We start from the raw sequence: 57,671 nt of genomic DNA, 5'->3' as shown, positions 1-57,671 counted from the left end.
TCCGGTCAGCCGTTAAAGCAACCTTATCCATGGTGATCGCTTTTGTCCCGCTTGAACGCAAAGCCAATAAATCGAGCGATTGGACATTCACCCCTTTGTCACTGTTTTCAAGGCTGAAAACGACCGCGCGCCCGTTATCAAGTTCGGCTGCACAGGCTGCAAAAAAGCCTTGTTGGTCGATATTGGTAATCCACGGCATTTTACCGGTAAGCTGATAGATGCCATTCTCAAGCGAGGCAAAATTTTCCATTTTTTCGAGGCCCGAAAGATGCTTCATCAAATTGGAAAGACCGGCAGAACCGGCCATTTTACCTGATGTCAAAAGCGGCAATTGACGGCTTTTGAGCGCTTCATTCGGGCTTTCTAAAACGCATTCGATATAAGCGCGGTGCGCCCATAAGACGAAGGCAGCCGTGAACGAGGAATAGGCAATGTCGGAAATCGTCAAAATAGCGTCAGCAATGGTTTTGCCATCGCCACCGAATTTTTCCGGCACACCTATGCCGGTCAATTTTTCTTTTGCGAGGCTCTCCAATATAATTTTCGAGGATTGGACCGTGGTGTCCCATTCCTCTGCATGGGCTTCAGCCCACGGATAGAGCTTATCCGAGCTCTTCAAACGAGGGGATAACATTTTAAAATAGCCTATTGGTGAGGGGAGAAGAAAAAGACAAACACTGTTTTTTCGCGCCGCTTGTTGAAGAAAGGCGCGATTGAAAAACGTTGAATTGTGAAGGAAGAGACATTTTAATTCCCCGCAAACTTGCTATGGACATCGTTAATATTTCTTGTTTTTTAGAAATGTTCAACCTTTTATTTTTTCATCAAGAAAACCCGCATGCATTTTTAAAAATTTTTAAATGAAAAAGCTGGTTTAAAATCGGGCCCGAGGCAACAAATCACATGCCTGTTACGCAAGCGGGGGCAATCTTTGGCTCCGAAAAAAGCGGAATGATAAAATTGTTGAACAATTTATCATTGGAAACAAGAGTTTTTAAAAAAATAGTTCTTTAAATTGCCGATAAAAAAGGCAAGAAGTAATAGAATTTTTCGCGGGAAGTGGGAAACCGACAAATTTTTTGAACCGACAAATGACCATTCATTTTCCAAACAGAAAATCACTTCAACTCCGCTTTGGACAAAGCAAAAAACAGGCAATGCTTGTCATAAAAACAAAAGCTGCGAAATGGGGACTGCGAGATGGCATCACCATTCTGGCAGTCCTTTTTTCAAAAGCAATTTTCAACAGAAGCCAAAAGCGATTTATGAGGTTCTGATGCATTGATTGAAAATCGGCTATGTCGAGATTTATGCAGCTTTAAATCCCGACACAGTTTTTTAGTCTTTGACGAGCATGTCCGCATTAATGTCGCTTATTTTCTTGGCTCCGGTCAGCGTCATTGCAACACGCATTTCCTTGGCTATGAGATCAAGCATATTGGCAACGCCCTTTTCGCCATCGGTTCCCAAGGCATAAGCAAAGGCACGGCCAAGCATAACTGTATCGGCTCCAAGTGCAATCATGCGCACAACATCAAGGCCTGAGCGCACACCGCTATCAACGAGAACTTTGAGATCGGGTTTTAAAACTTCGGCAATTTTCGGCAATGCCTTGACGGTTGAAGGCACGCCGTCAAGCTGGCGCCCGCCATGGTTGGAAACAATAACGCCGTCTGCTCCGAAACGCACAGCATCGCGGGCATCTTCAACGTCGAGAATGCCTTTGATAAGCATTGGACCTTTCCAGAATTCACGAATCCATTCAAGGTCTTTCCAGCTTATCGACGGGTCGAAATTGGCACCAAGCCAACCAATATAATCTTCCAGATTGGTCGGTTTTCCGCGATAGGTGGAAATATTGCCGAGGTCGTGAGGCCGTCCCATGATGCCGACATCATAAGCCCAGGCAGGATGAAGAACAGCTTGTGTATATTGGCGCAATTTGGCAAACGGACCGGACATGCCGGAATGGCGGTCACGGTAACGGGCCCCCGGAACCGGCATATCAACAGTGAATACCAATGTCTTGATGCCTTGGGCGGCCGCTCTTTCGAGTACATTTTTCATGAACCCGCGATCTTTGAGAACATAAAGCTGGAACCAGATCGGATTTGGAACTTGTGACTGGACCTCTTCAATCGGACACACTGAAACAGTCGAAAGTGTAAAGGGAATACCGCGTGATTGGGCAGCCTTTGCAGCCTGAACTTCACCACGGCGCGCATACATGCCGGTAAGCCCCACCGGTGAAAGTGCCACCGGCATTTTCATTTTTTCGCCGAAAAGCTCGGTTTCGAGACTAAGCTCCGACATATTTTTCAAAATGCGTTGGCGAAGCGCAATATCGGACAGATCGGTTGTATTGCGTTGCAGGGTTCGCTCGGCATAAGCCCCGCCATCAATATAATGAAAAAGAAATGGAGGGAGTTTGCGCCGCGCACCTTCGCGATAATCCGAGATAGAAGATATAATCATTTCATTACCCGTCTTGGTTGTTTTATGGCTCGAACGCCGGAGCCAATTCGGCAAAGAGATGAATAAAAATTTTATCCTTTGAAAATGTTGATATTGGTATTGAATGTTTTTCGAGAGGCGTAATAAAATTGACCTTTTACGCCTCCGAAATTCCGCTTTAACTTCCGGTTTTATTTCTATGTTTCAGGAAGACTGTCAGTATTTCCGATATTAACAAGAAACAGTAACGGGAAGTAAAATCAATATTACGGGATCATCCACGAAAGAACATATCCCTGAAGCGTTGTCATGATACCGGCAACGGCACAAAGCCCCAGCGAATATTTGACAGTGTAGCGGAAGAGGTCGGATTCTTTCCCGACAAGTCCCACCGCCGCACAGGCAATTGCAATCGACTGCGGCGAGATCATCTTGCCGGTGACACCACCCGTACTGTTGACTGCAACAAGCAGAACATCGGAAACGCCAATCTGATGGGCTGTGGTTGCTTGCAAGGCACCGAACAGCGCATTGGAAGACGTATCCGAACCGGTCACAAAAACGCCGAGCCATCCGAGAAATGGCGAGAAGAACGTAAAACTTTTACCCGTATGTGACAAAGCCAGCGCCAAAGTGGAGGAAAGTCCCGAATAATTGGCAATGAAAGCAAAAGCAAGAACAATGCCGATCGAATAAATCGGAAGGGCAAGTTCTTTCAACGTCATGCCGAAAACGCCAATGGCGCGAGCAGGGCGCATTTTCAAAACAAAAGTACTGACGATTGCGGCAAGGATAATTGCAGTTCCCGTGGCTGAAAACCAGTCGAATTTATAAACAGCGCTGATTTTGGCATCGGTTGCAACGATGGGCGCCGTTTTGACAATGATATTATTGAGGAATGATACGTCGAAACTCAACACCCAGCTTTCCAAGGCGCCACCTTTGGCAAATAGTTTTTTGAAAGGCGCAATGCTCCAAATCATAACAAAAATGGTCAATATGATAAAAGGTGACCATGCTTTGATAATTTCTCCCATTGAATAATGGGGAACATCTTCTTTGGGGGCAGCTTCGCTTTCGTCAAAGCGGAAAACGCGTTTTGGCTGCCAGAAACGCAAGAACAGCGGCAAAACAACGAGTGTTGCAATAGCGGCTGTAATATCAGGCAATTCCGGCCCGAAATAGTTGGAAGTCAGGAATTGGACAATCGCAAATGTGCCGCCACCAACAAGCACAGCCGGCCAGGTTTCGCGAACGCCACGCCAGCCATCCATGATAATGACAAGCAGAAAAGGAACAAACACCGAAAGAAATGGCAATTGGCGCCCTGCCATCTGGCTTAATAAAAACGGGTCGAGATTTGAAACCTGTCCGGCAACAATAATCGGAATTCCCATGGCGCCGAAGGCAACCGGAGCGGTATTGGCAATAAGACAAAGACCGGCCGCATAAAGCGGGCGAAAGCCCAAGCCTGCAAGGAGCGCCGCAGTAATTGCAACCGGTGCACCGAAACCGGCAGCACCTTCAAGAAAAGCGCCGAAAGCAAAACCCACCAGAATGAGCTGCAGGCGCTGGTCTTCGGTAATTCCTAAAATGGAATGGCGAACAATGTTGAAGTCACCGGTGACAACCGAAATCTTATAAAGAAACACCGCGCCAACGATAATCCATGCGATTGGCCAAAGACCGTAGAAAAAACCATATATCGCAGATGAAACCGCCGGTCCGATCGGCATGCCATAGACAAAAACGGCAATCAGGAATGACAGGATAACAGTGATTGTACCAGCCACATGCCCTTTCATGCGAAGAAGAGTTAAAGCCAGAAAAAAGAAAATAATCGGTATTGCGGCAATTAATGCCGAAAGCCAAATATTTCCAACCGGAATATAATTCTGCATCCACGTCATTGTTTTCTCCTCCCAATACGTGTGCGATAAATGTTGGCTGGTAAGTAGTAAGGCTGAAGAAAACTAAAACGTCAATTTATTTGAGCTTAAAATTTGCATATATGAACCAAAAATAGGTTTTTATTGGAAAATATTCGGATTTTTATTATAAAAATTATAAAAATGACGTTTTTTTAAAGCAAAGCCGTTATTTAAGACGTTTTGCCATAGTGTTCCATGATTTTTTCGTGGCTATACGCCCGAGCTTTCAAAATTCGGGTGAATAAATATAGGTGTTTCGTTTTCGCCCGTTTGGGTAAACGCAATTCACTGATTGACGTGTCGATTATTTAACAAAGTGCCGATTAACAAAGAAATAGCGTGCTCTTAACGAGAAGTTGTCTCTTGAAAATTGGTAGAGGTCGGTTTTGACGAGGGCTATTTTTTTCACCTTTATAGCAGAAAAGGGGGAAAAGAAGATCTGACTTCTTTCACCTCTTTGACAGTCGAAAAAGGCCGGGCATTTTTTAAAAAGGGGAACGCCTCTTGTTGGAGCCGGTATGTCGGTCATATCGGCTTTTCCATCATTTATATTTATTTACCAGTCACCGATCAGCTATTTATCATCGGTCGCTGTTTACCTTTAGGGGACATCTCGTAAATATTGATATTCTATTTTCGAGCCAGCCGCCTATCAAGCCGGAATGTCGAATTCATCGAAATCTTTTTCGGTTTTTCCCTGTGCAATAAGTTCGTTATAATATTTGCCGCGAATTTTTTCGATTTCCGAACTGGCAAGCCCACGGCGCCAATATCCGACGGCTTTGATATTCTGCTTTTTCACATTGCAGTTCGCCATAAAGTGTTTCCTGATTGCACGGGCTTCTTCGCGTTCACAGGCAATCCAGATGGAGCAACCTTCTGCGGAGCTAATCTTTTCAGCCGAGTGAACAAGAAAACCGGTTTGCCCCGGATATTCTTCTTCCTTTCGCACATAGATATGTTTTTTGACCCCCTTTCTATCGGGGAGTTCACCGGCTGCTTCTGCCGTGGCGGATTCGATATAGATTTCGGCTTCGGTATTTTCCGGCCAATGGGAAAGAATGGAAAAAATGGCCGGAATGGCGGTTTCATCAGCAAAGAGCTTCAGCTTTTTATTTTTATATTCTTCCGTTGAAAATTGCGGGCGTGGACCAATCAAATAAGCATGAGATCCGGCTTTCAAACTTTGAAGCCAATTGATAGCGGGGCTTTCCCCTTTATGTTTGACAAAATCGACTTCGATTTCATGTGTCGCGGGATTAAAAGAACGGATTGTATAAATCCGGTAAACCTTGCGGCCTTGTCCGGTTTCGCCTATCTCGAAACGCACGGCAACATTTGCCTGTTGCCATTCAATCGGGTTCGTCGGGCTGATTGTTCCGGTCAGGCGGATGAGGTGGGGAAAAGGTTCATAAATCCGGCTGACCGTGAGTTCAAGGCGTTCCATCCCGTCCATGTGGTTTTCCGGCGTTAGTTCAGCCGTATTCCCGTTTTCTGTCTTTTCCATCTCTTAAACTCCCGCACCGATTGTTTTTTTTAGGTTTAAAACTATAGACGAATAAAAATGAATATAATAGTCAAGTTTTTAGTAAACCGGTATTGAAGAAAATATCGCTGTCTGTCAATTACGTTTTCATGTGGTTTTCCGGCTTGCCGGAAGTTTGCCAGAATGAACAGTGCTTATCCATTGATGACCGTCCAATCCAGGAAATAGTGAGTTCCTTCAAATTGCGCCTGTCAGTTGACAGGATGACGTGTAATATTTCTATACAAAGCGTGCTCTCCAATTTTCACATAAAGGGCATACTATCGCATTCTTTCCCTCTATGACTGTGCTTTCCCATTTTTTCCTGCAAAGAGCGCGCTGTCGCATTTGGCAATTCTTGTGACAAAGCTTGAAGACCAGCTTTTCCAACCCGAAAAAGCTTGAAATTTCAAGCTTGATTGGCGGCTGGTAACCCTGCTTTTTGTTCATCTTTGGATCAATTCGGAATGGCTTCGGTTTGCGGAGACACGCCATGTGCTTTATTCTGGTTATTCCATAATTTTTGATAGAGGCCATCGGCTTTCACCAATGTATCATGGGTTCCTTCTTCAACGATTTTCCCATTTTTCAGAACAATGATATGGTCGGCCCGACGAATGCTGTTCAGCCGGTGGGCAATGACAACGACTGTGCGGGTTCTGGTTAAAGCATTCATGGCGCGTTGAATTTCTGCTTCTGCCGACGGGTCAAGGCTTGCGGTTGCTTCATCAAGAAGCAATATCGGGGCGTTTTTCAAGAAAGCGCGGGCAATGGATATGCGCTGCTGTTCGCCCCCTGAAAGCGAGCTTCCATGCTCGTCAAGCACTGTGTCATAACCTTCCGGCAATGCCATGATAAATTGATGGGCTTCGGCCTGTTTTGCTGCTTCGATGATTTCCTCACGGCTCGCATCTTCCTTGCCGATTTTGATATTGTCATAGACCGTTCCGGAAAAGAGAAGAACATCCTGAAACACCATGCCGATCAACCGGTGAAGATTTTCGGTCCCTATGTCTTTAAGGTCGATATTGCCGATCGTGATTTTACCTTCCGTTCTTTCCCAAAGACGCGCGATAAGGTGGACAAAACTTGTCTTTCCGGCACCGCTCGGGCCAACTATTGCCGTTAATTCCTGCGGCCTGATCGTGCATGAAATATCATCTAGGACTTTGTGTCCGGCCACTTCTTTTTTGTCAGCTTCTTTTTTGTCATAGCTGAAACCCACATGGTCGAAACGGATTTCATAATTTTCCGGCATTTTTGGATGTTGCGGCTCTGACAAGGTCGGTTCATGAAGCAGCGCTTCAATGCGCATGAGTGAACGGTTTGCCAGACGCAACATCAACATTGCCTGACCGACTTCATATAATTGGCGGTAGACGGGCAAAGCGATAATCAGGAAAATCAACAATTGAGGGACTGTAAGCTTGTCATTTGCCAACCAATAAATGCCGAAAATAACCAGACTGATATAGCTCATTTCCAGCACAAAACCGAAGCATGACAGGAACGGCGAGGTTCTTGTTTCGGCGTGGAACCAGGCATTGCGCTGGTCGTTGAGGATTTTTACAAGTCTCTTCCAGCTATTGCCGAAACGTCCAAAGCTGCGGATAACAGTGATACTTTGCACATATTCAAGCAATGCCGACTGCACGGCACTATTGGCTTTTCCAAGTTTCACGCCTGCGCTTTTTCCCATAGCGAGCGTCCATAACAAGGCAAGCAAAGTCAAAGGAAAGCCGCAAAGCATGACAATTGCCAGACGAAAGTCGACAAAGAAAAGAAAAATAGTCAGAAAAACCGGCATTGAAAAACCGGCAACAAATGGCTGGATGAAATGCGACCACATATGTTCGACAAAAGTAATATCGGACGTCAGTCTTCCTGCAAGGTCGCCGCTTCTTTGCTTGTTGAACCAACCCATGGGAAGTTTGCGCAAATGTTCTGCCACATTAAGGCGCGCCTCGCCCATCATAGTGAAAGCACCATTATATATTTTCGGCGCACCGATCGCACTTGTACCGATGCGCAATAAAAAGCTCAAAACCATGCCGCCCCCGAAAAAAATAGCGGCTTTGATTGTCAACTCTTTGGCAAAGGCCTGTGTCAACATCATAAAAAGGAAGACGAAGGGGAGTGCTGCAAAAAAACCTTCGACAATCGTCCATAAAATGCCGTGAACGAGTTGTTTGTCGCGCGTTTTCGACAGCCGGAAACCGGACGTTAAAATATCGATTATCATGACTGCCCGCCTTTTTCTGCCAAATTATCCTGTTTTGTTGAGAGGGTTCTATTGTCTTCCACCCTAGTGTCGGTTTTTTCTTCGGCTTCTCCTGCCTCTTCTCCGAGCGACCACGCGCCGGCCGAAAGCTGGTCTTGCCATAAAATCCGGTAGGTCGGGCAATTTTTCAAAAGCTCTTCATGGCGGCCTTCGCCCGCTAGCCTGCCATGATCCATCACAATAATCTTGTCGGCAGAAACAAGATTTTGCAAATGATGGCCGACAATGAGAACTGTGCGATTTTTATAAAGTGTTTCGAGTGCCTCATGGATGAGGTTTTCATTTTCCGGATCAAGACTTGAAGTCGGTTCATCAAGGAGCAGGATTGGCGAATTTTTCAAAAAAGCGCGGGCAATCGAAAGCCTTTGGCGTTCGCCGCCGGAAAGTTGCGAGCCGCGTTCCTGAAGGAGCGTATCATAGCCTTGCGGCAGAGCTTCGATAAAACCGTCTGCTTTGGCAAGGCGGCAGGCCTCTTTAAGTTCCTCATCACTCGCATCGGGTTTGGCAATGCGCAAATTATCGGCAACAGTGCCATAAAGGAGAACAACATCCTGAAAAACAATGCTGGTCTTGTCGAGAAGGTCGTCAAGTCGCCAGTCGCGCACATCAAGCCCACCTATTGTTAAATGCCCATGGTCGAATTCATAAAGTCGCGCAACAAGTTTCAGAAGTGTACTTTTGCCCGAACCGCTTGGCCCCACCAATGCCGTAACTTGATCGGCTTTTGCGCTAAAACTGACATGGTCGATCGCGAGCCTTTTGCCGTAACTATAAGAAACATCGTCAAAAACAATTTCATAGGGGCCTTCAGGTGTTTTGCTATTGTAATTTTCGATAAGCGGTTTTGCAGTCAAAACCTCGTTGATATGATCCATCGCTTCGATATGGTTCATTTTCTCATGAAGTGCCCCTGAAAGGGTCAGAAGAGGTTCAAGAACCAGTGGCGAAAGAAGCAAAAATAACACAAAAGTAGCCGGTTCAAGTGAACCGTTTACATAGAATATGGCTCCGATCGGGGCGACCAGAACAAGATTGCCGCGCAGTAAAATAGCAAATGTCATGAACGAGCGTGTTACTCTGGCCGCAAAACTGTGCGCCCAGTCAACCGCATTATGGATTGTCTTTGAAAGATTGCCAAAAGACCGCGTATCGAGACCGAAACTTTTGATAACGTGTACACCACGGATAAATTCGCTGATTTCGCCTGAAATTTTTTGTTGTAAACCAATCCATTCACGCATGTCATCGCCCATGCCGCGGGTCATCCACCATTGCGCAAAAAAGGCAATCGGCAAGGGGATTAAAACAATAATGGCAAGCCGCCAATCGGCAAAAAACAAAAGGATAAGAGCCGAAAGCGATACAATGGGAGCAGAACTGAGATTAGGCAAAATATGGGCATAAAGGCTTTCAAGACTGTCAATATCATCATAAAGCGTGCGCCTGAGTTTCCCTGAAGACTGGTTTGCAAAAAACGACAGTGGAACCTCTCCCAGTTTTTGCGCTGCTCTTTTTCTGAGTGTAAAGAGAATGGTGAACGCCCCTTTATGGGCAAGCATGTCACTTAAAGATACGAATATCCATCTAAGCAGAACAAGGCCGATCGCAACACCTGCAAGATACCAGAGTCTCGTCGGGTTGACCGTCGGTTTCAAAAGCTCGCCGGCAATAAGCGAAATCACATAGAAGGGCGCAATGCTCAAAGCCGCAGCAATAATGGCCGTGATGATGGCGGAGCCTGTAAAAAAACGCGAATAGCGTAAAAGCCCCAGAAAAGTGGCAGGCTTTTCACTGTCATAAAATGTTGAATTCATGGATGGTTGTTGGCTCATCACGATTACCGCAAAAATTGTTAAAAACCGACTATGACTTATTTTTGATAATTTTGGTATAGTTTTATTTGTTTACCCATGAAAAACTTTTTTATCGGTTTTGTTGTCACCGATTTTTTAGAATAAATTTCGGTGTTCTCAGGAGAAAACCGTTTTCCAAACAGGATAATTTTTGGAAAAAAACGCGATCAATTTTATGCGCTTTCCATCAGGCTTTTCAAACCTGTATCACGATCATCGCAGCTATCGGACAAAAATTATTCTTGTCATCCATGTTCCTGAGGTCAGAAAAACATTTTGCACGAGAAAGCTTCAAGGAATTGCCGGAAAGGTGAGAGGCATTAAATCGGCGTTTTCGGTCGTTAAAAAGGTTCTATGTCAAGCCTGCAACGTTAGTTGACGGTTTTGATACCCGTGGCACTCAATTTCATTGTTTGATGAGGCATAATTTTTAAAAAAATTATGCCTCACAACATAAGCTGAAATATAATGGGCTAAGTTTGCTATTATTTGCCTTAACTCTACAAATAGATTTCAGAACTTGAAATCGGCTTTTGCCCAGAAGGTGCGTCCCGGCTCTCGTACTTGATAATGGGCGGGAAAGCCGAAACCGGCATCTCCATCACGGTTCAGATGTTCGAAATAATCCTTGTTAAAGACGTTATCGACCCCGCCGGTCAAAGCGACATTTTTTGAAATCTTGTAGCTGCCATTTAAAGAAAAAACACCAAAGCCCGCACTTTTATCAAAGTCTTTCCCCACCACATTACCCTTGTTTTCGGCAATGCGCGGTTGATCGGCAACAAGCCTTAAAAGGCCGCCAATGCTCCATTTTTCTTTTTGATAAGTGAGGCCGAGCCTTCCCTCCAAGGGTGGAATTTGCGGCAAAGCTTCATTGTCAGTGGTGTTTTTCCCCCACGAATAGGCAAGGCTTGAATCAAACTTCCAGACATTGAAGAACATATGGGAAAGCCCCAACTCGCCCCCCATTATGGTGGCATCGACATTCGATGCTTTTGACTGCCCGCTTGAATAGTCGAAGAGAATATAGTCATCAATCTGGCCGACATAAGCAGAAGCCCAGATGTCGCTATTTTCCCCGCTATATTGCGCACCGAAATCAAGCTGAGTGGTTTTTTCGGGCTTTATGCCGTCAAATGCATTGAGTGAGTTAGCGTCGGATTGTTTGGGGGAAAACAGTTCCCAATAATCGGGAAAACGCTCGGCATGTCCAAGCCCGATATAGGTTGTAAGCGGTATTTGATCGAGGTCGCGCTCATAGCGAAGAAAACCGCTTGGCAATGTTCTGTCGCGCTTGTCGCCATCTGTCGGACTTGTGCTTCTCTCATCCTTCGCAGAAGCCCGATCAAGTCTGCCGCCAAAAACAAGACGTTGATTTTCGGCAAAGTTCCATGTCGCTTCGCTGAACAGTCCGTAATTGAAAAATACCGCATCCTTATCCCAACCGTTAATGCTCATCATATTGCGGCTTTTTCTTTTGCGGTGGGTGTTGGTTTGAACATCAACTCCGCTCACGAGCGATAAATCGCCAAAATCCCAATTGGTGGTAAAGTGGCCGCCCATGGTGCGCCGGTCAAGGCGCGATTCCATCGGCATAGACGACATATCCATTGCGCCACCTGTACCTCCCATTCCGCCCATGCCATTCATTCCTCCCATGCCGTTCATGCCACCCATACCGGCCATCGGATTTCCGCCTCCGCTTCCCATCATATGGTTCATATCCATGGCTCCCATAGCCGACATATGCCCCATATGACCGGTGCCCGGTTTGCCTGTGCTGGTGATACCGATTGGACGTGGGGAAGCGTTGGTCGCAAGATGGCGCAAACGGAAATTATCCATAATGTGATCGGCATAATTATAGTAAAATTGCGCGTCGACCTTGGTAAGCTTGTCATTAATATTTTCTTTGATGAATTTGGCACCAAGCGATTCCCGCTTGAATTGGCTGCCATCCATAGCGCGGCCGGCATAGCGGGCTTCACCATCACCGCCGCCGCCCGAAAGCTCGAACAATGTATTTTCGTCTGGAGTGAACCCCAAAAACATATCGCCATTCCATTTGTCCCATTTTGAGGGAACACTATTGCCATCACCATCATGATAATCATGGGAAAGGGCTTTGTTACCGATAATCCGGACATAGCCGGGACGCGCTCCGACAGTGCCGTCAAGGCGGGATTCAAAACGGCTATTGGAACCGATGACAATACTGGAATCGCCTTTGACGGTCGGCTTGTCAAAATGTTGCGGGTCGCGTTCAAACAAAATTGTTGCCGCCGAACCGGTGGGGCCATAGCGCACGGTTTGAGGCCCCTTCACAACAGTGAGCCGGTCATAGCTTTCAGGCGAGATATAGGATGTCGGATTATCCATCCGCCCCGGACAAGCGCCCATAATCGTGCTGCCATCATTGACAATATTAAGACGCGAGCCGAATTGGCCTCGAAAAACGGGGTCGCCATTGGTGCCACCATTGCGAATGGTTGCAAAACCGGGAATGGTTTTGAGATAATCGGCACCGTCCGAAGCGGGAATAGGTTGGCGTGGGGCTTTCGGATTGGTAACAACAGTGACCGGTGAAGACATGGCAGCCGATGTAACGATAACCGGTTTTAGAACCATGTTTTCATTTTCTGCGGCCTTTGACGCAGCTTCTTTTTGTGCGGGACTAGTTGGCGGGGTTTGAAGTGGCGTCATCGTGCTCTTCTCATTATTTGAAACCGTTTCGGCTTTTGCGCCCGTCGGCATTATGATGAGCAGGGTGGAAAGGGTAGCAATGGCACCAATTGCGGCAGACGATGATTTTAATGCGTTCGAGCGCGCGGAAAATTGCCTGTCGGTTTGAAAGAGAGAATCCATTTTTTTAAAATCCATGAGGAAAAGTGGATTGAAACTTTGTCAGGCATGGAAAACAAACAGGAATTGCCATGAAAGGCATTCTCTGAGCCTCGTTTTTTGTGAGGCTTTAAACCATGCATTTTGACGGTTAAAAAAACAGGCTGACAAGTTTTACAATCACAATTGAAAACCAAAAAATGGCAGCAGTGACTTGCGCCACGTCGGCAAAAAACGCGGCCATTTTTTTAAAAATTCGATGTGATGATCTATTGAACCTGTCAGCTTATGAGTGACAATGGCGGTGAGCGCGGCGAGGCGTTGGATTTTACAAAAAAGGTGCCGAAGGTTACCGCGTCATAGGGCAGTAAAATCTCGACGAGGAAGAGGTGATGTTCGCCGATTTCAACGCTATCGGGCGGGGTGAGCATTGATGCGCCGATGCGGCAGGCATGACATGCACCCAGTTCATGACATGAATTGTCATTATGGTGTTTTTTGCTTAATTTTTGCGGTTTTGAAGTTGCGTTTTTCGAGCAAATGTCGCTATCGGAAACCATATGCGAATGGTTCTGCTGAACGCTTTCATGATGGTGAGACGAGTGGGCTTCAAAACTGTTTGGTAGAACCGGAAAATTGCGATTATGGGCGAAGGCGAGGTTGAGCAGTGCGAAAATGCACAACACCCTGATAACCACGGAAAATGGTTTGCTCGTCCCGATCATTTCGCAAAAACTTTCCCTTTTAAGGAAACAATTATCCAGTTTTATTTTTTTTGCAAGATAGACCAAAACAACCAACAGGAATTTTTAAAAAAATCGGCAAAGAAGCGGGGAATAGAAGACCATCGGGAAGTTCGGGAAAGAGACGGTGAGAAGGGACATAGCAAGATGACAGGGAACGAGAAGCGAGTGTCATAAGAAGGGGAGGAGATGTAAGAAAAAGGGAGGTTAAGCAATTCCGAGAAAGAGAGAGGCTTATCCCACGGGTTACAAGTTTATGATGTGCTTTTTTTCCCATATATCCGTATGTTTTATTTTTGCGAGCTTTTAAAAAAGAACGCGTTTCAGGCAAAGCCCGCTTTTCCATTCCCACTTTTCTAATAGGCCTTGTGAAAAGAGGCCGGTTTATGAGGGGGCTTCAAGCGTTTATAGGTGAAGAAGACATTTCAAAGAGCCTTCGCTTATCTCATTGCTCTTTCATGATTTTATTGTTCAAGGAGAAATCATGCGCCCTTTTATAATTTGCCATATGATGACATCGATTGACGGAAAAATAGTGGAAGATCATTGGACTGCGCCTTATGACGGAACAGAAAATGATGAGACGACAATTTCCTATTATGACCTTAACGACAGTTTTAAGTGCGATGCGGAAATGCTGGGGCGGGTTACCGTTCAAAGGCATTTTGCAAAGCAGAAATTTAATAACCCAAATCCTGTTAACGCGATTGACCCGCAACCTTTTATCGGTAAGCGCGAAACAAAACGGCTATGCATTGTTTTCGATCGCCATGGGCGTATCAAATATGAGGGCGACAGAATTTGCGGCGAAAATATCATTGTCGTTTTGGGCAAAAAAATATCGCAAGCCTATCTGGAACATCTTCGTGCCTTGGGGATTTCCTATGTCTTCGCCGGTGAGGATGGAAATGACCTTGTGGAAGCCATGGAAAGTCTTGGGCATTTTTTCAATATGAAGCGAATTGTTTTGCAGGGTGGTGGCACGATTAACGGAGCATTTCTGGAAAACGGGCTTATCGATGAATTGAGTGTGATGATCTATCCCGGAATTGACGGGCGAAAAGCCGCACCTTCCTTATTTGATTGGTCACCTCGCACGGATAATAGTGCAACGGGAGAACCGGTTTTGGTGAGAGGAAATCCGGCCGCCGGACAGTCACTCGAATTGCTGGAGGTAAAAAACGCCGGTCAGGGTGTTATTGCACTGCGCTATAAAATACACCATCAGAAAAATCGGGAACAATAAGCGTTAAAAGCAATAGATCGGGCTTTCGGCGACGTATTTAACAGTTGCCGATGAAAAATCGCAATCATTTAGCCGTCTGAGCATGAAGGAACACAGCCGATAATTCCGCCGAACGCAATTGGTCTTCTGGTTAAAAATGTTTCCCGTTGGCTGAAACGCTTCTTCTGACTGAACCGCCAGCTCTCTATAGTCGACTTTTCCGGAGATTAAAGAAATTTCAATATAATCAGGAACGGGGCCATTATATTGAGATCTCCGTTTTATATGAGGCGTTGTTTCATCCCGCTTGAAAGTCGGTTGAAGCGGCGAGTTGTTCCTGCCCTTTGAAGTCTTCAAGCCGTTTTTTTAAAACCTCGATGGTGGTTTTTAAAGCACCTGAACCGAGCACCATACGTAACGGTGCGGGCGTTATATCGACACTTTCGATAATGCGGGCGGCCATGCGCTCCGGATCACCTGCGGCCAAGCCGTTTTTTCGATCAAGCATTTTCTGGAAAGCATGGGCGGGCGTGTTGTCATAAGCTTTTATAGGCTTGGCAATTTTTGCGCTTTTATAGCGGAATTCGGTTCTTGCTCCACCGGGTTCGACAATCGTCACGCCAATATTGAATGGTGCCATTTCTTGTGAAAGCGAGTCACAAAATCCTTCGATGCCCCATTTCGTCGCGTGATAAAGCGAATTTCCGGCAAAAGCGACTTCACCTCCATAGGAAGAAATCTGGATGATACGCCCATGTTGCTTTTTCCTCATAATGGGCAGGAAGGCGCGAATAAAGTCAATCGAACCGGTAAGATTGGTTGCGATAATATCGTCAATTTCTTCATCCGACAATTCTTCGGCAGCACCGAACAATCCATATCCGGCATTGCTGACAATCACATCAATTGTTGAAAACAATTCTTCCGCTTTTTGCCCAAGTTGTTTCACAGCCTTCCGGTCTCTCATTTCGACAATTGCGACATGAAAATTATCGGGATAGCGGTCAATCAAATCTTCAACAGGTCGAGTTTTGCGTACAGTTCCCAATACGTTATCGCCGCGGCTTAAAACCTGTTTGATCATTTCATAGCCGAAACCGCTTGAAACACCCGTTATCACCCAGTTGCGCTTGACCATTTTTTGAAACCCTTTGACAAGATGCATTTTCAAATGCGTACAGTCTTTTATCGACTATGCGCGGCTGCTTTTTATTATCGAGATTAATCCGAAGAGCACTTTTTCCGAAAGCGGGCGCAAGAAACTAGACTTTATGCAAAATTTTCATAAAACAAGCTGTCTTGGCAATGTTTGGTTCTCAAAGTTTACCGGTCAAAAAACTTCCCGTCCCAACAATTTGAAAAGGCAAGGCTTCAGGAGAGGCAGCAGAAATATCGGGAATTCATAAAACAAATTTACGGGAAGGGGAGAATGACGCAAACAGCAAATCTGGGGAAAAGGAAAAAGGGGCTGGACAGAATGAAAACCGCAATGGAACGAACCGGAATGGCAGATAGTCCCCTTTTTTTTAAGCCTTATCGGAAATTGAGATGTAAAATGCGCGGGGGAACATGGCGTGCTATCATAAAGCCTTATAGCGCAAACAATCGATAACCAATTGAAAAGCGGCAGTGTGTTGACGTCGTGTCGGATAATAGAGATAATATCCCGGAAATGGCGGACAATAATTTTCAAGAATGCGTTTAAGCCGTCCGCTTTCCACCCGTTCGACCACTGCATCTTCGGTTGTGTAGGCAATGCCGAAGCCGGCTTCGGCAGCATCCAAAGCCTGATCAATTGTGTTGAAGCTCAATTGTCCTTCGACCCTTATTTTGCATTCATGGCCATTTTCTTCAAATTCCCAAACGTAAAAGCCGCCGGATGTCGGCAATCGAAGATTGATGCACTGATGTTCAAGAAGATCGCGCGGCGTTTCCGGAGTGGGATGTTTTCCAAGATATTGTGGTGAGGCGACAGCCGCCATACGGAGATCCGGCCCGATTTTTAACGCGATCATATCTTTTTCGACCTGTTCACCAAGCCGCACACCGGCGTCGAAACGCTCGGCCACAATGTCGGTCAAGGCATAATCAATCGAGATTTCAAGATGAATATCGGGATATTTTGCAAGAAGCGGGTAAAGCTTTGGCCATAAAATGGCTTTTGCTGCATAATCGGGTGCGGTTATGCGGATTGTGCCGGATGGATGATCGATTGTCTCGCAAAGGTGTTTCAGTTCGCTTTCCATCGCCACAAGATGGGGGGTATAAAGTTCGAGAAGCCGTTCGCCATTATCGGTCGGTGCAACTGAACGAGTGGTGCGGCGCAATAATTGTAAATGGAGGCGATCTTCCAGATTTTTTATCGAATGGCTCAAAGCCGATTGGGATATGTTGAGCTTGTGAGCTGCTTTGGTAAAGCTTTTTTCCTCGGCAACAACCATAAAGGCCATAAGATCGGCGATATTTTCTCGAAGCATGACTGTGCCTTCAATTTTTTAAACGGACATAGTCTATCATGGAGCACAGAAAAAACGCAAAACCGTTTGGAATTATACTATTTGAACAAAAGCCGAAATAATCCGCTTGAACGGGCGGGTATGTTTAATTAATTCGCCATGCAAGGATTTACTTCATAGAACGACATATATGAAAGAAGTTGGTATTATCATATCGGTTGTTGCAACGGACCGGTTTATCACCAGTCCGTATTTTTTTATGTTTATTACAAGAAACACGATTATTTTTGAAGTGCGCTATAGGCCTCGATAATCATTTTTTCGGATTGTTTTAAATAATCGCCGAGAAGCTTGGCAGCTTTTTTGGCTTTTTCTTTTTTTAAGCAGTTAACGATAGCGCGGTTCATGGCTACAAAAGGCTGGTGAAGCGAACGCAAGTCGGAAATCAGACCGAAGATTAATCTGAGTTCGACTGTCAGCTCGGCAAAAAGCCGGTCAAGTCGCGGGCTGTTGCCGAGGCTTACCAGCAATTGGTGAAATTCCATATCGGCAGTACCGACATCCTGCCATTTTTTTTCTTCGCAGAGCTTTTCCGCTTTTCCTACGACTTTGTCCATCATGAAAATAGCTGAATGGGGAAAATGCACATTGCGAACGGAGCCAACTTCGATAATTTTACGTAAGCGGTAAACGTCGATAATCGTGTTGAAATCGGGAATAGTTACGAAGACACCACGGTTCGCACGGTATTCGATAAGTCCGTTTTTTGTGAGCAGGCGAAATGCTTCACGCAATGTATTACGCGAGACCGACAATTTTTTTGCCAGTATCGCTTCGCTCAAATGCTCGCCAGGATGGTAATGGCCGTTGATAATGGCGGCTTCGATGGCTTTTACAGTCTGATCTGCAAGTGATAGTTCATCGTTCGTTTTTTTCATTCGACCGTTTGCCCCCTTGGTTGGCGGTTCCGTCGATATAAATTACGGAGCCTTTTTCACAAAAATAATTGGAAACAAAATGCAAAGCCGAAAACCTCCCCGGTTCAATATCCTCCAAATATATTTACAAGTTTATTTGAGAAAGAAGATGATTGCAATGCCTGACAATCAAAGTTAGATTGTTCAACAATTTAAAAGCAGCCAATAATTTATATTCGAAAAGGGGAGGTTCATATGAAGTCGATTGATTTGAACAGCGATCTGGGTGAAAGTTTTGGTCCCTGGAAAATGGGCGAAGATAGCGAAATGTTGTCTATTGTTACCAGTGCCAATGTTGCTTGTGGTTTTCATGCAGGCGACCCTGCCGGTATTTTAAGAACACTGGAAGCAGCCAAGAAGAATAATGTGCGCGTTGGTGCCCATATCGGTTATCGTGACCTTGTGGGCTTCGGGCGCCGCAATATGGACCCGACCGATAGCGAATTGACAGGTGACGCCATTTATCAGATCGGTGCGCTTATGGGGCTTGCCAAAGCGGCAGGAACCAAAGTTGTCTATGTGAAGCCGCATGGCGCGCTCTATAACACAATTGCCCATGATATGCGTCAGGCGAAAGCCGTTATCAATGCGATCAAAGTGGTCGAGCCGTCACTCATTCTTATGGCCTTGGCAGGCTCGACTCTTATTCCTTTTGCCCGTGAAGCCGGACTTGTTGTGGTGGCAGAAGCTTTTGCCGACCGTGCCTATAAGAGCGATGGGACACTTCTATCCCGCCGCGAAAAAGGTGCTGTGCTGAGTGACCCGGCTGTCGTTGCCGAACGTATGGTAAAATTTGTCGAGACAGGCAAAATTACCGCGATTGATGGCAAAGAGATTAGCCTTGATGCACAGTCGATTTGCCTTCACGGCGATAGTCCGAGTGCTGTATTAATGGCTAGAGCTGTCAAAGCCGGTCTTGAAAAAGCCGGTGTTTCCTTAAAGCCATTTGTTGATTGAGGGAGTGTCTTTTTCCCATGCGCTTTCTCGGTGTCAATAATTCGGCCTTTCTGATCGAGCTTGCCGATCTTGAAGAAACATTGGCTTTGTTTGACCGCTTGCAACAAGAAATCCGGCGCGAAGAGAAAGATCTGCAAGATCAAGAAAAGCTTCAGGGGCAAGAAAGTCTTCAAGCTATTGTCGAAATTATTCCGGCAGCGCGGACTTTGCTCATTAAGTTTGATCCGTCTCTTGCCGATGAAAACACGTTGGAGACAAAAATTGCGGGATTGAAACTTGAAAAAGGGCAACAAAAAAGCGGCAAACTTGTCGAGATACCGGTTGTCTATGACGGGGAAGATCTTGACGATGTTGCCGCTCTTTTAAAAATTGACCGTGAAGAGGTTATCCGTCGTCATGTGGAAAGTCATTATCAGGTTGCTTTTTGTGGCTTTGCTCCCGGTTTTGCCTATTTGACGGGCGGTGATCCCATTTTTAATGTTCCAAGGCGTGCGTCACCACGAAAATCTATTCCCGCCGGTTCTGTAGCACTTGCAGGAAAATTCGGTGGTGTCTATCCGCAACCGAGCCCCGGTGGCTGGCAATTGATCGGGCGGACAAATGTTAAAATGTTTGATCTCGACCGCGACCCGCCTTCACTTTTAAAACCCGGTGACAGGGTGCATTTTGTTGATGTGACGAAAGATTATTCGGCTCGTCCTGAAGGGGCGACAAACTTTTCCTTTTCCCGAAAGGAAAAAGTCGGAACTCTTTCCGAAAAACAAATGAAAAATGACAGGATTGAGATTGCCGAACAGGAAAAATCACAAAACTTTTTTTCGCCTGACGAGGGAAAATTATTGCCGGATAGGTCGGGTAGCAAAGCTTTAAAGAGCATTGCTTCAACGAACGCCGCAGAGCAGAATGAAAAAGCCAGTTTAGCAAAAACGGGCGGTCATGACGACAACGGAAGATCAGCCACCGAAGCAACGCCGAAACCTCAAGAAAATGCGGTTTTCAAATTGGTAACAACATTGATGCCGGTTACATTTCAGGATCGTGGGCGCTTGTTCCAATCTTCTCAAGGGCTTTCCTGTTCAGGGGCACTTGACCAGAAAGCAATGGCCAATGCCAACCGGCTTGTCGGCAATTCTCTTGAACAACCGGTGCTGGAATTCACCTATGGGAATGCGCGTTTAAAAGCATTGCAACCATCGGTTATTGCTTTTACCGGTGCGAACCTGCCAATTACTGTCAAAACAGCAACAGGCACAGTTTTTGTTTTTGAAAAAAACACACCGCTCTCTATTGATGAAGGTGATGAAATCATTCTTGGGCGGCCATTCACAGGCTTTCGTAGCTATATGGCTTTGCGTGGTGGCTTTAAAGTTGAACCGGTTTTAAAAAGTGCTTCTTTTGACAGTCTTTCCAATTTGGGGCCAAAACCGCTATCAGCAGGTGACAACATCTTTATAGCCAATAACAGCGCTTTGCGGCCGGTTTTATTGTCGCTTGATGACCCTTATTCCTTGCCGGAAGCAGGCGATAAAGTGGTGCTTGATGTGGTTATGGGGCCGCGTACCGATTGGTTTACAGAGCAATCAATTGCGATGTTTCTTGAAAAACACTGGCAAGTGACGCCAGCTTCAAACAGAATTGGCATAAGATTACAAAGTGACGCCCGTCTCGAGCGCTCGCGAAGCGATGAATTGCCGAGTGAAGGCACAGTAACGGGGGCAATAGAAGTTCCTGCAAATGGCGAGCCGGTTTTGTTTTTGCGTGACCGACCTGTTACCGGCGGATATCCGGTTATTGCCAATCTTGTTGAAGACCAGATCGACCTTGCGGCACAAATTCCGATAGGGGCCTTTATCAAGTTTCGCGCTGTCAGAAATTTTTATGACAGCGAGCAGAAAAGCTTGAAGAGCGGTGCCAATAAAACTTCAAAAAAATCATGAAATTAAATGGAAATGGCAAGAACCAAAAAACATAAAGTCGAAACACGGGCTTTCGGAAGACACAAGAGCACGGGCTTGATTTAAGAAATTACAAATTCGGAGTGATGGGGACGTTCATGAAAAAAATATTGATTGCCAATCGTGGAGAAATTGCATTGCGCATTATTCGTGCAGCACACGATTATGGTGTTTCTTCGGTTGCAATTTATGCCGATATTGATAGTTCAGCGCTTTTTGTCAAAGAAGCCGACGAGGCTTATAGCCTCAACGGTAACCGGCCGGAAGAAACCTATCTTGATGGCGACAAAATTATTGCTATTGCCAAACGTTCGGGGGCCGATGCCATTCATCCGGGCTATGGCTTTTTGTCGGAAAGTGCCGAATTTGCCAAAGCAGTGATTGATGCAGGTCTCATCTGGATTGGGTCGGATCCGGAAGTGATTGACCTCTTGGGCGACAAGCTCAAAGCCCGTGCAGTTGCAAAAGAGGTGGGCGCGCCGCTTGTTGCCGGTAGCAACGGTATGATCACAAGCGGTAAGGATGTTATCGCTTTTGCCGAAAAATATGGCTTTCCCGTTGCAATCAAGGCAGCGCATGGTGGCGGCGGGCGCGGCATGAAGGTTGTATGGAAACGGGAAGAGGCAGAAGAGCTTTTCCAGTCGGCTGTCCGTGAGGCTGTTCAGGCTTTTGGCCGTGGCGAATGTTATGTCGAACAGTTCCTTGATCGCCCCCGCCATGTCGAAGCGCAGGTGATTGCCGACAAACTGGGGCATGTTGTGGTGCTTGGAACCCGCGATTGTTCATTACAAAGGCGCAACCAGAAACTTGTCGAAGAAGCACCGGCACCGTTTATTTCCGAGAGAGTTGAAAAACGTTTGAAGGAAGCAGCTACAAATATTTGCCGTCATGTCAATTATAGCGGTGTCGGAACTGTCGAATTCCTGTTGGGGCGCAATGACGTTGTTTCCTTTCTCGAAGTCAATACGAGGTTGCAGGTCGAGCATCCTGTGACAGAAGAAACAAGCAGGATTGATGTCGTTGTTGAACAATTCCGTATTGCCGAAGGTTTACCTTTGACAATTGATAAAACGCCTACCCCCATTGGTCACGCCATTGAATTTCGTATCAATGCCGAGGATGTCGGACGCGGGTTTTTGCCGTGCCCTGGAACAATTACAAAGTTTTCGCCGCCGTCTGGTCCCGGTGTGCGGCTTGATAGTGGCGTTCGTGAAGGCGGCATTGTTGCCCCGCAATTTGACTCGATGATTGCGAAACTCGTTATTACCGGAAGAACACGCGAAGAAGCGTTAAAGCGTGCCGCACGGGCTTTGAACGAATTTGAAATCGAAGGGGTTGCAACGGTCTTGCCATTTGACCGGCTTGTTGTTCAACATCCGGATTTTATTGGAGAAAACGGCTTTAAAGTTTATACACGCTGGATCGAGACCGATTTTGCCGAAAAATTGGCTATGGAAACCAAAGCCGATAAAATTGACCCGCAAATTGAGCGTTTCGATATTGAAATTGATGGAAAGCGGGTGGAACTCGGTTTGCCATTCCGGTTTTTGAAATTGCTTGAAGGGGCAGGAAGTGCAGTGAATGGTGCACAAAATCCGCAATTCGATAGTGGGAAACAAGTGAAGGCCGATAAGGGCGCTGGTGATATTGCTGCACCTATTCCCGGAACGATCAAAGCATGGCTCGTCGAGAACGGCAAAAAAGTCGAAGAAGGTTCGACTTTAGCCGTAATGGAGGCCATGAAAATGGAGACTGAAATTAAAGCCGAAACAAGCGGAACACTGGAAATTGTAAAACCCGCTGGCAGTATCGCCAATGTCGGGGAAGTGATTGCCCGTATCCGCTAGAAATCGGGCGCTTTAAAAATCGGCATCCGGAACTTAAAACGGTTTTTAAACCGGAAAAGCCAAGAACGGATAAACTACCGGTTTGGCAGTTAAGGTAAGTGTGCTGAAAGAAAAAACAGCCTGTAGAAAGAGGCTGTTTTTTTAAAGAATGTTAATTGTTAAAAATTCAAGCAGTGTTCCCGATATTTCGAGTGCCCACGTTGTGAGCTGTTCGTTAGAAGTCGGGTGTCGTCTCAAAAGATCGGTGGCTTTCCTCTCAAGAGATCAAAAAAAGTCCACGCCCGTTATGCTTTCATAGCTGTCAGTGCAATTTGTAATATGGGGCGGATTTTGATCTGGCAATGACTAAAGTTGTGCGCGCTCTGATTGCAAACTCGAGAAAAGCTAACCGTTCTTGCCGATTATTTAAAATTCGAAAAACAGGGTACATTCGCCGTTGCACCCATGGAAGATATTGATTATCTCGTGACTGCGAGACAGCCGGACACAATGCGGGAAAATGTTTAAGCTTACTCGTCATTGAAATTGTTGTATAATTTGTAAATCCTTCGGGTTGGCATGCCTGAAGGAAAAAATGAAAGGGTTAGCATTGTCGTTCCAAAATGATTGTTCGAAACCTTTGCCGGAACATTATGTCACCCGTCATTATAAAACCGGTCCGCTCAATGCATTGACAGATGTTGCCGGTGTCAAAGTAGGCCATGTCACGATCAAGGAAGGGGATGCAACCCGCACCGGCGTCACAGCAATTCTGCCGCATTCCAACAATATTTTTCAAAATAAGATACCGGCGGGTTTCAGCGCATTTAACGGTTATGGAAAATTTGCGGGCTCTGTTCAGGTGGAAGAACTTGGCGAGCTTGAAACACCGATCTTGCTTACCAATACACTTGCAACCGGTCGCGCGATTGAAGCACTGATCTATTACACTTTGCATGAAAAGGGCAATGAAAACGCAACATCCATCAATGCTGTTGTCGGTGAAACCAATGATTCACGGCTGAATAATATACGGGCGTTGCGCCCGAGTTTTGATGAAATGCTCGAAGCTTTGAAAAATGCTCGAACCGGCCGGTTTGAAGAAGGGGCAGTGGGAGCCGGCACCGGCACAGTGGCCTTCGGTCTTAAAGGCGGTATCGGCACGGCCTCGCGCCTTATCGAAATTGGTGACAAAACCTATACAATCGGCATTCTCGTGCAGTCGAATTTTGGCGGTCATCTTGGAATTCTCGAAAAGAGCAACATAAATTACCCAGTACCGAGTGCTGATAAAGACGGGTCGATTATTATGATTGTTGCAACCGATGCGCCCCTCGATTCAAGGCAATTGAAACGGCTAGCCAACCGGACATTCGGGGGGCTAGCTAAAAGTGGAGCAGCTTTGAGCAATGGCTCGGGCGATTTTGCCCTTGCTTTTTCCACCGCAAAAGAACTTCGCCATAGAGAAGAAGAATCGCACATGGTTGATGTTCCCCATATTGACGACCGTGCCCTCTCGCCCATGTTCGAGGCGGTCATAGAAGCAACCGAAGAAAGCATTTTACGGTCTTTATGGATGGCGCATGATATGTCGGGCGTTAATGCTGCAACCATGAAACCTTCGCATTTTACGTCGCTTGCCACACTTATCAACAATGCCGCAACAGACTGATTTTTAAAGGAAAATAACGGGCACACAAGCAATTTATATGCCAGTTTTAAAAGTTTTTGAAAAAAACACTTGAACGACAAGTAGGATTTAGGGAATAAAACCGGCTTTGACGGTTTTAAAAAAAGGTAAAGCAGGAATGCGCCCGCAAAAGATATATTCGGCGGCATTTTTAATTGTGAGCAATCTTTTCTTGTGTCCGAAGGGGCAAGACAGCAAGAGTCTGGTGAGTGTGTCATAGCAAGACAGTTTAACGGCGTTGTCCGTGACAACGGGGTGCTCTGTCCATGGTTTTGCCTAAAACAACCATAGTGGGTAGAAAGAATTTGAGAAAAAACCTTTCGTTGAAATTTGAGTACGTTAAAAAAGCGGGTGGAGTCAGCTTTTTCAAACGCGTTCCGGAAAGCGGTTGAAATGTCGGAAGAAAAGAGGTTGGTCAATTTGGATGCGCCGCTATTAAACGTAAAAGGCCTTGATGTCGATTTCAAAACCGAAGACGGCAATTTCCGTGCGGTGAAGTCGCTTGATTTTTCGGTCAATGCCGGTGAAACATTGGCAATCGTGGGCGAAAGCGGCTCGGGAAAATCGGTAACGTCGCTCTCTATTATGCGTCTTATCGAATTCGGCGGTGGCAAGATTTCTTCCGGCGAGGTGCTCTTTAACGACAAGAGCGCTGTGCGCGATCTTACAAAGCTTACGCAATCGCAAATGAATAGCGTTCGCGGCAAAAATATTGCGATGATTTTTCAGGAACCGATGACATCGCTCAATCCCGTTTTCACCATAGGTGACCAGATTGGCGAGGCAATCCGCCTCCATCAGGGGGGTACGCACAAGGAAGTGCGTCAGGAAGCGCTTGCCATGCTTGAAAAAGTGCGTATTCCCGATGCCAAGGGGCTCCTTGATCGCCACCCGCACCAGCTTTCCGGCGGTATGCGCCAAAGGGTGATGATTGCGATGGCACTTGCCTGTCGCCCGCAACTTCTTATTGCCGACGAACCGACAACCGCACTTGATGTAACAATTCAAGCGCAGATTTTGCGCCTTATCCGCATGTTGCAGGACGAGCTTGGCATGGGCGTGGTCTTTATCACCCATGATATGGGGGTCGTTGCCGAGGTTGCCGACCGCGTGCTTGTGATGTGCCGTGGCGACAAGATCGAAGAAGGCACGTCGAACGAAATTTTCAAGCACCCGCAAGCACCTTATACGCAAGCTTTGCTTGCCGCAGTTCCGCAACTTGGTGCACTTGCCAATGAAAAATTGCCGCGTCCTTTCGATATACGCTCAGCCGGTAAAGATAAGGTTGAAGCACTGCCGCAGGATACGGTGAAACCCGATGATGTTGTGCTTGATGTCAAGAAACTCGTAACCCGTTACGATGTCAAAAAGAACTTTTTCGGCAAGGTGACAGGGCGGGTTCATGCTGCCGAGCAGGTGAGCTTTTCCATTAAAGCCGGTGAAACGCTGGCACTTGTTGGTGAAAGTGGTTGCGGCAAATCCACAGTCGGGCGCACGATCATGCAATTGACCGAACCACGGAGCGGCGAAATTCTGCTTCACGGGCGCGACATTTTAAAAATGGATAATGCCGAGCGCCACAAGATACGCCAGAACATCCAATATGTGTTTCAGGATCCGTTTGCCTCGCTTGATCCGCGCTTGACTGTCGGCTTTTCGATTGCCGAACCCTTGTTGACTCATAAACTCGTTCCCTCAAACAAGGTTGACGAGCGTGTGCAGGAATTGTTGCAGGCGGTAGGCCTTCCCCCAAATGTAGCGCGCCGTTACCCGCATGAATTTTCGGGCGGCCAGCGCCAGCGCTTGTGTATTGCCCGCGCATTGGCTTGCGGGCCGGAACTCCTCATTGCCGACGAGGCAGTGGCAGCGCTTGATGTTTCTATTCAGGCGCAAATTGTCAATCTATTGATGGACTTGCAAAGAAAATTGGGTCTATCCTATCTTTTCATCAGCCATGATATGGCTGTGGTGGAGCGCATCAGTCATCGTGTGGCAGTGATGTATCTTGGCCAGATTGTCGAAATCGGTCCAAGGCAGGCAGTGTTCAATCGTCCGCTTCACCCTTATACGCAGCGTCTGCTTGCCGCCGTACCGATAGCCGATCCGGCGCGCCGTTTTATCGAGCGGCCGCTCATTGAAGGGGAAGTGCCAAGCCCTGTACGGGTACCGGGTAATGAACCTTTGGTCGAGCCGCTCGTTGAAGTAGAGCCGGAACATTTTGTTGCCTGTCATCCGGTGGGCATTTTTGAACGCGTTGAACAATCGGGTCTATTGTTTGAAGGAGAGGGAAAATGAGATTTGTTAAACGATATTTTGCAGCCGGACTGGTTTCGGTATTGGCAGCAATGCCGGTTTGGGCAGAAGCCAAACCATTGGCTGTCGGTGTCGAATTCAACCTCACCAAACTTGACCCCACCAATATCAATGACACATTGACAATGACATCGCTGCGCACGGTCTATCAGGGGCTGTTGGGTTTCGACAAGGATTACAAGATTGTTCCGCTTCTGGCCGAACGTTATGAAGCCTCAAGCGACGCCAAGGAATTCACATTTTATCTCAGAAAAGGCGTCAAGTTCCATGATGGCACGGATTTTAACGCCGAGGCAGTGAAATTCAATCTTGACCGTTTAGCCAATCCGGAAAACAAATTGTCGCGGCGGGTGTTGATTTCGATGCTCGACCATGTCGACATTGTCGATGATTATACAATCAAAATTTATCTCAAAGAGCCTTATGGTGCGCTGCCTTCCTCGCTTGCCCACCCCGGTACAATGATGATTTCTCCGGCCGCGATCAAGAAATATGGCAAGGATATTGACCGTCATCCTGTCGGAACCGGACCGTTCAAATTCAAAAGCTGGAGCGGTGATATTTTCGTGGTAACAAAAAACGAAAATTATTGGGGTAAAGTTGCCGATGTCGATGGCGTTCTCATCCGCTCGGTTCCCGAAAGTGGCGCCCGTTTTGCCATGCTACAGGCCGGTGAATTGCAATTTGTTCCCGATTTTCCTTCCGAACTTGTTGAAGTTGCCAAAAAAATACCGACACTTGACGTGACAACAGCCCCGTCGATATATGAATTCTATACGTCGATGAATGTCATGAAAAAACCTTTTGATGACATAAGGGTTCGCAAAGCCCTGAACTATGCCGTCAACAAGGAAGCTTTCTGCAAGGTTGTCCTGAACGGTTATTGTGAGCCGGCAACATCGTCCATTCCGCCGCTATTGCGCTTTTATACCAATGTCGGGCAATATGAATATAACCTCGAAAAAGCCAAACAATTGCTTGCCGAGGCAGGCTATGCAAACGGTTTTGAAACAGAGGTTTTTTCAAGAAACAGCACGGCTGTTATTCGTGCCATGCAGTTTTTGCAACAGGAACTTGCCAAGGTCAATGTCAAGGTTACGGTAACCCCGCTTGAAGCCGGTGTTGAGGCTGACCGCGTCTGGGGAGCCGAAACACCTGAAAAATCCGACGTGCAATTGCTTTATAGTGGCTGGTCGGCTTCAACAGGTGATGCCGATTATGGTCTTCGTCCGCTTTTTGCCAGCGAAAGCTTTCCGCCCAATCTCTATAACACCTCCTATTACAAAAATGAAAAGGTCGATCAGGCTCTCGCCGAAGGGGTAAAGACGGCTGATGATACAAAACGGGCGGAAGCTTATAAAATTGTCCAGCAAACGGTGTTTGAAGATGCTCCGTGGATTTTCCTCGGTGAAAAACAGAATATTTCTGTAAAAACCAAAAAATTGTCAGGCGTTTATATGCTGCCGGATGGTGGTTTCTCGCTTGATGGCGCCAAATTTACCGGTGAATGAAAATAAGGGTGGCAGCCTTGCTGCCACTTTTTGAAAACTTTTATCAACAAACCGATAAATCTCTACAAACCAACGAAATGGATGATTGATGTTGAATTTGAAACGATTGCTTGCTGCGGGGCTGATCTCTACCACCATGTTGATGCCGGCTCTGTCAGAAGCCAAAACGTTGACGGTTGCCGTTCCTGTCAATCTGACAAAACTCGACCCGACCAATATCAATGATACATTGACCATGACTTCGCTCCGGACGATTTATGAAGGCCTGTTGGGGTTCGACAAGGATTTGAAAATTGTACCGCTTCTGGCAGAACGTTATGAAGCCTCGGAAGAGGCCAAAGAATTTACCTTCTATTTGCGCAAAGGCGTGAAGTTCCATGACGGGACAGACTTTAACGCAGAAGCTGTCAAAATCAATCTTGAACGGCTCGCCAATCCTGAAAACAAATTGTCGCGTCGCGTTCTTGTCTCCATGCTCGATCATGTCGAAGTCGTGGATGATTATACCGTCAAGGTTATCCTTAAAGAACCCTATGGCGCTTTTCCATCTTCCATGGCGCATACCGGAACCATGATGATTTCTCCGGCGGCTATAGAAAAATATGGTCGCGATATTGACCGCCACCCTGTTGGCACCGGCCCGTTTATTTTCAAGAACCGTTCAAGCGACACATTTGAAGTCATAAAAAACGACCATTACTGGAATGGCACTGTCGGCGTTGATGGCGTCACCATTCGTTCGGTACCGGAAAACGGTGCGCGTTTTGCCATGTTGCAGGCGCAAGAAGTGCAATTCGTTCCCGATTTTCCGCCGGAACTTTTTGCCGTTGCACAGAAGATGCCCAATCTGGTTGTGACGAAAGAACCGTCTATTGCGGAATATTATGTGGCAATCAACACAATGAAAAAGCCGTTTGACGATGTGCGTGTGCGTCAGGCTATGAATTATGCAGTTGATAAAAATGCCTTTTGCAAAGTTGTGATGAACGGTTTTTGCGAACCGGCCACATCACCTATTCCACCACTTCTGAAATATTACACCAATGTCGGTGAGTATAAATATAATATCGAAAAAGCCAAAGAGCTTTTGACAGACGCCGGTTATCCGAATGGTTTCAATACCGAAATTTTCGGCAAAAACAGCACCATGGTCATTCGCGGTTTGCAGTTTTTGCAGCAGCAACTGGCCGCAGTGAATATCAAGGTGAACGTTACACCGCTTGAAGCCGGTGTCGAGGCTGACCGCGTCTGGGGGGCAAGAACACCCGAAGAATCAACTGTGCAAATGCAGTTTGGTGGCTGGTCGGCATCAACTGCCGATGCCGATTATGGAATGCGCCCGCTTTTTTCGAGCGAAAGCTTTCCGCCCAATCTCTTCAATGTTGCCTATTATAAAAATGCCGAGGTCGACCAAGATCTTTCAGATGCCGTCAAAACGGCAGATGACACAAAACGCGCCGAGCTTTACGGCAAAGCGCAAAAGATCATCTTTCAGGATGCACCATGGATATTCCTTGGCCAGAAAGACGTGCTTTCCGGCAAAACAAAGAACCTTGAAGGTGTTTATGCATTGCCGGATGGCGGTTTTCTTTTGAAAGATGCAAAGTTTGCCGATTGAAACGGAGTTTTTTGAATTGAACCCGTGGTTATCCATAAAAACACGGGTTTTTAAACTGGATAATAACGGAGAATAGGCGCGTGTTCGCGCCGTTCAGCCTAAATTTCGGGATTTTCGATGTTTGCTTTTATTATCAAACGCCTGCTTTCCATCATACCGGTGATTTTTGTCATATCACTGATCGTATTCGGTTTTGTGCGGCTTTTGCCGGGCGATCCTGCCCGTCTTGCAGCAGGTGTTGATGCCGATGCGGAAACAGTGGAAGCCATGCGCTCGCAACTTGGTCTTGATCGGCCGATATGGGCGCAATATGTGACCTTTGTGGAAAACGCCGTTCATGGTGATTTTGGCGAATCCTTGAAAACCCGCAAACCCGTTTCAACAGAAATTGGCGAACGTTTTATGCCAACTGTCTGGCTCACCGTTTTTTCGATGATCTGGTCAACCATATTGGGGCTCTTAATCGGTGTTTTTTCGGCGGTCAAAAGAGGGCGTTGGCAGGATTATACCGGTATGGTTGTGGCCGTTTCCGGCATTTCATTTCCGGTGTTCTGGCTTGGCCTTCTCTTGATCAATCTCTTTTCTGTGCGGCTTGGCCTTCTTCCAACCGGCGGTTATGGAACAGCACTTCATTTTATCATGCCGTCATTTACACTCGGCGTCGGGGTTGCCGCCGTGATGGCACGCTTTTCGCGTTCGGCCTTTATCGAAATATCGCGTGAGGATTACATCCGCACTGCTCGCGCCAAAGGGGTTCCCGAACGTCTGGTGACATGGAAACACACATTGCGCAATGCGCTTATTCCGGTCATCACCATGGTGGGTCTGCAATTCGGCTTTTTGCTTGGTGGCTCGATTGTTGTCGAAACAGTGTTTTCGTGGCCGGGTCTTGGAAGACTGTTGATCGATTCTGTCTCCTATCGCGACTATCCGGTTCTTCAGGCGCTGATCTTGCTCTTTTCACTAGAGTTCATCCTTATCAATCTTCTGGTTGATGTTCTCTATGCTTTTGTTAATCCGGAGATCCGTTACTCATGAGTGCGAACACTTCATCCGATACACTTGTTGCCGAGGCAACGCGCAAGCCCTTTGGCGAATTTTTGCGTCGTTTCGCGCGCCAGAAAGCCGCGATTGTGGCACTTGTTTTTCTGCTTTTGTTGATCGGCTCGGCTATTTTCGCTCCCTTGTTCATGACGCTTGACCCCAATAGTGCCGATTATAATGCCATTTTGCAGGGTTCATCTGCCGCCCACTGGGCAGGAACCGATGAATATGGCCGCGATATATTTACCCGCATCATTTATGGCGGGCGTATCTCTCTGGCTGTCGGTTTTCTATCGGTCACGCTTGGCGGTCTTATCGGGGTGTTTCTGGGAATTCTTGCTGGCTTTTATGGCGGCTTTCTCGACTCTCTCATTATGCGCATTTCCGATGTGCTGTTTGCCTTCCCCGGCATTTTGCTTGCCATTGCCGTCATCGCCATTCTGGGGCCGGGAATTGACAATGTGATTTATGCGGTTGCGGTGTTTTCCGTACCGGTTTTTGCCCGTCTTTCGCGCGGAACGACACTTTCGATGAAAAAGGCTGTCTATATTGATGCGGCGCGTGCCATCGGTGTTTCCGACCATATGATTGTGTTGCGCCATTTGCTGCCCGGAACCTTACCCAATGTGATTGTCTATTTTTCCATGCGTATCGGCACATCTATTTTAACCGCTGCAAGCCTTTCCTTTATCGGCCTTGGGGCACAACCACCAAGCTCGGAATGGGGGGCAATGCTTGCCGCTGGACGCAGCTATATGGGCGTTGCCGACCACCTCACCCTTTATCCGGGTATTGCAATTTTCGTTACGGTTTTGGCCTTCAATGTTTTCGGCGATGGCTTGCGTGACGCGCTTGATCCAAAAATCGACGTCAATTGACCGGCGTCGAAACGCTATTTTTTTAAAATAGCCTGAAATGTTTTTTGAAAGGACTTTGAAATGTCGTCTCCTGTAAAACCGGTTATCGCCATTCATGGTGGCGCCGGCACAATGCGCTCGAAAGATATGACGGAAGAAAAAGAAAGAGCCTATCGTCATGGATTGACATTGGCACTTGAGGCAGGGCGGGCAGTGCTGAAAGCAAATGGCTCGGCCGTTGATGCGGTCACTGCTTCCGTGATGGCACTGGAAGACGATCCGCTTTTCAATGCCGGTCGTGGCGCTGTTTATACCACCAACCGCACGCAGGAAATGGATGCGGCCATTATGGACGGGCGCGACAGGAATGCCGGTGCCGTTGCCGGAATTTTCGGGCCGCGTCATCCGGTTCTTGCAGCCCGCGCCGTCATGGAAAAAACCGAACATGTTTTTCTTGCCGGTGAAGGGGCCAATGAATTTTGCCGCGAGATCGGGCTCGAGATAAAACCGGCCGAATGGTTTTATACCGAACGGCGCATGAAAGCGCTTGAACAGGAAATGGAGCGGCGCCGCAATGGTGGGGAAGAAAATGATCCCTCACGTCGCCACGGCACAGTCGGTGCTGTTGCCTGTGACGTTTTCGGCCATGTGGCTGCGGCAACATCCACCGGCGGAATGACTGCCAAGTTCCCCGGTCGTGTCGGCGATAGCCCGGTTATCGGTGCCGGTACATGGGCAGATGACAAAACCTGTGCAGTTTCGGCAACCGGACATGGCGAATATTTTATCCGCTATGCCGCAGCACACGAAATCGATGCCCGTATCCGCTGGGGAAAAGAAACACTTGAAGAAGCCGCACAATCGGTTGTCAAAGATCTTGCAAAAATCGGCGGCGAGGGCGGGCTTATTGCCGTTAATGCCAAGGGCGAAGTCTGTCTGCCTTTCAATAGCGAGGGAATGTATCGCGCATGGATGGGGCAGGACGGTGAAATCCATACCGGCATTTATTGATTTTCCGGCAATCGGTGATTGTTCGTTAAGTTTGTTAAGTGAAGGGGAAACTGTTTCCCTTTGCGCAGCATTTCTGCTTTGAAGTTGGTTTCAGAATTTCATTAAAATATCGGTTTGTAAGCTTTCTTTTCCGGAACATTTTTAAGCCGGAAAAACCGTAAGGCTGCTTTTGTAAAGTATGCCAAGATCAATGCCGAAATTTGAAGCTTCACACTCGAAAAGCAGGTCTTGTTTTACCATTAAAAGCAGGTCTATCCCATATTGTTTTGAATGTGAAACCGGTCGCCTCAAAAAGAAGAAAAAGCGGGCGAAAGCCCGCTTTCATGGTTCAAGAAAAGTTCAAGCCTTCTCTCACATGACTGAAGCGGCAAGTGCAGAAACAGCGCTCATCCAGCCGATTGCATCACGAACCGAATTGCAGTCAAAGCCGATTGTTACCGCGTCAATACGCTTGGCCGGAGGGAGATGTGCGGCCTGATCGGCAAGGGCTGGCCAAAGAACCTCGAATTTCACCATAAAAGGTGGGCGTATAATAAAGGGTTTCATTTCATGCTTGTTTTTGACAGCTTCGAAGGCGGCCGCTTTTATTTTTTCGCACGATTTTGTGGGCGAAAGAGAACGCGCAGCACGATTGGCATAAGCATGTTTGACCGTTGCAAATCTCGCTTTGGGGAAAAATTCCCTGTTTTGTTCTTCAAGGCAATTGTCGCCGGTTAAAAGCCCGACAGGGATACCAAGTTCACCCGCATAGGCGCCATAAATGCCGGGTTCTCCCAATCGTTTGTCACCAAGATAGACAGCACGGAAAGCGCGGCTGTTGGTGGTGTGGGCAAGCACACCTTCAAGGCTTGCACCGGCATGGTGGCCAACAAGAAAAACCATATCGAAACCGCCATCGGCAAGGCCGCAAGCCATATTTTGCGGTTTCGGTTTTCCCTGAATAAGTTCGGCATCGGGATGGAGAAGTTCGGGAACAAGATTGACCATTGCACCATGGGAATCGTTCACAACAACTTCTTTTGCACCGGCTTCAAATGCACCGGTAACAGCAGCATTGACTTCGTTGGTCATCAGGCGGCGCGCCCGTTCATATTCGGCATTGCCGGATGAACATTGCTGAGGGATAACAACACCGGCCACCCCCTCTATATCGGCTGAAATATAAATTTTCATAAAATTCTCATTGTCCTGTTTTTTAAAATCCGCGACCGGTCGAAAGCCGCGCCAAAACAAACAGAAGGTTAGAACCTTCTGTTATGAAGACAAAGAGTATGACAGAAACTGAATTGGTGATGCAAGGAATAGAAGCGGAAAGTCGGATAATTTCGTTGTCGAAGAAAAAAGTTTTTCGTGAAAATTTCCGCTTTGGCTATTCCTTGCGATCCCCCGCTAAAGTTTTTTCATATGTCTTTCGGCGAGATAACCGAAGCCGACACCGAGTATCAGCCACAATATGGCCTGAATACCGAAAGTCGCAATGCGGAAATGCCACAAAACATCCGCTGAAAAATCGGCCGGAACTTCGTTGACAACCGGCATAATGAAATAGACGATCCCCATGAATACGGCATAGCCGATCATGGCAATAATCGCCGCATTAAGCCCGCCGAATTTTGCTTTAAGCCGGTTTGCCACAACATAAACCAGAACCATGGCAAGAAGTGACACCAGAATAAGCGCAAAATAGTCTTCGGTACGGGAAACAATAGTTTCGGGTTGCCCGACCGCTGGCGGGTTGGATGGATATTTCAACTGCGGCACCAGTACCACCGAGATAAAGGCAGAAGCCGAAATTATGAGACTTGTGGCCATGATGTTCAATTTTCCCAAACGGCCAAAGGCATAGCTGCAAAAACAGGAAAAAAGCCCGCCTGCACCCGCACCAAAAACCACAAGTGCAGTCAAAAGACCAAAACCGGCCTGTGTTTTTCTGCTAACAACTTCTTCTTCAGCTTCATGGGAATGACCGCTTTGTGCTTCCTCTGCCGCTTCATGGGATTCTTCAAAAGCAATGGCACGATCAACATAAGGCTCGCCGTAAAGGCGGGCAAATCCGAACGCAATAAGACCGGCAACGAGGCCGACAAGCATGCCCCGATAAAGGAGTGAACCCATTATTCTATCTCCTCAGTGACATGGAAAGCCGAGAAGATGGCGCCCATCATGAACGAATTCATGAATGGTGGTGCCGCTGAAAAGCGACAATGCACCTTGCTCTGTGGTGATGAAATAAAGTGCGATGAGGCAAATGAGACCGCCAAAAATAGCCCATGGCAAAATGGCTTTGACCGGAATGGTTTTTGCCGGAACAAATATGGTTTGCGGCGCATGCGCCGTTTTAATAGACATGAAACCTCCTTCAGGATAACGCGTCCTTGAGTTTAAGGGAAAAGCATCCAAATCGAAGTTCTGGCTTCTGTCCCATGATTGGTAGACAGTCACAGTGGCGCGACCGCCCCGGATTGACACCGGGTTCCACGAAGTTGAATGTGAGGTTCACCATAGTCTCAAGCAAAATCCCTGTCAAATTCTGTTTGAAAATACTAGATTATTGTCTGTGACAATTTAGAAATTCATCGTGTTTGGATGAAATAAAAAGATCGGGAAGCGAAATGGCGGAAATTATTATTATGACTCATGGCATGACACGCGCCGAACAGCGCGGCATTTTTCCCGGAAATGAAAGTCTTGATAGCGATGTCCTTTTGCCCGAAAATTTTTCAATTCAAAAGAGCATGAATATTGTTTGCGCCAATCTTACCTCATCTATCCGCACGGTCGAATTATTGGGGCTGGATTTCAAAATAGATTTTTCAATTCCTGTTATCGATTACGGCCATTGGCAAAGAAAAGCCTTGAAAGAACTCGCAAATGAAGAAGAAGACGAGCTTGAGCAATGGTTGAGCGACCCTTATTCGGCCCCGCATGGGGGAACGTCTTTCAAAACCCTTTATGACAAAACCGCAGACTGGCTTGAACATGTGAATTATTCCGAACCAACATTGATCGTTGCCGATGCCAATTTTTTGCGAATGGTTATGCTTGATGTGTTGAAAGCACCACTTGCATCTTTGTTCAAAATTGATACTGCTCCGCTCACATCTATAAAATTTGTAAAACGTCACGATCATTCAAAAATTTCATTGTTCCCCTCAAATATCGAATGACCGACAGATCAATTCCGATTTCCCGTTTTGTTTTGCCTGAGTGGGGAAAACAGATTGTTCATAGAGACCCATTTGCACCGGCGATTTCGCTTGTGACGTTCTCCAGATTTTTCCTGTTTATGAAGCCGTCACTTTCACTATTCATGAATATCAATCATATCTTTAACAAAAAAAGAAAACACAACGATAAAATATTGTTTGAATTAGATTTTCGATGACTGGAAGATAGCGTTTTTCTTTCCCTATCAGTTGCGGTTTTTTAGAGGTTTTGTCGAACATGAAAATAGCAATCGTTTATCATAGTGGCTTCGGGCACACGCAAAAATTGGCACATTATGTCGAAGAGGGAGCGAAAGAAGTAAAAAATGCCGAAACATTTTTGATCGGACTTGATGAAAAACCGGTCGATTGGACCCTGCTTGAAAAAGTCGATGCGATTATTTTCGGCTCGCCCACCTATAATGGAACCGTTAGTGCACGTTTCAAACAATTCATGGAAGATTCAACCGGTCCGGCTTTTGTCGAACAGAAATGGCGCAACAAGATTGCGGCAGGTTTTACCAATTCGGGAGCCGAATATGGCGACAAGCTCAACAGTTTGATGACAATGAACCTTTTGCCGCCCAACATGCGATGATATGGGGCAATCTCGGTTTGCTTTCCGGTAAAACACGCAATGATCTTAATGGTATCGGAAGCTGACTCGGCGCTATGGCGCAGTCGGATAATGCGTCACAGGATGTCACACGAAAAATAGAAGATCTGAACACCGCCAAATATCTCGGACATCATGTTGCGGAAATTACCAAACAATTTTGTAACGGCAAATAAACAGTTCATTGTATAGGCGCGCTTGAAACCACTCGAAAAACTTCACGCTTTTTAAAATAGCTTACTTGCGCATTCGTTTGGCAATTGTTTTTTCAAACTTGACGGGCAGAGGGTTCAGTTTAAAAAGCCAGTGCGCGGGTTACCCGCAAATGTGCAGAGCAGGAAAATGTGTAGCTTTAAAATGCCAATTCATGTTTCAAATCTTTTTCCGTTCGTTTGATCGTTCCTGTTTGCTGCCAGCGCGAGGCAGATTATAAAAATCCTGTTTCGGGTTGTATGGTCTGATTTTGTTTAAACAAATGAGGTGATTAACGCCGAAAATAAAAAGTTTTTGGTTTTCGGCGTTGGCAGAATAAAAACTTTTCCGTTCGGTTTTGAGTTTTCGCAAAAAGTCATTACAGGGAATGAAAAACTTGAAACTGCAAATATTTCTTAAAAAACTTGCGGGCAGAAGTGCATCTGCCCACAAATATGCAATTGTTTTAGTTCTTTGTTGCAGCACTCAAATAACGTTCGCCACTATCAGGGAAAATTGCCACAATCATTTTGCCTTTATTTTCTTCCCGTTCGGCAATGCGGGTTGCGGTCCATAAAATGGCAGCAGCCGAAACACCGGGGAATATTCCCTCTGTGGTTAAGAGATCACGTTGAACATTAAGAGCATCAGCAGTGTCGAGTGAAAAAATTTCATCAACCACTTCTGCCGCATAGTTCTTTGGTAGAGACTCTGCAGGCACTTCACTTACCTTGTGCACCCCGTCAATTTCATCGGGATAGGGATTTTCTTCGCTAGGAAGCGAGGTTTCTGCCGGTTCTGCAATAACGACTTTGATTTTCGGATTTTTCGATTTCAAATATTTTCCGGTTCCCGACACTGTTCCGCCTGTTCCCATGGCACAAACCAGAATATCCACCTGACCGTCTGTATCTTCCCAGATTTCAGGACCGGTCGAGACAATATGAACCTTCGGATTATCGGGATTGGCCAATTGGTCGATAAAAAAGGCGTCCGGATTTTCCGAAACGATGCGGGCAGCCATTTTTTCCAATGCTTCCGGATCCATAAAAAAAGCATTTTCAACCGCAATCACTTCCGCACCATAAAGCTTGAGAAGTTTTATTTTGTCGGCGCTGATATTATCGCTCACATAGAATTTCGTTTTATAGCCTTTGGCCGCTGCCACAGCGGCAAGCGCAATGCCCGTATTGCCGCTTGTAACATCGACAATGGTATCGCCCTTTTTCAGTTTGCCGGATTTTTCCGCTTCATTAATCATATTCAAAGCGGCACGGTCTTTTATACTGCCCGCCGGATTAAGATATTCCAGTTTGGCAATAATACGTGATTTCAAATGATGTTTTTTGCCGTAATGATGAAGCTCGACAAGTGGTGTCTTGCCGATAAGTTCGGTGATATTGTGATGGATTTTCATGGGGATAATTCTCCGCTATTCTTCTGCCATGCCTTTGGGATTGGTTTCTGAAACGTCGAGCGCTTCATCTTCCAGATGCCATTTCTCGAGAATTTTTCTGTAAACTCCCGACTTTATAAGTCCGTTGATTGCAATCGTGATCGGTTCGGCAAGACCACTTGATTTTCTCGTCGCGACCGAAACGTCGGAACGATCGGGCCAACCGGCAAGAAGTGTCCCGACTTTGCGCAAATTGCCATCACGCAATGCCATGTAAGCCAGTTTTGCATGTGGAGCGACAATCACATCAGCCCGCCCGGACTGTATGGCAAGAAGTCTTGCAGCACTATCATCATAGTCTTGAAGTGCGATCGGCTTCAGCTTTTCACGGGTAACAATATCATTCCAGTGTAACATGATACGTTCCTGATTGGTGCCGCTACCGACGACAACCCGATATCCGGCGAGGTCCTCGGGTTTTTCGACCTTCTTGATCGGGCTGTCGGTTCTTACGTAAAATCCATGGATACCCTGACGATAGCTGGAAAAATCGAACTTCTTTTTGCGTGCTTCGGTAACGCCGACATTTGCTAGCACCGCGTCATACTTGCCGGAAGATAAACCGAGTGGCCAGTCGACCCACGGAATGGGAACAAGCTCGAACTTTTTACCTAAACTTTCGGCGATTGCAGAGGCAAAATCCGCTTCCGAACCGATAGGCGTTTTGGCATCATTTGCATAAAACAATAACGGCGGATCGCTCGGGGCAACAGCAACAGTAAATGTGTCCTGTTTGACGAAATGATAGTCTGGCGGAATTACTTTGATTGCGTCGTCATTTTTGCCTACGTGAATGCGTCCATTCTGTTCGGCAGTGGTGTCAAAAAAGGGCTTCTGGTCAAGCGCCGAAGTATTCGTTACCGTTTCGATGAGGACGACGAGAAGGATTAAGGGAAGAAAAAGTTTTGTCTTCTTCATGGGAGTGTGACCGGTTTTTCTGAAAAATTTATCTTTATTGGGCTTTAGGTTTTGGCAGGCCGGGGGGATTGATTTGCGATTGTGAAACAGCTTCTTCCCACAAATTCCAACGTTTCAGGATTTTTTCATATGTCCCGTCGGCAATCATATCATTGATTGAATCCGAAACGGGTTTGGTGAGCGGGCTGTTTTTCGGCAAACCAACGGCAATATCGGCGGTTAATGGCCAACCACCATTGACAGTGCCAACCAGCCTTGTTTTTCCGGTTGTGGCAGAAATATAGGACTGCATGGCGTTAACGCTGAAAATTGCATCTGCGCGGTCACTGTCGAGAGCCAGTGTTTGCAGGGCACGGTCATCATAATATTGAACTTCGACCGGTTTCAAACCGGCTTTTACATTCTGGTCGTTCCATTGCAAAAGCAGTTTTTCCTGATTTGTACCGGCATCGGTAATCACCCGCAAACCGGCAATATCTTTTGCTTCTTTGACTTCTTTTATAGGGCTCGATTTCTTGACATAGATACCGATAATATCATGACGATAAGTGGCAAAATCGAATTTTTCTTTGCGCTCTTCGGTAACCGTCAAATTGGCGATGACAGCGTCATATTTGCCGCTCGATAAACCCAATGGCCAATCTGCCCAGACAATTTCAACAAATTCCAGCTTTTTGCCCAAGCGTTCGGCAAGTGCAGAAGCGAGATCGGCATCCAGTCCGATCGGAGTTTTTGCGTCGCTTGCATAATCATGCAAAGGCAAACTGCTATTGGTATTGATTGCAATCGTCAATGTATCTTTTTTGACAAAAGGGACATTGGCGACTTCATCAATACGTTGCTGGCTCGCTGCTATATGCGGTCGACCGGGTTGTTCGGGTGAAAAATCGATCGGCACCGTTTCAGACCGGGAGAGCTGTGAATAGGTGATGCCAATGACGACAAGCGCTATTTTGGCATAGGTATTTTTATTAAAGAAACTCATCAAGAAACCTCCCGGTGTTGGGCAAATAGCCTCATCTGGAAATGTTCGATTATTTAAAAACCTTGTTCAGAAAAGCTTTGGTTCTCTGTTGTTTTGTATGGTTGAAGACCTCTTCGGGACTTCCTGTTTCAACTATTTTTCCGCTTTCCATGAATATGATCGTATCAGCAACTTCGCGGGCAAACCCGATTTCATGGGTGACGACGATAAGTGTCGAACCGGTACGGGCCAATTCCTTGATGACATCGAGCACTTCTCCGACAAGTTCCGGATCAAGGGCAGAAGTCGGTTCATCAAAAAGCAGAACTTTGGGGCGTAGCGCCAATGCACGGGCAATGGCGACACGTTGTTGTTGCCCACCGGAAAGCTGGCGTGGATAAACATTGGCTTTGTCTTTCAAACCGACACGGGACAACAGATCAAGCGCTTCTTCAACTGCCTTTTTATGGGGAAGTTTTTTCACTTGTGTCGGTGCTTCGATAATGTTTTCGAGAACAGTCAAATGCGGAAACAAATTGAAATTCTGGAACACCATGGCAATGTCGGCGCGCTGTTTCAAAATGTCTTTTTCTTTGAGTTCATAAAGTGTATTTGCTTCTCTACGATAGCCGATCAATTCGCCATCTACATCAATAAAGCCGCTATCAACACGTTCAAGGTGGTTGATTGTTCTAAGGAGCGTCGATTTTCCGGAACCTGATGGTCCAAGAATAACGGTTACACTCCCTGCCGGCACTGTAAGGCTGACATTGTCCAACACCTTATTAGCACCGAAATATTTCGACACGTTGTGAACATTGACTTCTGCACCATCACCTGAATAGAGATTGCCGAAGCCCTGATGCTGGCACTCGTCAAGTGAAAAGGCCTCGTCATCGGTTAATGCCTCGACTTCTTCCTTGAAGGTCAATTTGTCGTTCGACTCTGTAGTTGACGGCGTTTTGAAAAATGACAACTGTCCGGCAAGATTGCGTACACGGCGGCCAATGCGTGAGAAAGCGAGTTCCGAAGGGTTGCGTACTGCGCCTTTTGCATAGATGCTTTCAATATAATATTGGGCGATCGAAAGCACTGTCATAATGACAAGATACCAGACGGTTGCAACCATCAAAAGCGGTATCACTTCGAGATTGCGCCGATAGATAACCTGAACGGTGTAAAACAATTCCGGCAATGCCAAAACGTAAACCATAGAGGTACCTTTGGCCAAACCGATAATTTCGTTAAAGCCGGTGGGAAGAATAGTGCGCATGGCTTGCGGCAAGACGATGCGCAAGACTTGCCGTTTTTTCGATAAACCGAGCGAAGCGGCAGCTTCATGTTGTCCGTTATCGACCGATAAAATGCCGCCTCGTACGATTTCGGCAAAAAATGCCGACTGGTTGAGGGTCAAGCCGATGAAAGCAGCAAGAAAAGGTGTCAACAAAGATACCATCGGGTAATTGACGAGTATTTCGCCATTCAACGGATTGGTGAGGCGGATGCTTTCATAAAGATAGCCCAGATTGTTGAGAATGAGCAAAAGCACAATAAGCGGCACGGAGCGCAATAACCAGATATAGCTCCATGACAGGCCGGAAAGCAGTGGCGATTTTGAAACACGGGCCAATGCCAGACATGTTCCAAGTAACGAGCCGGATATCGTTGCAAGGATGGTCAGCAAAATTGTGCGTCCAAGGCCGGCGAGAACCGGTTCGGATAAAAACCATGTTGCGAAAACCGGCCATCCCCATTTTTCGTTTGTTAAAACCGAATATAAAATAACCGCAATCACAAGAACAGAAAAAACCGTGCCGAACATTCGCAACGGATAGCGCGCAGGTATGACCTTGCAATCCGAATATTGATTTGTTTCAGAATCGAATTTTGCGGACAGTTCGGGAGTATGAATATCTGTTAGTGATGACATGGGGGCTCCTTCTCAAAGGCTTGTTGGCGGCAATGCGCTTTCGGCTTTGACAGGTGAGAATGACTGCAAATGATGATCGAGGCCATTATCCCGATTACGATCGGGTTCGTGATTTTTGTTGCGGATGTCTTTTTCAAACGGCAAATGGCGATAAGCTTCCCAATCGCCATTCAAATCAAAAAGATTGGTATAGCCATTTTTCAGATAGAGATTGACAGCCTCCGGTTGGCGAAAACCTGTGGTGAGATAAACGCGCTTGTAACCTTGCAATTGCGCTTGTCGTTCGAGTTTGTCGAGAATGAGGGCCGCAAGCCCCTGACGACGATAACCATTATCAATCCAGATGCGTTTGAATTCGGCTGTTGTGTCATCATAAAATTTGAAAGCACCGCCGCCGATCGTCTCTTCTCCGTCAATCAGGAGAAGAAAATTTCCCCGTGACGGGGCGAAATCTTCAGCCGGATAACGGTCAAGCTCGGCTTTAGCGCCTTCTTCATCATAGAAGGTGCCGTAACGGCTATCATATTCTTCTATCAAGGCGGCGCGAAGCCGCGCTGCTCGCGGATCCTTGAGGCTGGTAAAAACAAATTGTTTCATGGGCGTTTCCTCCCTCAGGAATTGGCCGCAAGGGGGAGAACATCATTATTTTCCCTTGTCAGTTGAATGGTGGTTTTTTGACCGGCACCATCGACCGGTTGGCTTTTGAGCAAGGGAAGGAATTGATTTACAGCCTTATCAATGCGGGAAACGAGATATTGTGACTGGATTTCATTATCCGGCCCGAAATCACGTGACGAAGCATAAATCGCGGTTGGCAGGCTGTGCGCCATGAAGAAACCGAAAAGCGGGCGTAACTGATGTTCAACCATCAAAGCATGACGGTCGCCACCACCAGTTGCTGAAAGAAGCACAGGTTTTCCATAAAGTCTTTCAGGTTCGATGAGATCAATGAAATGTTTGAACAATCCCGGATAACTGCCTTTATAGACCGGACTGCCGATAATAATGGCGTCTGCCAATGTCAGTTCTTCAATAATTTTTTGCCCTTTCGGCTCAAGCTTGTCGGCACGCTGGGCAAGACCGAGCGTGGTTCCGATATCCAGAAGATCATAGGTCACAACCTCTGTGCCGAATTTTTTGGCCACTTTTTCGCCAATATAATTGACGAGAGCGGTGGTTTTTGATGGCCGGTTGAAACTGCCGGAAAAAGCGATCACTTTGCTCATGTTTTGTCCTTTCGGCTTCAAGCAGCAACGATTTGCTGTTTTTCGGCATAACGGTTCGAGGGAATGGAAAGACCCAGATTTTCACGCAATGTGTTGTGATGGAGTTTGCGATCAAAATAGCCGCGTTCTTCAAGGCGAGGCAGAATTTCGGCAGAAAAATCGTAAAAGCCTTGGCCGCTCACCTGCATAGTGAGGATGAAGCCGTCGGCAGCGCCGCTGTCAAACCATTCGATGATGCGATTTGTAACGTCGTCATAACTGCCGATAAAATCGCCACGTTGTGTGGTTACCTTGAGTGCCACTTCACGTAAAGTCAGGCCTTTTTCTTTTGCCTCTTGCTTGATGTGGTCGCTCGTTGAACGGAAACTGTTTTTCCCGATGTCGCCAATTTCGGGGAAAGGTTTGTCGAGATCATATTGCGCAAAGTCGTGATGATCGAAATAGCGGCCAAGATAGGCAAGTGCATCTTCAATATTGACGAGATTGCGGATTTCGCGGAATTTTTCTTCTGCCTCTTCTTTGGTTCGCCCTACAATCGGGTTGATACCTGGGAAAATTTTCACATCATTGAGCGAGCGACCATGTGCAACCGCTCCATCCCTGATGCGCTTGGCATAGTTTCTGGCCTCGTCAATATCTCTGATGTGAGTAAAGACCGCCTCGGCATATTTGGAAGCAAAATGGATGCCGGACTCGGATGCGCCAGCCTGGAAAATGACCGGTTCGCCTTGTGGGGAACGCTGGATATTGAGCGGCCCTTCTACCGAGAAAAACTTTCCGTGATGATTGACGCGGTGCATTTTCTTCGGGTCGAAAAACTGGCCGGTTTCGCGGTTACGAATAAACGCATCTTCTTCCCATGAAGACCATAGCCCTTTCACCACGTCGATATATTCGCTGGCGATTGCATAACGCAATGTATGGTCGGGGTGAGGGCGGCCATAATTTTTGGCGGTCCCTTCAAGCGGAGTTGTTACAATGTTCCATGCAGCCCGCCCGCCACTTAAAAGGTCAAGCGAAGCAAATTGGCGCGCAACTGTAAACGGGTCGCTGTAAGAAGTTGAAACAGTGCCACCAAGACCGATTTTCGACGTATGTGCGGCAAGAAACGATAGAAGAGTGAGCGGTTCGAAGCGGTTTAGAAAATGCGGAATTGATTTTTCATTGATGTAAAGCCCGTCGGCAACAAAAACGAAAGCGAGCCCCTCGGCTTCAGCGCGTTTGGCAAGATTGACATTGTAAGCAATGTTGACACTCGCATCTGCCGGAACAGAAGGGTGGCGCCATGAATTCATATGGCCGCCTGCACCATGAAGCATGATGCCGAAATTGATTTTTTTATGCGTCATCTTAAATCTCCTTGATATGGGTCAGGCGGCGAGTTTTTCTTGCTCGAAAGCAAGAGCGCCAATTGCATTGATGCGTTCTTCGACACTGCTTGCAGGCAATTCCAACATGAATTCACCAATGCCAAACTGGTGATGAAGAGCTTGCAGCTCCTTGTTGACCGTTGCGGCAGTGCCAGCAATAATCTGTGTGCGATGTTCTTCGATGGTGTAATCGGAACGACCGGAAAGACGGCCGAAATCTTCTGCTGCTTCCAAAGTGGTGAGCGAAAATGTTTTGCCATCGGAAAAATGGATTTTATAAATGGCAATTGCATCGGCGCGTTCTTTTGCCCGCTTGTCGGATTTATCAATGACTGCGGCAAGCGCCAATTGCGGAACGCCACCCGAAGTTGCCCGACGAAAAGTGGAAACAGTATTTTTCAACTTCTCTTCGCTGCCATTCAAATGTCCGGCATAGCTGAATTGCCAGCCGAGGCGTGCAGCGAGTTTTGCGCTTTCGGCACTTGCTCCAAGCAGGAAGGTACTTGCACGGACTTCCGGCTTGGGTGTTGCGGCCAATCCGGCAAATCGCCCGTCCTTGATTTCCTCGCCGCCGAGGAGCTTATCGAGAAGTTCCAGTTTCTCTTCGAAACCGATGCGGTTTTCATCCGAAAATTCCGCCTGAAGTGCTGCTGTTGTATGTGGCAAACCACCCGGTGTTTTGCCGATGCCGAGGTCTACGCGTCCCGGTTCGATAGCCGAGAGCACATTGAAGACCTCAGCTATTTTATACGGGCTATAATGTTGCAACATGACGCCACCCGAACCGATGCGGATTTTGCGCGTTGCTGCCAACAGATAGGCAACAAGTATTTCCGGTGCGCTCGACGCAAATTCTTTGGAATGATGATGTTCAGCTACCCAAAAACGACGAAAACCAGCCGCTTCTGCCGCACGAGCTGTTTCTACTGCATTCCGTAACGCTTGCCCTGCATTGCGGTTGATATCAAGCGGGCATTTATCCAAAAGGCTCAAGTCATAGACCATTACAAAATCTCCTGCCGGTTAAACGGTTGTTCTGTCCTTATTCCTTCCGGACACCGTCTCGTTTTTTATAATCGGCGGAGAATTCGGATTTTGATAGCCTATCCATTCTATAGTTTTTCGAAATGTTAAAAAACATTTCCTGCTTTTCTCGGGTTTTTAAATTGGGATAATGGTCAATGAGCGCCGGAAAGGCGTATAAAGTTTCAAACCAACATTATTTAGAGAAGTTCAAACCTGTATCATTCAGAAAAGAGGTAACGATGGCCAAAGATATTCTTTTTCTATTGCCAAAGGCTTTTAAAGATCCAAACCAACCTGATAAATTGTTTTATTGTCCTCATTGCTTGCCGATCGAAGGGGCGCTTGCCTCTTTTAAAGATAAGCTCAAAGATCTTGATGTGCGCTATGCCGAATTCACCCGTCCGCGCCAAAACGTTATTGCGCTTGCCGGTGAAGACAATCAGTCTCTGCCACTCCTGATCCTTGGCGAAGGGCGTAAAACAGAGCATAAAACGGGTGACTATAACGGTCATCAGCTCGTGGCGGGAGCAAAACCGATATTGGCGGCCTTGGCCGAGCTTTACGGTATTCCGGTCAGCCATTGATTGCGGATTTGAGATAATTGCGGTCGATAGAGTGCAATCGGAACTGTTCATTGAAGAACGTCCGATTGCGTTCCAAGCCAAGGCTCGACAATTCTGTCATCGCACTATTTTTCGCCGAAAATTTTTGCAAAAAGAAATGTGTCAAACAATAATGGCGTCAAACAATAAAGGCATTGCCTTGGGCAAATATGCAGTGAAGAGAAATATAGAAAATTGCTTTTCCTGTCTCCTGTGGCAATCGGATAATGTTTGGTTCTTCGAAGGAATTTTGCCCTTATCTTTTTTAAAAGAATTGCTTGAAAAACAGGCGTAATCGTCAAAGAAAACCGGACGCGGCATAACAGCGTTTCCGGTATTTCGATTTTCTTACCGATGGGATTATGAAATCCGCATCCGATTGTCGTTTCCGCGGGTTACAATTAAAAAGCGAGCAAGTTTGGTATGGCTTTTTGGCTTTCTTTTTAGCTCGTTGAAGCAAGTGACCTTTTATTTCACAAAAATGGTGTTTTAAACGGATAAAAGAGTAAAACAAATTATGTTCCGGCTTTGCTTTTGAAGCGATTTATGATAGGAATATTAATGTTCAAGTTGTTTGAACGGATTAAATGAAATTTATTGTATGAACTTGCAATGTTACTTCTTTGGCAAGCATGTAATTTATTGAATAAAAACGCCCTTATAACAAAAATATTGTTTTTTTTACTGCGTCATTTTTGCCTCTTGTTTTGTTCCATTGTAAACACTAACTCAAAAAAACACCTCTGTTGAAAAGGGAGAATTTTCATGACGAATAAAGTAGCTGTAGTCACGGGTTCAGGTCAGGGAATTGGTCGCGCTATTGCTTTGCATTTGGCAAAAGACGGCTTCAATATCGGTCTTGTCGATGTCAAGAAAGACAAGATTGCTGCTGTTAAAAAAGAAATCGAAGCTTTGGGGCAGAAAGCCACAACCATCACCGGTGATATTTCTGTGCGTGAAGAGGTTTATGGAGCGATCGAGCAAGCCGAAAAAGACCTCGGTGGTTTTGATGTGATGGTCAATAATGCCGGCATTGCACAGGTCAACGCTTTGGCCGATGTAACACCTGAAGAAGTTGATAAAATTTTCAAGATCAATGTTGAGGGCACCTTGTGGGGCATTCAGGCTGCCGCCAAGAAATTCATTGCGCGCAAACAAAAAGGCAAGATTGTCAGTGCTTGTTCAATTGCCGGACAGGAAGGTTATGCAATGCTTGGCATTTATTCGGCAACAAAATTTGCCGTGCGCGGTTTGACACAAGCTGCTGCCAAGGAATATGCTTCCCACGGGATTACAGTCAATGCCTATTGCCCGGGTGTTGTGGGGACAGATATGTGGGTGGAAATTGACAAACGCTTCCATGAGACCACAGGTGCACCGCTCGGTGAAACCTATAAGAAATTTGTCGGCGGCATTGCGCTTGGCCGTGCCGAAACACCGGATGATGTTGCAAATCTTGTTTCGTTCCTTGCAAGTCCGGCTTCCGATTACATAACCGGTCAATCCATTTTGACAGATGGCGGTATGGTTTACCGTTGATAAGCTTATCGACACCTCAAACGCGTGAGAGAGCCGGCAGTTTTGTCGGCTTTTTTCTCATCGGATCGGCTTGTCATTCAAATAGCGGCAATAGTGGAAATGGTCATCCGGAAAACATGTATTTTTCGACTATCTTATTTTATGATATTTTTTGTTCATTGACGTGACGCTTTTGTTGACTATTTTGGGATAGTCGATTTTCGATAGATCAAACGACCGGAATTGGCTGATAATCAATGGAAAGCGGGGCAAAAGCCGAATATTAAAACGTAATCAGCCGGATTGCTTTTTTACAGAAAATCATTGGGAGAAATCGCTGGAGCGGCTCTCATTCTTCGATGAAGCGGTTTTTGTTTTTCTGATGATGCCGATTGTAAATTATAAGTTTACCGCTTCTGCCATGTTCTTTGCATGGTGATTTCTTTCGGCGGTTAAAGCAAAAATCCATGGGCAAAATTACCCCTATTCGTAATGACCATATAGAACCGCAGTGATAATACCATGAGGCAGATTGAGATTATGCCTTTTGGCAATTGGCCAAAGCACATTCGTGAGTGTTGTGATAGTGCTTTGCGGCGGGCGCGAAAGTGGATCGGGGCTTGCTGGAATGGCACCATGCAGCAGGTGTTGACAGTGCATCCCAACACTTTGCGATAGTACATTTTTTGAACATTTCCACACCTATAGGAGAGCCCTTTTAGTCTCCTTAAAAAATTCCGCTTCTACGTTACTTCACAACATAAGCACTGTTTAGACTGCTCTTTAATTATCAAAAAATAACATTATTTGCAGTTTCTTTGTTATTTTTTGTTAAAATATGTTGAAAAATGGTTTTTTGCCGTTTAATTTACGAGCGGATAGAAAAGGGGAGGCAGCGATGCCTGAAAAATATAATGTCTGTGTCGTAGGGCTTGGATCAATGGGAATGGGGGTTGCGCGTTCATGTGTCAAAGCCGGCCTGACCACCTATGGTGTTGACCTTGATTTGGCAAAATGCCGTGAACTTGTTGAAGCCGGTGCGGCGGGTGCAGGTGCAGGCTGCGAGCAAGCTGGCGAACTTGACGCATTGGTTCTTCTGGTTGTCAATGCCAAGCAATGTAAAGCGGTTTTGTTTGGCGAAAACGGTTTGGCCGATCGTTTGAAACCCGGTACAGTTGTTATGGTTTCTTCCACGATCTCGGCAAATGACGCGAAAGAAATAGCCGGTAAGCTTGAACAAAAGAAGCTTAATGTTCTGGATGCTCCGGTTTCCGGCGGTGCAGTCAAAGCAAATGCGGGCGATATAACCGTTATGGCGGCAGGAAAAATTGAAGCTTTTGACAGGCTTGCCCCCGTTCTGAATGCTGTTGCCGGCAAAGTTTATAATATTGGCAAAGAAATCGGGCTGGGTTCGACAGTCAAGATTATTCACCAATTATTGGCCGGTGTTCATATTGCCGCCGGTGCCGAAGCAATGGCGCTTGCTGCCCGTGCCAATATTCCTCTTGATGTCATGTATGATGTGGTCACCCATGCAGCCGGAAATAGCTGGATGTTTGAAAATCGCATGAAGCATGTGGTTGATGGCGATTATTCACCAAAATCGGCTGTTGATATTTTTGTCAAAGATCTTGGGCTCGTTAATCAAACCGGTCTGGCTTTGAATTTTCCTCTCCCGCTTGCGGCCACTGCCTATACGATGTTTGCCAATGCTTCAAATGCCGGTTTTGGCAAGCTTGATGATTCGGCCGTTATCAAAACATTTTCAGGCATAAAATTGCCGGGTCAGGATGCTTGAAATGAAACTTGGTGTCATTGCCGACGATTTTACCGGTGCAACGGATATTGCAGGATTTCTTGTCAAAAACGGTTTGAAGACCGTGCAATTGAATGGCGTTCCGCGTGACGGTGTCAGCGTTGATGCCGATGCGGTTGTTGTCAGTCTGAAAAGCCGTTCCTGCGCGCCTGAAAAGGCAGTTCACGATAGCCTTGCGGCATTGCAATGGTTGAAAAATCATCACAGTGAACAGTTTTTCTTCAAATATTGTTCAACCTTCGACAGCACTTCCAAGGGGAATATCGGGCCGGTCACGGATGCTCTGCTTGATGCTTTGGGCGAGGATTTTACTGTTATTTGTCCAGTTCTTCCGGTGAACGGACGCACCATTTATTGCGGCTATCTTTTTGTGAATGGCGTGCCTTTGAGCGAATCGGGAATGCGCCATCATCCGGTAACGCCAATGACAGATTCCAATATTATGCGGGTGATGGAGTCACAATCCGAAGGGCGTTGCGGCAATGTTCCAAGCCAAATTATTGATAAAGGCATTGCGGCGGTTAAAAATTGTTTGCAACAATTTCGCCAAAGCGGTTTTCGTTATGCTGTTCTGGATGCACTCAATGACAAACATATCGAAATATTGGGAAAGGCCGTTGCCGATATGAAATTTGTTACCGGCGGTTCCGGCCTTGCCGACGGTATGGCGCGCGCGTGGACAGATTTGCATGGTGATGTCGAACAGGCAGAAGCGGCCGGCCAACCCTTGGAAGGGGCGACTGTGGTTCTCTCCGGTTCCTGTTCGCAAATGACAAATGCTCAAGTTGCAAAATATAGAGAGACGGCGCCGGCATTGGCTGTAGACGTTGGCCGCGCGGTGAGCGACGCGAATTATTTTTCGGAACTCGTCGAATGGGTAAAGCAAAACAGCAATCAGAAATATGCGCCATTGATTTATGCGACAGTGATGCCGGAAGAGCTTTCCAATACGCAAGCAAGCTTTGGAGCAGAAACGGCGAGTCAGGCCATTGAAACGCTTTTTGCAAAAATTGCCAAAACATTGGAAAGCCAGGGCTATCGGCGTTTTATCATTGCAGGTGGCGAAACATCGGGTGCGGTTACTCAGGCGCTTGCGATTGAAGGGTTTAAAATCGGGCCGCAAATTGCCCCCGGTGTGCCGTGGGTCAGAAGTATCGGCAAGTCGCTTTCACTGGCATTGAAGTCAGGCAATTTTGGTGATGAAGATTTTTTCTTTGTCGCCCAACAGATGAAGACGGTTAAAGGGGAGTAATATTATGCCGCGTTTTGCTGCCAATCTTTCTATGATGTTCACCGATGTTCCTTTTATTGAACGTTTTGGCCGTGCCGCCAAAGCCGGATTTGAAGCGGTGGAATTTTTGTTTCCTTATGATTTTGCGCCTGAAAAGCTTGCAGAAGAACTTAAGAAAAACGATTTGAAGCAGGCCTTGTTCAACATGCCAGCAGGAAAATGGGATGAAGGCGAACGTGGCATGGCGGCCATTCCCGGACGTGAAAAAGAATTTCGCGACAATGTGGATAAGGCTTTGGAATATGCTTTGGCATTGGATTGCAAATGTCTTCACGCTATGGCGGGTGTGGTGAACGGGCTTGATCGCAAAGAATGCGAAAAAACATTTATCGAGAATTTCCGTTATGCAGCAGACAAAGTTGCACCGCATGGAATTACTGTTTTGACGGAACCGATAAATACCCGCAATATGCCGGATTATTTCGTCAATCATCAGCTTGATGGCTTAAGGTTGATGGAAGAAGTGGGGCGCAAAAATGTTGCTGTGCAGTTCGACCTTTACCATGCGCAAATTATGGATGGTGATTTAACGCGATTGACAGAAAAAATGGCGGGAAAATTTGCCCATGTGCAGGTGGCTTCTGTGCCGGATCGCCATGAACCGGATGAAGGCGAACTGAATTTTTCTTACATTTTCGAGGTGCTTGATCGGGTAGGGTACAAAGGTTTTATCGGCTGCGAATATAATCCGCGCGGCAAGACCGAAGACGGTTTGGGTTGGTTCCAACCTTATAGCAGAAAATAATCCTTATAGCAGGAAGTCATCCCGATAGCTGGAAGCAGTCCAGATAGAAGAAAGTAATCCCGATAACAGGAAGTAGTGATTGTGATACCCGCAGAACGTCAGGCCCTGATTATTCAACATTTGTCGCAACGACAAGTCTTGTCGATTGCCGAAATTGCCGACATGTTGGGCGTCTCGCAAATGACTGTCCGGCGGGATATCAGGGCGCTTGAAGATCAGGGGCGGGCTCTTTCTGTTGCCGGTGGTGTAGAATTGCCGGAGCGCATCTCGCGAGAGCCTTCGCATGTTGCAAAACGCGCCATGGCGCATAACCAAAAAGTAGCGCTTGGCAGATTCGCCGCAAGCTTTGTAAAGCCCGGACATGTTGTCTATCTTGATGCCGGCACAACAATGTTGGAACTGGCGCGGCAATTGGCAAACATTCCCGACATTATCGTTGTGACCAATGATTTTGTTATAGCAAGTTTTTTAAGTGAGGAAAGCACATGCCGCCTTTATCATACAGGCGGGGAGGTCGAGCGTGAAAACCAGTCCTGTGTGGGAACTTCGGCAGGGCTGACCATTCGTCAGTTCAATTTCGATATAGGTTTTATTTCAACCTCTTCATTCGGCACGCGCGGTATCTCGACACCGCAAGAAAATAAAATTCCGGTTAAACGCGCAGTCGTCGAGAGGTCTTCCCGCCGCATATTGGTAACCGATAGCAGCAAATACGGTCTGGTGGGGACATTCAATGCCATTCCGCTTGAAGCGTTGAATATGGTTATCACCGACGATGGTCTTCCGCAAAATGCACGGGATGCCATTACCGAAAGGGGTATCGAGCTGCGTCTCGTATCCTATGAAGAAAATCCGACAGAGGGGCAAAATCATGGGTAGGATTATTGTAACCGGTGGGGCCGGTTTTCTGGGCAGCCGGCTGATTGCAAATTTACTGAAGGAGCAAGGAAATAAAAGCTTTCCTGCTTTCAAAGAAATTCTATCTGTCGATCTTGCCGATTGTCCGGTTAAAGATGACCGTGTGAAATCGGTGAGAGGCGATATAGCCAATCCCGACTTTGCCAAAAAAATTGTAACCGCTGACACGGTTGCAATCTATCATATGGCTGCGGTTTTGAGTGGACAATCGGAAGCCGAATTCGACACCGGTATGCGGGTTAATGTCGACGGAACCCGCGCGCTTCTCGAAGCGGCACGCAAAACCGGGAAAAAACCGTTTTTTATTTACACCTCTTCGCTTGCGGTCTTCGGCGGCCCCATGCCCGATGTCGTACCCGAAGATCTCGCTTTGATGCCGCAATCTTCTTATGGTGCGGAAAAGGCAATCGGAGAATTGCTGGTTTGTGAATATAGCCGCAAAGGATTTGTTGATGGTCGTGTCTGCCGTTTGCCAACGATTGTGGTGCGTCCGGGCAAGCCGAATTCTGCTGCGTCGTCTTTTGCAAGCGGCATTATCCGCGAGCCGCTTTCGGAGATCAAATCGAACAATCCTGTACCCGCATCGACCTTGATGTGGCTTTCATCACCCGATGTTGTGGTCAAAAACCTCACCCATGCTTTGACTGTCGGCGAGCAGGAATTGGGTTTGAAGCGTGTTCTCAATCTGCCCGGATTATGCGTCAGCGTAAATGAAATGCTAGAAAGTCTCGAACGTGTCGCCGGACATGAAACGCGCATGCTTGTGAGTGAAAATCCAGAACAGCGTATTATTGATATTGTGTGTTCATGGCCGGGCAATTTCGATGTTTCGCGCCCGCTTTCATTGGGCTTCATTCGCGACCGCGATTTCGACAGTATCATTCGCCAATATCGGGATGAATTTGTCATCCGATAACGTTGCTTGGAACACCCATAGAAAACGAGGTAGAAATAATGACAGAACAGGAAACCCGCGAGCTTCTTGTCGAACTTGGCGCAAGTCTTTTCCAGCGCGGTTTCAGCGTTGGTAGTGCCGGCAATATTTCTGTGCGACTTGAAGACGGTTATCTCATGACCCCAACCAATTCATCATTGGGAAGGCTTGATAGTAAAACATTGAGCAAGCTCGATCAGAATTGGAACCATGTTTCAGGTGATCGCCCTTCCAAAGAAGTATTCATGCACCGCGCTTTTTTCAGAGCGCGTCCGCAAATAGGCGCAGTCGTTCACCTTCATTCAACATATGCAACGGCCATCAGTTGTATGCCGACAGGGCGCGAAGACCATCCGATTACGCCTTATACGCCTTATTTTGTCATGCGTATCGGCAACAGATTACCCGTTATTCGTTATTACCGGCCGGGTAACAGCGAGATGGAAGAAGAAATATTTGAACAGGCAAAGACAGCTTCCGCACTTTTGTTGGCCAACCACGGATCAGTGGTTTCGGCGAAAACACTTGTCGACGCAGTCAATGCAGCCGAAGAGCTTGAAGAGTCAGCCCACCTTGCCCTGATGCTGCAAGATAAACCGGCGCGGGCACTCGATAGTGACCAGATTGAAGACTTATTGAACACTTTTAAACAGTAACAAATAGGTAAATCACTGAAAATATGAACCAATAGCGAACAATTACGGGAGGGTTGTCTATGAACACATTGGGTTCACTACAGGAAATCGATCGAAGCAATGAGGATTTTACTTATCGTAAAATTGCATTCCGGATCGTTCCCATTCTCATGATCTGTTATATCGTTGCTTATCTTGATCGTGTGAATGTCGGATTTGCAAAACTACAAATGGAAGTTGATCTCGGCTTTAGCGAAACGGTTTACGGTTTCGGAGCCGGGCTTTTTTTTATCGGTTATTTTTTCTTCGAGGTTCCGAGCAATATTCTTTTGCATAAAGTCGGCGCGCGGTTATGGATTGCCCGTATTTTGATTACCTGGGGAATTTTATCTGGGATTTTTGCCTTTGTGCAAAATGAATGGCAATTTTACAGTTTGCGGTTCCTGTTGGGTGTTGCTGAAGCGGGGTTTTATCCGGGGGTTATTCTCTATCTTACCTATTGGTTTCCTTCCCATCGACGGGCAAAGATGTTCGCAATTTTCCAGGCCGGTAGCCCTGCTGCCGGAATATTCGGAAATCCTCTTTCCGGCTGGATCATGAACACATTCCATTCTGTCGATTCCTGGCATGGCTGGCAGTGGATGTTCGTGCTTGAAGCGATCCCTGCTGTTGTTTTGGGTGTTATCGTACTGCTTTATCTTGATAATAGTGTGGGCGGCGCAAAATGGCTTGACGCCAATGAAAAGGCTTTGGTTTCGCAAGATATAGAGGCCGATCATGCTGCCGCGGCATCAACACATTCGTTTGCCGAACTTATCAGAAATCCTATGGTTTGGCTCATGTCTTTCATTTATTTCTGCTTTGTGATGGGGCAGTATGGGTTAACCTTGTGGTTACCGACATTGATTAAAGCATCCGGCGTAGAAGACAATCTGATAATCGGTCTTCTTGGGGCTATCCCCTTCATCTGTGCAATTATTGCCATGGTTTTGTTCTCGCGCAGTGCCGATAAACATCGCGAGCGGCGCTGGCATCTTGTTGTGCCGGCTCTAATGGGCGCTTTCGGCTTTATCATAGCAGCAACCGCCACGAGCACGACAGTGTCTATTATTTTTCTGTCTTTTGCGACTGCTGGCGTTTTGTCATGTGCACCACTTTTCTGGTCGTTACCAACAGCCATTCTAAGCGGTTCTGCCGCAGCGGCCGGAATTGCAATCATCAATTCGATTGCCAATCTCGCTGGTTTTGCGAGTCCATGGATGGTTGGCGCTTTGCTTGATCTTACCCATTCACCAGCTATCGGAATGTATGTTCTTGCAGGTTTTCTGGTAGTGGGGGCTGCGATTGTGCTTTCAATATCGGCGGAAAGAGTCAACCGGTAAAATAACCATATAGGCAAACCGCCTTGATCTTAAGAAGCGGTTTGCCTGTTACCATAAGCGATTTCAAAGCGATTATTTTTAATCTGCTTATTTTAGTAAATTTATATTGAGAAAAAACTATTCAAATATTAAAAAATTTATCTCACACAGTGTCATAGAATTTCGTTTGATATTGATATTTTCAATATAATATTTTCCCCCTTTTTTCTCGCTCTTTATGTTTTTGAATTTGCTGACGGTGTCTCGAACGGGGAAGAATTAATCGAATAATATATATCTTATCACATATGTATCTTGTCGAAAGACGCATTATCGCATCCTTAAGCCAATTAAAATAGCTCGATAGAACTTCCGGCTTTTATTTTAGCAGATAAGTAAGAGCTTGACATATTGGATGGAGGCTTTTGAAACATTTGCCCGCAGGGTTTATGCAATTATCTGCCTGATTGCCAAGCCGCCAGAAGTTCAAAGAACAAAGCTTGCATTAAAGAGATTGGCATTAATGATGTCGGGAATACAGAAGCCGGCAATAAAGAGGCAGGCATTAAAGAGGTCGGCAATAAGGAAGTTGACATTGAAGAGTTGGGGAATAATAAAGTTTGAAAGAATTTTTGCAATAATAGAGTTTACACTAATAAAGCTTCAAAGTAGTGCCGCCCGATCAATAAATATTAACGATTGCCAAGAAACTTTAGCCCGAACATTGCAAGCGCATATATCGCCGATCACGTGAAAGCTGTTGATCTTGGCGAAGATTTGTCTATGGAATGTCAGCTCAAAATGAGAAAGAAAGCCAATCGAAAATAGATCGGCGGGTCTTCTCCACCAAGAGGTGTGTAAGCAATCCAAGCTAAAAAAACAAAACAGGGTTAATGAATGGTTGAAAACCGGTCATAAAAAATTCGATGATTGGATAAAAAAATTAAACTCATTAATATTTCTATTTGGAAAATGGGATAAAACTATTAATGATGATTTGTTTAAAAAATTTTATAAATATGCATAATAAAAGTATACAATTATTATATTATTTTAAATTAGTAATTTAAAAAATATATATAAAATTTTATCAATTAAATTATTAAAAAATAAATTTTAATGTAATTATTTATATTATAAAAACATGATTAATATAAATAAGGATATATTGTATATAATTAAATACATGAATTTATTTGAGAAAACGAATAAACGAATATTTCAAAATCCGTAAGTTTACGAAATAATTTATTCTAAATAACGGATTGCACGGATTGGTTGCGTCGTTTGGAAAAGCAGTTTTAAGTTGCAAAAAACATAAAAACAACCATAAGTAGTATTGTCTATTGTCTTTCCCGCGTTAGGTATAAGACAATGTGTCGTTCGCAAGCACATGCTTCGGTGGGTGTTTTGGGGGAAATCTCGACTATTGGGTGCTGAGCATGTGGTGATTGAAACCACATTGATATTTTTATGAGTGACCCAGGTAGCGAGATATGACGAAGTCGGAAATCATCAAACAACACCCATCAGTGAAGTTGACTGTTAATAGCGGTTCTGTTGATAGTGGTGGCAAGCCGCATAATTTTGTTCTCACAGCGGATAAGGAAAGTATTACCAACTATTCCCGTTCGGGCAATGATTTGGTGATTGACTTTGTTAATGGAAAAACTGTCCGGATCAACAATTTTTTCAGTTCGGGACAACCGATTTGCAATTTGATATTTATTGATGATGGCACGACATGGCTGACCGACTTCGGCCAGGCGCTTACAGATAATGGCGACGGTATTGTTGATACCAATGTTTTTTATGAAGAAATAAAAGATAAGAGCGGTTTTTCACAGAATGTATTGTTAGGAATTCTGGGTGCAGCTGC

At 46.2% G+C, this 57,671-nt stretch carries 46 protein-coding genes and 1 riboswitch (1 of these 47 running past the window's edge); of the genes, 23 read left to right on the top strand and 23 right to left on the bottom strand.

Annotated features, from left to right (window positions below; genetic code table 11):
* From H3S83_RS11315 to H3S83_RS11280, 8 genes are all read right to left on the bottom strand, one after another.
* Nucleotides 1-634 carry the 5' portion of an acyl-CoA dehydrogenase family protein gene (locus H3S83_RS11315; protein ID WP_198239893.1) on the bottom strand. The gene continues 425 nt to the left of window position 1, outside the view, so the window shows 634 of its 1,059 coding nt (coding positions 1-634); it begins with the start codon at nt 632-634; the stop codon falls past the left edge of the window.
* A 704-nt stretch (nt 635-1,338) separates the two neighbouring features.
* Nucleotides 1,339-2,475: an FMN-dependent L-lactate dehydrogenase LldD gene (gene lldD, locus H3S83_RS11310; protein WP_078040447.1), complete on the bottom strand. Its 1,137-nt coding sequence runs from the start codon at nt 2,473-2,475 to the stop codon at nt 1,339-1,341.
* Nucleotides 2,476-2,720: 245 nt separating this feature from the next.
* Nucleotides 2,721-4,364 carry a lactate permease LctP family transporter gene (locus H3S83_RS11305; RefSeq protein ID WP_198239892.1) on the bottom strand — a complete coding sequence of 548 codons (1,644 nt, stop codon included), beginning with the start codon at nt 4,362-4,364 and terminating at the stop codon, nt 2,721-2,723.
* A gap of 673 nt (nt 4,365-5,037) precedes the next feature.
* Nucleotides 5,038-5,892, bottom strand: a complete 855-nt coding sequence (locus tag H3S83_RS11300; protein WP_198239891.1) for a siderophore-interacting protein — start codon at nt 5,890-5,892, stop codon at nt 5,038-5,040.
* Between the two features lie 475 nt (nt 5,893-6,367).
* Nucleotides 6,368-8,152: an ABC transporter ATP-binding protein gene (locus H3S83_RS11295; RefSeq protein ID WP_198239890.1), complete on the bottom strand. Its 1,785-nt coding sequence runs from the start codon at nt 8,150-8,152 to the stop codon at nt 6,368-6,370.
* Complete coding sequence (locus tag H3S83_RS11290; RefSeq protein ID WP_198239889.1) at nt 8,149-10,023, bottom strand: ABC transporter ATP-binding protein; 1,875 nt, start codon at nt 10,021-10,023, stop codon at nt 8,149-8,151. The genes H3S83_RS11295 and H3S83_RS11290 overlap by 4 nt, the downstream gene beginning before the upstream one ends.
* Nucleotides 10,024-10,557: 534 nt before the next feature.
* Complete coding sequence (locus H3S83_RS11285) at nt 10,558-12,672, bottom strand: TonB-dependent copper receptor (RefSeq protein WP_246741811.1); 2,115 nt, start codon at nt 12,670-12,672, stop codon at nt 10,558-10,560.
* Between the two features lie 494 nt (nt 12,673-13,166).
* Nucleotides 13,167-13,610 carry a hypothetical protein gene (locus H3S83_RS11280; RefSeq protein ID WP_198239887.1) on the bottom strand — a complete coding sequence of 148 codons (444 nt, stop codon included), beginning with the start codon at nt 13,608-13,610 and terminating at the stop codon, nt 13,167-13,169.
* A gap of 502 nt (nt 13,611-14,112) precedes the next feature.
* On the opposite strand from H3S83_RS11280, the gene H3S83_RS11275 reads away from it, so the two are divergent.
* Nucleotides 14,113-14,874, top strand: a complete 762-nt coding sequence (locus tag H3S83_RS11275) for a dihydrofolate reductase family protein (protein ID WP_198239886.1) — start codon at nt 14,113-14,115, stop codon at nt 14,872-14,874.
* A gap of 277 nt (nt 14,875-15,151) precedes the next feature.
* Here the strand turns inward: H3S83_RS11275 and H3S83_RS11270 are convergent, their stop codons facing one another.
* From H3S83_RS11270 to H3S83_RS11260, 3 genes are all read right to left on the bottom strand, one after another.
* Nucleotides 15,152-15,991: an SDR family oxidoreductase gene (locus H3S83_RS11270; protein ID WP_198239885.1), complete on the bottom strand. Its 840-nt coding sequence runs from the start codon at nt 15,989-15,991 to the stop codon at nt 15,152-15,154.
* Nucleotides 15,992-16,433: 442 nt separating this feature from the next.
* The gene (locus tag H3S83_RS11265) at nt 16,434-17,330 is read right to left on the bottom strand and encodes a LysR family transcriptional regulator (protein ID WP_198239884.1); all 897 of its coding nucleotides are present in this window, start codon (nt 17,328-17,330) and stop codon (nt 16,434-16,436) included.
* A 260-nt stretch (nt 17,331-17,590) separates the two neighbouring features.
* A complete protein-coding gene (locus H3S83_RS11260; protein ID WP_198239883.1) occupies nt 17,591-18,247 on the bottom strand; it encodes a GntR family transcriptional regulator in 657 nt (218 codons plus the stop codon).
* A 234-nt stretch (nt 18,248-18,481) separates the two neighbouring features.
* Between H3S83_RS11260 and H3S83_RS11255 the strand changes: the two genes are divergently transcribed.
* The 10 genes from H3S83_RS11255 (at nt 18,482) to H3S83_RS11210 (ending at nt 33,068) form a co-directional block, all read left to right on the top strand.
* A complete protein-coding gene (locus H3S83_RS11255) occupies nt 18,482-19,243 on the top strand; it encodes a LamB/YcsF family protein (protein WP_198239882.1) in 762 nt (253 codons plus the stop codon).
* A gap of 17 nt (nt 19,244-19,260) precedes the next feature.
* Nucleotides 19,261-21,180 carry a 5-oxoprolinase subunit PxpB gene (gene pxpB / locus H3S83_RS11250; protein WP_198239881.1) on the top strand — a complete coding sequence of 640 codons (1,920 nt, stop codon included), beginning with the start codon at nt 19,261-19,263 and terminating at the stop codon, nt 21,178-21,180.
* A 116-nt stretch (nt 21,181-21,296) separates the two neighbouring features.
* Nucleotides 21,297-23,045: a biotin carboxylase N-terminal domain-containing protein gene (locus H3S83_RS11245; RefSeq protein WP_198239880.1), complete on the top strand. Its 1,749-nt coding sequence runs from the start codon at nt 21,297-21,299 to the stop codon at nt 23,043-23,045.
* A 574-nt stretch (nt 23,046-23,619) separates the two neighbouring features.
* Nucleotides 23,620-24,696, top strand: coding sequence for a P1 family peptidase (locus tag H3S83_RS11240; RefSeq protein WP_198239879.1), 1,077 nt, complete (start codon nt 23,620-23,622; stop codon nt 24,694-24,696).
* A 411-nt stretch (nt 24,697-25,107) separates the two neighbouring features.
* Nucleotides 25,108-27,009, top strand: a complete 1,902-nt coding sequence (locus tag H3S83_RS11235) for a dipeptide ABC transporter ATP-binding protein (protein WP_198239878.1) — start codon at nt 25,108-25,110, stop codon at nt 27,007-27,009.
* On the top strand, nt 27,006-28,538 hold the full coding sequence (locus H3S83_RS11230; protein WP_198239877.1) for a glutathione ABC transporter substrate-binding protein: 1,533 nt from the start codon (nt 27,006-27,008) through the stop codon (nt 28,536-28,538). The genes H3S83_RS11235 and H3S83_RS11230 overlap by 4 nt, the downstream gene beginning before the upstream one ends.
* An 88-nt stretch (nt 28,539-28,626) precedes the next feature.
* Nucleotides 28,627-30,156: a glutathione ABC transporter substrate-binding protein gene (locus tag H3S83_RS11225; RefSeq protein WP_198239876.1), complete on the top strand. Its 1,530-nt coding sequence runs from the start codon at nt 28,627-28,629 to the stop codon at nt 30,154-30,156.
* 117 nt (nt 30,157-30,273) lie between these two features.
* On the top strand, nt 30,274-31,194 hold the full coding sequence (gsiC, locus tag H3S83_RS11220; protein ID WP_077972606.1) for a glutathione ABC transporter permease GsiC: 921 nt from the start codon (nt 30,274-30,276) through the stop codon (nt 31,192-31,194).
* Entirely contained in the window at nt 31,191-32,078 is an 888-nt protein-coding gene (locus H3S83_RS11215) for an ABC transporter permease subunit (RefSeq protein ID WP_075869114.1), read from the top strand. Before gsiC ends, H3S83_RS11215 begins: the two co-directional genes overlap by 4 nt.
* A 60-nt stretch (nt 32,079-32,138) precedes the next feature.
* A complete protein-coding gene (locus H3S83_RS11210) occupies nt 32,139-33,068 on the top strand; it encodes an isoaspartyl peptidase/L-asparaginase family protein (protein WP_075915103.1) in 930 nt (309 codons plus the stop codon).
* Nucleotides 33,069-33,419: 351 nt separating this feature from the next.
* On the opposite strand, the gene H3S83_RS11205 is transcribed toward H3S83_RS11210, so the two are convergent.
* The 3 genes from H3S83_RS11205 to H3S83_RS11195 all read right to left on the bottom strand — a co-directional run bounded on the left by H3S83_RS11205 (nt 33,420) and on the right by H3S83_RS11195 (nt 35,417).
* Entirely contained in the window at nt 33,420-34,241 is an 822-nt protein-coding gene (locus H3S83_RS11205; RefSeq protein WP_198239875.1) for a M55 family metallopeptidase, read from the bottom strand.
* A 216-nt stretch (nt 34,242-34,457) separates the two neighbouring features.
* Nucleotides 34,458-35,186, bottom strand: coding sequence for a CbtA family protein (locus H3S83_RS11200; protein ID WP_198239908.1), 729 nt, complete (start codon nt 35,184-35,186; stop codon nt 34,458-34,460).
* Between the two features lie 9 nt (nt 35,187-35,195).
* The gene (locus H3S83_RS11195) at nt 35,196-35,417 is read right to left on the bottom strand and encodes a CbtB-domain containing protein (RefSeq protein WP_075915101.1); all 222 of its coding nucleotides are present in this window, start codon (nt 35,415-35,417) and stop codon (nt 35,196-35,198) included.
* 57 nt (nt 35,418-35,474) lie between these two features.
* A riboswitch (cobalamin riboswitch) is annotated at nt 35,475-35,545 on the bottom strand.
* Between the two features lie 135 nt (nt 35,546-35,680).
* On the opposite strand from H3S83_RS11195, the gene H3S83_RS11190 reads away from it, so the two are divergent.
* Both H3S83_RS11190 and H3S83_RS11545 read left to right on the top strand, forming a co-directional pair.
* Complete coding sequence (locus H3S83_RS11190; RefSeq protein WP_198239874.1) at nt 35,681-36,235, top strand: histidine phosphatase family protein; 555 nt, start codon at nt 35,681-35,683, stop codon at nt 36,233-36,235.
* A gap of 277 nt (nt 36,236-36,512) precedes the next feature.
* Entirely contained in the window at nt 36,513-36,872 is a 360-nt protein-coding gene (locus tag H3S83_RS11545; RefSeq protein ID WP_246741807.1) for a flavodoxin family protein, read from the top strand.
* A gap of 676 nt (nt 36,873-37,548) precedes the next feature.
* On the opposite strand, the gene H3S83_RS11180 is transcribed toward H3S83_RS11545, so the two are convergent.
* The 8 genes from H3S83_RS11180 to H3S83_RS11145 all read right to left on the bottom strand — a co-directional run bounded on the left by H3S83_RS11180 (nt 37,549) and on the right by H3S83_RS11145 (nt 45,951).
* On the bottom strand, nt 37,549-38,499 hold the full coding sequence (locus tag H3S83_RS11180) for a PLP-dependent cysteine synthase family protein (protein WP_198239873.1): 951 nt from the start codon (nt 38,497-38,499) through the stop codon (nt 37,549-37,551).
* A gap of 15 nt (nt 38,500-38,514) precedes the next feature.
* Nucleotides 38,515-39,456 (bottom strand): ABC transporter substrate-binding protein, encoded by a 942-nt coding sequence (locus H3S83_RS11175; protein ID WP_198239872.1) that lies wholly within the window; start codon nt 39,454-39,456, stop codon nt 38,515-38,517.
* A gap of 34 nt (nt 39,457-39,490) precedes the next feature.
* Nucleotides 39,491-40,441, bottom strand: coding sequence for an ABC transporter substrate-binding protein (locus H3S83_RS11170; RefSeq protein ID WP_198239871.1), 951 nt, complete (start codon nt 40,439-40,441; stop codon nt 39,491-39,493).
* A gap of 49 nt (nt 40,442-40,490) precedes the next feature.
* Nucleotides 40,491-42,242 (bottom strand): amino acid ABC transporter permease/ATP-binding protein, encoded by a 1,752-nt coding sequence (locus H3S83_RS11645; RefSeq protein ID WP_304504616.1) that lies wholly within the window; start codon nt 42,240-42,242, stop codon nt 40,491-40,493.
* Between the two features lie 120 nt (nt 42,243-42,362).
* Nucleotides 42,363-42,947 carry a GNAT family N-acetyltransferase gene (locus H3S83_RS11160; protein ID WP_198239869.1) on the bottom strand — a complete coding sequence of 195 codons (585 nt, stop codon included), beginning with the start codon at nt 42,945-42,947 and terminating at the stop codon, nt 42,363-42,365.
* Between the two features lie 14 nt (nt 42,948-42,961).
* A complete protein-coding gene (gene msuE, locus H3S83_RS11155; protein ID WP_198239868.1) occupies nt 42,962-43,576 on the bottom strand; it encodes an FMN reductase in 615 nt (204 codons plus the stop codon).
* Nucleotides 43,577-43,593: 17 nt separating this feature from the next.
* Nucleotides 43,594-44,925 (bottom strand): LLM class flavin-dependent oxidoreductase, encoded by a 1,332-nt coding sequence (locus H3S83_RS11150; RefSeq protein ID WP_198239867.1) that lies wholly within the window; start codon nt 44,923-44,925, stop codon nt 43,594-43,596.
* Nucleotides 44,926-44,946: 21 nt separating this feature from the next.
* Nucleotides 44,947-45,951 carry an MsnO8 family LLM class oxidoreductase gene (locus H3S83_RS11145; protein WP_198239866.1) on the bottom strand — a complete coding sequence of 335 codons (1,005 nt, stop codon included), beginning with the start codon at nt 45,949-45,951 and terminating at the stop codon, nt 44,947-44,949.
* Between the two features lie 260 nt (nt 45,952-46,211).
* Between H3S83_RS11145 and H3S83_RS11140 the strand changes: the two genes are divergently transcribed.
* Both H3S83_RS11140 and H3S83_RS11135 read left to right on the top strand, forming a co-directional pair.
* Complete coding sequence (locus H3S83_RS11140; RefSeq protein WP_077973625.1) at nt 46,212-46,556, top strand: DUF3088 domain-containing protein; 345 nt, start codon at nt 46,212-46,214, stop codon at nt 46,554-46,556.
* A gap of 783 nt (nt 46,557-47,339) precedes the next feature.
* Nucleotides 47,340-48,113, top strand: coding sequence for an acetoin reductase (locus H3S83_RS11135; protein ID WP_210326901.1), 774 nt, complete (start codon nt 47,340-47,342; stop codon nt 48,111-48,113).
* Between the two features lie 462 nt (nt 48,114-48,575).
* Here the strand turns inward: H3S83_RS11135 and H3S83_RS11130 are convergent, their stop codons facing one another.
* Complete coding sequence (locus H3S83_RS11130; RefSeq protein ID WP_198239865.1) at nt 48,576-48,752, bottom strand: hypothetical protein; 177 nt, start codon at nt 48,750-48,752, stop codon at nt 48,576-48,578.
* 238 nt (nt 48,753-48,990) lie between these two features.
* Here H3S83_RS11130 and ltnD point away from each other — a divergent pair, with 238 nt between their 5' ends.
* From ltnD to H3S83_RS11090, 8 genes are all read left to right on the top strand, one after another.
* On the top strand, nt 48,991-49,890 hold the full coding sequence (gene ltnD / locus H3S83_RS11125; RefSeq protein ID WP_198239864.1) for an L-threonate dehydrogenase: 900 nt from the start codon (nt 48,991-48,993) through the stop codon (nt 49,888-49,890).
* Between the two features lies 1 nt (nt 49,891).
* Entirely contained in the window at nt 49,892-51,160 is a 1,269-nt protein-coding gene (otnK, locus tag H3S83_RS11120) for a 3-oxo-tetronate kinase (protein WP_198239863.1), read from the top strand.
* A gap of 4 nt (nt 51,161-51,164) precedes the next feature.
* The gene (gene otnI, locus H3S83_RS11115) at nt 51,165-51,944 is read left to right on the top strand and encodes a 2-oxo-tetronate isomerase (protein ID WP_198239862.1); all 780 of its coding nucleotides are present in this window, start codon (nt 51,165-51,167) and stop codon (nt 51,942-51,944) included.
* 81 nt (nt 51,945-52,025) lie between these two features.
* Nucleotides 52,026-52,823 carry a DeoR/GlpR family DNA-binding transcription regulator gene (locus tag H3S83_RS11110; protein ID WP_198239907.1) on the top strand — a complete coding sequence of 266 codons (798 nt, stop codon included), beginning with the start codon at nt 52,026-52,028 and terminating at the stop codon, nt 52,821-52,823.
* The gene (denD, locus tag H3S83_RS11105; protein ID WP_198239861.1) at nt 52,816-53,778 is read left to right on the top strand and encodes a D-erythronate dehydrogenase; all 963 of its coding nucleotides are present in this window, start codon (nt 52,816-52,818) and stop codon (nt 53,776-53,778) included. Before H3S83_RS11110 ends, denD begins: the two co-directional genes overlap by 8 nt.
* A gap of 38 nt (nt 53,779-53,816) precedes the next feature.
* The gene (locus H3S83_RS11100) at nt 53,817-54,452 is read left to right on the top strand and encodes an aldolase (protein ID WP_198239860.1); all 636 of its coding nucleotides are present in this window, start codon (nt 53,817-53,819) and stop codon (nt 54,450-54,452) included.
* A gap of 59 nt (nt 54,453-54,511) precedes the next feature.
* A complete protein-coding gene (locus H3S83_RS11095; RefSeq protein WP_198239859.1) occupies nt 54,512-55,813 on the top strand; it encodes an MFS transporter in 1,302 nt (433 codons plus the stop codon).
* A gap of 1,475 nt (nt 55,814-57,288) precedes the next feature.
* On the top strand, nt 57,289-57,671 hold a 383-nt coding region (locus H3S83_RS11090), incomplete at its 3' end, for a BapA prefix-like domain-containing protein (RefSeq protein ID WP_198239858.1).

The sequence above is a fragment of the Bartonella sp. W8122 genome (assembly GCF_016102485.1).
GTDB classification, from domain to species: Bacteria; Pseudomonadota; Alphaproteobacteria; order Rhizobiales; family Rhizobiaceae; genus Bartonella; species Bartonella apihabitans.
The sequence above is the reverse complement of the archived record's forward strand: the minus strand, read 5'-3'. Positions and strand labels throughout refer to the sequence as shown.

What these genes read in the sequence shown, in the direction of transcription:
- lldD (WP_078040447.1), bottom strand. Translation starts at nt 2,475, where the DNA reads ATGATTATATCTTCTATCTCGGATTATCGCGAAGGTGCGCGGCGCAAA.
- H3S83_RS11305 (WP_198239892.1), bottom strand. Translation starts at nt 4,364, where the DNA reads ATGACGTGGATGCAGAATTATATTCCGGTTGGAAATATTTGGCTTTCG.
- H3S83_RS11300 (WP_198239891.1), bottom strand. Translation starts at nt 5,892, where the DNA reads ATGGAAAAGACAGAAAACGGGAATACGGCTGAACTAACGCCGGAAAAC.
- H3S83_RS11295 (WP_198239890.1), bottom strand. Translation starts at nt 8,152, where the DNA reads ATGATAATCGATATTTTAACGTCCGGTTTCCGGCTGTCGAAAACGCGC.
- H3S83_RS11290 (WP_198239889.1), bottom strand. Translation starts at nt 10,023, where the DNA reads ATGAGCCAACAACCATCCATGAATTCAACATTTTATGACAGTGAAAAG.
- H3S83_RS11285 (WP_246741811.1), bottom strand. Translation starts at nt 12,672, where the DNA reads ATGGTTCTAAAACCGGTTATCGTTACATCGGCTGCCATGTCTTCACCG.
- H3S83_RS11280 (WP_198239887.1), bottom strand. Translation starts at nt 13,610, where the DNA reads ATGATCGGGACGAGCAAACCATTTTCCGTGGTTATCAGGGTGTTGTGC.
- H3S83_RS11275 (WP_198239886.1), top strand. Translation starts at nt 14,113, where the DNA reads ATGCGCCCTTTTATAATTTGCCATATGATGACATCGATTGACGGAAAA.
- H3S83_RS11270 (WP_198239885.1), bottom strand. Translation starts at nt 15,991, where the DNA reads ATGGTCAAGCGCAACTGGGTGATAACGGGTGTTTCAAGCGGTTTCGGC.
- H3S83_RS11265 (WP_198239884.1), bottom strand. Translation starts at nt 17,330, where the DNA reads ATGCTTCGAGAAAATATCGCCGATCTTATGGCCTTTATGGTTGTTGCC.
- H3S83_RS11260 (WP_198239883.1), bottom strand. Translation starts at nt 18,247, where the DNA reads ATGAAAAAAACGAACGATGAACTATCACTTGCAGATCAGACTGTAAAA.
- H3S83_RS11255 (WP_198239882.1), top strand. Translation starts at nt 18,482, where the DNA reads ATGAAGTCGATTGATTTGAACAGCGATCTGGGTGAAAGTTTTGGTCCC.
- pxpB (WP_198239881.1), top strand. Translation starts at nt 19,261, where the DNA reads ATGCGCTTTCTCGGTGTCAATAATTCGGCCTTTCTGATCGAGCTTGCC.
- H3S83_RS11245 (WP_198239880.1), top strand. Translation starts at nt 21,297, where the DNA reads ATGAAAAAAATATTGATTGCCAATCGTGGAGAAATTGCATTGCGCATT.
- H3S83_RS11240 (WP_198239879.1), top strand. Translation starts at nt 23,620, where the DNA reads ATGAAAGGGTTAGCATTGTCGTTCCAAAATGATTGTTCGAAACCTTTG.
- H3S83_RS11235 (WP_198239878.1), top strand. Translation starts at nt 25,108, where the DNA reads ATGTCGGAAGAAAAGAGGTTGGTCAATTTGGATGCGCCGCTATTAAAC.
- H3S83_RS11230 (WP_198239877.1), top strand. Translation starts at nt 27,006, where the DNA reads ATGAGATTTGTTAAACGATATTTTGCAGCCGGACTGGTTTCGGTATTG.
- H3S83_RS11225 (WP_198239876.1), top strand. Translation starts at nt 28,627, where the DNA reads ATGTTGAATTTGAAACGATTGCTTGCTGCGGGGCTGATCTCTACCACC.
- gsiC (WP_077972606.1), top strand. Translation starts at nt 30,274, where the DNA reads ATGTTTGCTTTTATTATCAAACGCCTGCTTTCCATCATACCGGTGATT.
- H3S83_RS11215 (WP_075869114.1), top strand. Translation starts at nt 31,191, where the DNA reads ATGAGTGCGAACACTTCATCCGATACACTTGTTGCCGAGGCAACGCGC.
- H3S83_RS11210 (WP_075915103.1), top strand. Translation starts at nt 32,139, where the DNA reads ATGTCGTCTCCTGTAAAACCGGTTATCGCCATTCATGGTGGCGCCGGC.
- H3S83_RS11205 (WP_198239875.1), bottom strand. Translation starts at nt 34,241, where the DNA reads ATGAAAATTTATATTTCAGCCGATATAGAGGGGGTGGCCGGTGTTGTT.
- H3S83_RS11195 (WP_075915101.1), bottom strand. Translation starts at nt 35,417, where the DNA reads ATGTCTATTAAAACGGCGCATGCGCCGCAAACCATATTTGTTCCGGCA.
- H3S83_RS11190 (WP_198239874.1), top strand. Translation starts at nt 35,681, where the DNA reads ATGGCGGAAATTATTATTATGACTCATGGCATGACACGCGCCGAACAG.
- H3S83_RS11545 (WP_246741807.1), top strand. Translation starts at nt 36,513, where the DNA reads ATGAAAATAGCAATCGTTTATCATAGTGGCTTCGGGCACACGCAAAAA.
- H3S83_RS11180 (WP_198239873.1), bottom strand. Translation starts at nt 38,499, where the DNA reads ATGAAAATCCATCACAATATCACCGAACTTATCGGCAAGACACCACTT.
- H3S83_RS11175 (WP_198239872.1), bottom strand. Translation starts at nt 39,456, where the DNA reads ATGAAGAAGACAAAACTTTTTCTTCCCTTAATCCTTCTCGTCGTCCTC.
- H3S83_RS11170 (WP_198239871.1), bottom strand. Translation starts at nt 40,441, where the DNA reads ATGAGTTTCTTTAATAAAAATACCTATGCCAAAATAGCGCTTGTCGTC.
- H3S83_RS11645 (WP_304504616.1), bottom strand. Translation starts at nt 42,242, where the DNA reads ATGTTCGGCACGGTTTTTTCTGTTCTTGTGATTGCGGTTATTTTATAT.
- H3S83_RS11160 (WP_198239869.1), bottom strand. Translation starts at nt 42,947, where the DNA reads ATGAAACAATTTGTTTTTACCAGCCTCAAGGATCCGCGAGCAGCGCGG.
- msuE (WP_198239868.1), bottom strand. Translation starts at nt 43,576, where the DNA reads ATGAGCAAAGTGATCGCTTTTTCCGGCAGTTTCAACCGGCCATCAAAA.
- H3S83_RS11150 (WP_198239867.1), bottom strand. Translation starts at nt 44,925, where the DNA reads ATGACGCATAAAAAAATCAATTTCGGCATCATGCTTCATGGTGCAGGC.
- H3S83_RS11145 (WP_198239866.1), bottom strand. Translation starts at nt 45,951, where the DNA reads ATGGTCTATGACTTGAGCCTTTTGGATAAATGCCCGCTTGATATCAAC.
- H3S83_RS11140 (WP_077973625.1), top strand. Translation starts at nt 46,212, where the DNA reads ATGGCCAAAGATATTCTTTTTCTATTGCCAAAGGCTTTTAAAGATCCA.
- H3S83_RS11135 (WP_210326901.1), top strand. Translation starts at nt 47,340, where the DNA reads ATGACGAATAAAGTAGCTGTAGTCACGGGTTCAGGTCAGGGAATTGGT.
- H3S83_RS11130 (WP_198239865.1), bottom strand. Translation starts at nt 48,752, where the DNA reads ATGCACTGTCAACACCTGCTGCATGGTGCCATTCCAGCAAGCCCCGAT.
- ltnD (WP_198239864.1), top strand. Translation starts at nt 48,991, where the DNA reads ATGCCTGAAAAATATAATGTCTGTGTCGTAGGGCTTGGATCAATGGGA.
- otnK (WP_198239863.1), top strand. Translation starts at nt 49,892, where the DNA reads ATGAAACTTGGTGTCATTGCCGACGATTTTACCGGTGCAACGGATATT.
- otnI (WP_198239862.1), top strand. Translation starts at nt 51,165, where the DNA reads ATGCCGCGTTTTGCTGCCAATCTTTCTATGATGTTCACCGATGTTCCT.
- denD (WP_198239861.1), top strand. Translation starts at nt 52,816, where the DNA reads ATGGGTAGGATTATTGTAACCGGTGGGGCCGGTTTTCTGGGCAGCCGG.
- H3S83_RS11100 (WP_198239860.1), top strand. Translation starts at nt 53,817, where the DNA reads ATGACAGAACAGGAAACCCGCGAGCTTCTTGTCGAACTTGGCGCAAGT.
- H3S83_RS11095 (WP_198239859.1), top strand. Translation starts at nt 54,512, where the DNA reads ATGAACACATTGGGTTCACTACAGGAAATCGATCGAAGCAATGAGGAT.